The following is a 56,140-nucleotide window of genomic DNA, read 5'->3' on the forward strand; positions in this document are numbered from 1 at the left end:
GTTCGAGCGCTTGCTTCGCCCCATCGAGCCCGAGCAGTTTCGGATACGTCGCTTTATCGTTGCCTTCGTCCGAACCGACCCGCTTCCCGATGAGCGCCTCGTCTCCTTCGACGTCTAAAATATCGTCTTGGATTTGGAAGGCGACACCGAGATGTTTCCCGAAGCGAACGAGCGCCTGTCGGTCCGCCAATGGGGTGTCCGCCAAAATCGCGCCTGCTTCGAGGGCATATACGAGCAGTGCCCCCGTCTTTCGCTCATGAATCGATTGCAAGGTCGACAGCGACACGCCGGCGCGTTTTTCGGCGAGCATGTCATCGAGCTGACCACCGACCATGCCGGCGCTACCGGCCGCTTCACTGAAGCGGGCGATGAGCGCGACGCTCTTCACTGGTTCGAGCTCCGCATGGGCCAGAATCCGAAACGCGTCCGTCAATAGGGCGTCGCCTGCGAGAATCGCGGTCGCCTCATCGAACTGACGGTGATTCGTCGGACGCCCACGCCTTACGTCGTCATCATCCATCGCCGGAAGGTCGTCGTGGATGAGGGAGTACGTGTGGACCATCTCGAGAGCGACGGCCGCTTCATGACCGAGCGCCCGCGGACGTCCGTATGTATCGAGGACGGCATAAAGGAGAGCCGGACGAATCCGTTTCCCCCCTGCCTCGAGTGAGTACGTCATCGATTGGAACAAACGGTCCGGCATCGACGACGCGTCAATGAGACGGCGTGTCGCCGTCTCGACTTCCTGTTTCCACTCTTGAAGATAGGCTTGCGCGCTCATACGGTGCCACCCTTTTCACGGAGCGTCCCGTCGAGTTCGAGAATCTCGTCCATCTTCTGTTCCGCGGCCGTCAATTTGGCCTGACAGAGTGCCGACAAGCGGACACCTTCCTCATAGAGGGTCATCGCTTCTTCAAGGGCGACTTCTCCTGTCTCGAGTTGCGTCACGATTTCCTCGAGGCGGGCGAGTGCCGCTTCAAACGTCTGTTCTGCTTGTTGTTTCGCCATCATGTCTCTCCTTCACTTCCGCAACGGCTTGGCCATCCCGAAACCGGATTGTCACCAGGCCGTCATGTAGTTGTTTGACATCTTTCACGTACGTCCCATCCTGCTCAATCAACGTATATCCTCGAGCGAGCACGGCGAGAGGACTGACCGCGTTCAAGCGACCGACTTGGGCTGCAAAGCGGTCCGTCGGTCGTTCGAGTGGGCGGATGCGCTTGAGGCGACCGTCGAATTGTCGGTGTGTCTCCTCGTTGCGACGAAGCGTCTGCGCCAGCTTTCGGACATCGAGCTGTTGTCGGGACTGGGCAAGGCGATGTTTGGCATGTGTCACTTGTTTCGTGACACCTTGTTCGAGCCGAATCTCGGCTTGTTCGAACCGCTCCCGCTTTTGTGTGAGCGTGAAGCGGGGCGACTTTAAGCCGTAACTGTTCGTCGCCCGACCGAGCCGTTCCCGAATCGAGGACATCTGATTCGTGACGGACCGGGTCAACTGGGCCGTCAACCGTTCGACGTCTTTTCGTTGCGCCTCGATCGTCGCTGTCGCGAGCTCTGCCGCCGCCGTTGGTGTCGCGGCCCGCACGTCGGCGACAAAGTCAGCCAACGTGAAATCGGTCTCGTGCCCGACGGCCGAGATGACAGGAATCCTAGATTCGTGAATCGCTTCGACGACGACGTCCTCGTTGAACGCCCATAACTCTTCAATCGACCCGCCACCTCGGCCGACGATTAACACGTCGCAATCGGTGCGTTCGTTCATCCACCGAATCGCGCTCGCCACTTGCGGGGCGGATTGATCGCCTTGGACGGCGACGGGCGCGAACGTGATGGCCACGTGCGGCGCACGTCGTCTGAGTGTCGTGGCGATATCGTGGAGGGCCGCGCCTTTCGGCGAAGTGATAATCCCGATTCGCTCCGGGAAGGCCGGCAGCGGACGTTTCCGTTCCGCTGCGAACCATCCCTTCGCCTCGAGTTCACGTTTTCGTGCCTCATACCGTTCGAACAACATCCCGATGCCGTCCTGTCGCATCAGTTCGACGTACAGCTGGATGTCGCCTGTCGACTCGTACATCGTCACGCGGGCGACGACGATCACATTCATCCCGTCTTTCGGTTCGAAGTTGAGCGTCTGGGCGTCACGAGAGAACATGACCGCCTTCATCCGCGACGATTCGTCTTTGAGGGTAAAATAACAGTGCCCGGAGGCGTACCGTTTGAAGTTCGAAATCTCGCCGATGACGGCAAGTTGTTGCAGAATCGGGTCATCGTCGAGCTGTCGCTTCACGTAGCGGACGACTTCGGAAACTTGAATCGGATTAGCCACGGGAGGCGACCTCGACCGTGTTGTGCATGAGCATCGTAATCGTCATCGGGCCGACACCACCCGGAACAGGGGTGATGGCGCTCGCGACATCACGGACACCTGCAAAGTCGACGTCCCCGACGAGACGACTGTCGACGCGGTTGACACCGACATCGATGACGATCGCCCCAGGTTTGACCATGTCAGCTGTGACGAGACCGGCCCGACCGACGGCGACAATCAAAATATCGGCCTGCCGTGTCATCGCCCCGAGATCATTCGTCTTCGAATGGCAGTAGGTCACGGTCGCGGATTCGTTCAAGAACAGCATCCCGACCGGTTTCCCGACGATTTGGCTGCGACCGACGACGACGACGTGCTTGCCGACCAAGTCGGTTTGCGTCTTGACGAGGTGCAGAATCCCGTGCGGTGTACATGGCAATAGCGTCTCGAGACCGAGCATCATCTTCCCGACGTTCGTCGGATGGAACCCATCCACGTCTTTGTCCGGTGAGATGCGCATAATGACGCGATTCTCATCGATATGCTTCGGCAACGGCAACTGCACGAGAATACCGTGCAACTCGTCGTCCGCGTTCATCGAATCAATCAGTTCGAGCACTTCACGTTCTGAAATCGTGTCATCGAAGCGAATCACTTGCGAATCGATGCCGATGTCAGCCGCTGCCCGTTCTTTCCCCCGGACGTAGCTGTGGCTCGCCGGATCATCCCCGATTAAAATGACTTTCAGTTTCGGTACGATGCCGCGTGCGCGCAGCGCACTGACCCGTTCCTTTAACGTCTCCCGATATGATGCTGCGATTTGTTTCCCGTCGATCACTACTGCCATCTCTCTCATCCCCCGTTGTCTTAGGTTTCTCTGTAGTTGGTGTGGTGTCTTCTCTATTTGTTTAACAGACCGTAATGCTTGTCTTCGCTTACGCTTTGATGATGTTACCGAGCACGCCGTTGACGAGCTTGGCCGCTTCTTCATCGGCGAACGATTTGGCGAGTTCGACCGCCTCGTTGATCGTCACTTTGTCCGGAATCGTCTCGACGTAGAGCAACTCGTACGTCGCCATGCGAAGAATCGTCCGCTCGACATTTCCGAGACGATCGAGTCTCCAGTTTTTCAAGTTTTCGATGAGCAATTCGTCAATCTCATCTTTCTTTTCTAACGTCTCAACGACGAGTTGTTCGTAGAATGGATCCGACTCCATGCCATCGAGGGCAAATTCGATGGCCTCGTCTACCTCAAGTTTTGATACTTCGATTTGAAAAAGCGTTTGAATCGCTTTTTCCCGTGCTTCATGACGTTTCATTCAGATACTCTCCTTTTGCATGCTTTCATTGTGATAGTTTAGCATAAAGCCTCCATAAATTCAGTACAAAAAACCAGGAAGCCCAAATAATGTTCGGGCTTCCTGGTCAAGGTCATTTCGTGAGCGTCATTTCTTTTTCGACAAATTTCGTGTCGAACGCCCCTGTTCGAAAACGTTCATGGGCCATGACTTGTTGATGGAACGGGATCGTCGTGTGGATGCCCGATACGGTGAACTCGTCGAGGGCGCGAAGCATCTTCGCGATCGCCTCTTCCCGCGTCGGGGCATGGACGATCAGCTTCGCCACCATCGAATCATAGAACGGCGGGATGACGGCACCGGCATAGAGACCGCTGTCGACCCGGACGCCCATGCCGCCAGGAACGATATACTGATCGATTTTCCCGGCCATCGGACGGAAATCTGCAAACGGATCTTCCGCATTGATGCGACATTCGATCGAGTGACCACTAAATTTGATGTCTGCCTGGCTGATGGCAAGCGGATGGCCAAGCGCGACTTCGAGTTGTGCTTGGACGAGGTCGAAGCCGGTGATCATTTCGGTGACCGGGTGTTCGACTTGGATTCGCGTGTTCATCTCCATGAAGTAAAACTCGTTCACTTCCGGTACGTAAATGAACTCGATTGTACCCGCACCCGAATACTGAATCGCTTTGGCCGCTTTCACGGCTGCGTCGCCCATCGCTTGACGGGTCGTCTCATCGATTGCCGGAGACGGCGCTTCCTCGACCAACTTCTGCATCCGGCGCTGAATCGTACAGTCCCGCTCCCCGAGGTGGATGACGTTGCCGTATTGATCGGCGAGCACTTGCACCTCGACGTGGCGGAACGACTCAATGTATTTCTCCAAATAGACGTCGCCGTTGCCGAACGCCTGCTTCGCTTCTTTACGTGTGTCGGTGAGCCCTTTCACGAGCTCAGACTCGTCGAAGGCGACACGGATTCCACGTCCTCCGCCTCCGGCCGTCGCCTTGATGATGACCGGATATCCAATCTCGCGGGCGAGTTCGATCGCTTCCTCGTCGGTGACGACACCACTCGACCCCGGGACGACCGGAACGCCCGATTCGATCATCGTTCGTTTCGCCTCGTCCTTGATGCCCATCTTCCGAATCGCATAGCTACTCGGTCCGACGAACTGAATGCCGCACGCCTCGCTCATTTCGGCGAACTCGGCGTTCTCGGCTAAGAATCCATAACCTGGATGAATCATCGTCGCATCGACCGCGCAAGCGACCGACAAGATGTTAGGGATATTCAAATATGAGTCTTTCGACGGGTTCGGTCCGATGCAGTATGCCTCATCGGCAAGACGGACGTGCAACGCCTCGCGGTCCGCTTCCGAGAAGACAGCGACCGTCGGGATATTCAACTCTTTCGCGGCCCGGATGATGCGGACCGCAATCTCTCCACGGTTAGCAATGAGTAGTTTCATACATACCTCACTTCACGCTGAAGAGCGCTTGGCCGTATTCGACTAAATCGCCATCTGCGACGAGGATCTCGACGATTTCCCCGCTGATTTCCGTCTCGACATCATTGAACAATTTCATCGCTTCTAAAATACAGACGACCTGTCCGGCTTCGACGCGGTCGCCGACTTGAACGTAAGCGTCTTTGTCCGGTGCCGGACGCGAATAGAACGTCCCGACCATCGGTGACGTGATCGTGCGCAAGTTGCTCGGCGCAGGTGTTGGTGCCGCCTCTTGTTCTGTCTCGACGACTGGCGCAGGTGCTGCGACCGGGGCCGCGTGCACGATCGGTGTATGAGTAGCGGCGAATTGCGGGGCCGCTTCTTTTTTCAATGATAGTTTAAACTCCGGCGTCTCGAGTTCCATCTCGTGAACGGACGTCTGATCGAGTAATGTGATCAGCTCTTTAATGTGTTCGATTTGCATGAAATAACCCCCTGTTTATACCTGGTACTAATCTCTACTCTACTATAACTGGTCAGACCAGTGAATGCAACGACAAAAAAAGGGCCCATTCCGAAGAATGGACACCCTTGGTTTACCCGTTATAGCGGCCCGTGAACTCGCCTGTGCGCGTGTCGACCGTTACTTTTTCGCCTGGCTCGATGAAGAGCGGCACTTGAATGATGTGGCCTGTTTCGACAGTCGCGTTTTTCTTCACGTTCGATGCCGTGTCGCCTTTGACGCCTGGATCGGCTTCGACAATCGTCAAGACGACCGTCGTCGGAAGCTCGATTCCGAGAATCTCACCGTCGTAGTCAGCGATACTTACTTCCATGTTCTCGAGCATGTACGGGAGCGCCGCTTTCACTTGCTCGCCCGTCAATTCGAGCTGTTCATACGACTCTGTGTCCATGAACACGTACGTATCGCCCATCGGATAGAGGTACTGCATGCGTTTCCGTTCGATGTGCGCACGTTCGATGCGCTCGCCACCACGGAACGTCGTCTCTTGAATCGCGCCTGTGCGCAAGTTACGCATTTTCGTGCGGACGAAGGCCGCGCCTTTACCTGGCTTGACGTGTTGGAATTCGATGACTTGCCAAATCGAACCGTCAGACGTCTTGACCGTTAAGCCTGTTTTTAAATCGTTTACTGATACCATGTTGATTTCCTCCTAAAATGAGCTGAGACTCAAGCCTCAATCGTAATTAACTCTTTTGGCGACTGCGTGAGACGGATGTTGCCCGTCTCCGTGACGACCACGTCATCCTCGATGCGGCAACCGCCGATCCCGGCGATATAGATACCCGGTTCGATCGTGACGACCATCCCCGGCTCGAGCACCGTCTCCGAACGGAATGACAAGCCTGGTGCCTCATGCACTTCCATACCGAGACCGTGGCCTGTCGAATGTCCGAAGTACTCACCGTAGCCCGCGTCTTTAATCACGTCACGCGTCAATGCGTCCGCCTCGATTCCCGTGATGCCAGCTTTCGTGCCCTCGACACCTGCGAGTTGAGCCCGGAGCACCGTATCGTAAATCGTGCGCAACTCGTCCGAGATGTCCCCGATAGCGAGCGTACGTGTGATATCCGAGCAGTATCCTTGATAGTAGGCACCGAAATCGAGCGTCACGAGTTCTCCCGCCTCGATGACCTTGTCGCTGGCCACACCGTGCGGCAATGCCGAACGATGCCCTGACGCAACGATCATATCGAACGAAGATGAGTCCGCACCTTGGGCCCGCATGAACATTTCCAGTTCATTCGCGACTTCTTTTTCGGTCCGCCCTGGACGGATGAACGTCTGGATGTGCGCAAACGCCGCGTCCGCAATCGCCGCGGCTTCCTTCATTATCTTAATCTCTGACTCATCCTTAATCAAGCGTAGCTTTTCGACGATACCTGACGTCTCGACGAGCTCGGCTGCGACTTCTTTTTCATACGTCCGGAACTGGCCGACCGTCATGTCATCTTGTTCGATGCCGAGGCGCTTCACCGCTTGCTCTGTCACGACTTCCGCCACCGACTTGATGAGCGACGTCTTATGCTCGATGATGTCGAAGCCTTTTACTTGGCTAGCGGCTTGTTCCGTGTAGCGGAAATCCGTGATGAAGCTCGCCGACTGCGCCGTGATTACGAGGACACCGCTCGACCCGGTGAAACCAGATAAGTAGCGGATGTTTTCCCGTTTCGTCACGAGCAATCCGTCGATGCCGTTCGCTTCTAGCTGACCTTGCAGTTTGTTGACCCGTTCAATCATGTCGATTCCTCCAATGTACGAGCAATGCCTGCAACGCGAGCGTATAGCTCGTCAAGCCGAAACCGCTGATGACACCGAGACAAACGGCGGCAAGTTTCGACTCATGACGAAACGACTCCCGTGCATGCACGTTCGAGATATGTACTTCGACGACCGGGGCTTTGATGGCGGCGATGGCATCACGGAGCGCAATCGACGTATGCGTGTACGCCCCCGCATTAAAGATGACCCCCGCATAATCGTACGCTTCATGGAGCGCGTCGATCAGTTCGCCTTCATGGTTGGATTGGACGAACGTCAACTGAACATCCTCCGGGGCGGCGAGCAATAGCTCCGCCGTCAATCCCTTCAACGAGACGTCCCCGTATACGTCCGGTTCCCGCTTCCCGAGCAGATTCAAATTCGGTCCATTTAAGACGAGTATATGCACAAGTCTCCCCCCCTGTTCGTCAAGTCGCCTCTATTGTAACAAATTTAACGGTTCGTGCGACAATCGACGTTCGTGAGGTTTCGTTTTTTACGTGAATCACGGTATAATTCAACTATATAACTGTAGGAATCGAGGAAATGACATGAAAACTAAACCAATGATTCCCGTCGGTGGCCAGGCGCTCGTGGAAGGCGTCATGTTTCAAGGACGCGCCGAGAGCGCTTCGGCGATTCGACGGAAAGACGGGTCTATCGAGACGTTCCAGCAGCCCCGCATTCTCGTCCCGTGGGTCCAATCGTTAAAAAAAATCCCATTCCTGCGTGGTGTGGTCGCGCTATACGAATCACTCAAAAATGGTTCGGCCCATATGACGTTCGCAAGCGATCGTTATGACGTCGACCCGAGTGAGGACGAGGCAACGAAACCAGAAGAGAAAAAACAGAACATCTTGATGGTCGTCATAATCGCCATCGTCGGCGTCATCTCATACGTGTTCGGGAAGCTGATTTTCAACGTCACCCCGGCCCTTCTCGCCGCCATGTTCCAAAGCGTGCCCGCATTGTCCGGTCATGTGATTCAAAACCTCCTCGAAGGGGGAATAAAATTAGTATTGTTGCTCAGTTACCTTTATTTGATTTCCTTGACGCCACTCATCCGGCGCGTGTTCCAATATCACGGGGCCGAGCACAAGGTGATCACCTGTTATGAGTCCGGACGACCGATTACCGTCGATAACGTTCGGGCAAGCTCACGTCTCCACTATCGCTGTGGATCGAGTTTCATCCTATTCACCGTTTTCGTCGGCATCGGCGTTTACATGATCGTCCCGATCGACCCCCTCTGGGTCCGACTCGTCAGCCGCATCGCTTTGTTGCCAGTGGTCATCGGCATCTCATTCGAGGTGCTCCAATTCACAAACCGCTTCCGTGAACATCGCTTCTTGTCCGTTCTCGGCAAGCCTGGGTTGTCTTTACAATTGTTGACGACGCGCGAACCGAATGACGAACAAATCCGTGTCGCCATCGAGGCGTTCGAGACATGGGAACGTTCAGAACTAGGTCAACCGGCCGTGCAAAGAGAGGGATAAAGAGGAGGAAAGCACCATGATCAGACAAAGAATCGGCTCGACCGCAGCCACGATCGTGTTCATCTTAGGCTTCATCGGTGTCGGACATATGCTCGCGACCGACCCTGGTCGATTGTTCAGACAGTTGCTCTTCATCGGGATTTTCGGGTTGATTTTCTATGTGATTTATCGAGTGTTCATGGCGCCGAAAATTTCGGCTGAGGATATGCGTTACCGGAAGACCGCTCAAGCCTCGAAAAAACGAATGCAACGCCCAGGTGCGAATCCGAAAGTCAAGCCGTCCACTGCGGCCAAGAAGAAAGTGAAACCCAGTTCGAACGTGACGAAACTGTCGAAGCGTCCGACCCGCTCGGCGCATCGCAGTGACGCCCCTCACTTGACCGTCATCGAAGGCAAGAAAGGCAAGAAGAAAAAGAAAGCCAATATGTGAAAACGAACCAGGCCATATCCGGCCTGGTTCGTTTTTCATTCTGTCTCGACGAAGCCGATGTACGGCAGATTGCGGTACTGTTCGGCATAATCGATGCCATACCCGATGACGAATTCATCTGGAATCTCGAAACCGACATAGTCCGCATCCAACGTGACGAGCCGGCGGGCCGGTTTATCGAGAAGTGTACAAATCTTCAATTCTCCCGGTTGATGTAACGTCATGTGCTGGCATAAGAATTTGAGCGTCTGTCCCGTATCGATGATGTCCTCGATGATGACGACGTACTTTCCTTCGACATCGAGATCTAAATCTTTACGGAGTTGGACGTTCCCACTCGAGACCGATTTCTTCCCGTATGACGACGTCGCGACCGTGTCGAGTTGGACACTGCCCGTCATCTCGCGCATCAAGTCGGCTGCGAAGACGAGCGACCCTTTTAAGACGGCCACGAGGACGATCGGTGTCCCTGCCGCATCGCGTTCGATTTGTTGGGCGAGTTCCGCCACACGTTGTTTAATCTGCGCTTCGTCAAACAGTTTCCCTTTGATTTGAATATCCATAATGTCGGCGATTGTTCGCCGTCACCCCCTAATCTTTCTTACCAGCACCCATTCTATCATAAAAACGGCTTAAAAATAGACTTTACTTGAAAAATATGAAGTCATCGTTCGGTTTTAGGTTAGATTTACGTAAAAAACGACCGTTTCCGATTCGATTCATCGGTCGCGGTCGTTTACATTCACTCGTCTTCAGAGCGGTTCACCTCTTGAAACGCACGAAACTGTGCCATCAGTTCCGGTTTGTCTTCGAAAAATTCGACGAATTGGGTCATACAGTCGAGCGTATTTGAGCTTAAGTGGTGCTCAATCCCTTCGACATCCTCATAGACGTGAGCTTCGTCGACGCCAATCAAGCGTAGAAATGACTCGAGCATCGCATGCCGTTCGACAAGCCGTTTCCCGATTTTCTGGCCTTTGTTCGTCAGCATGAGACCTCTATATTTCTCATAAATCAAATAGTCTTCCCGGTCGAGCTTTTGCACCATTTTCGTGACAGAGGAGGGATGCACCCCTAAATGTTCGGCGATATCGGATACGCGAGCGTATCCTTTCTCCACCATCAGCAAATAAATTCGTTCTAAGTAATCTTCCATACTCGGTGTCGGCATGGGCATAGCCTCCCCTTATGTTCCGTTCTGCAATCTCTATTTTAACGCAACCATTTAGAAACCGAAAGCAGAACGGGGAAATCCATCAGTCAATCATTGTCTCATGACCTTAAATTCTTTATAATGGATGTTGGTGAAACTTAATAGAGAAAGGGAGAACATCAATGGGAATCGAAACTATCCTCGTCATCATCCTATGGGCTGCGCTCATCGCATACATCGTCTGGCGTTTCTTGCCGGCTCGCGGTTTGAAGAAAATGAAGCAAGAAGAGTTCCGTGCATCGCTCCGTAAAGGTCAATTGATCGACGTCCGTGAACCGAACGAGTACAAGGGAGGCCACATCGTCGGCGCCCGTAACATCCCGGTCGGACAAATGAAACTGCGCATGAAAGAACTTCGCAAAGATCAACCGATCCTCATGTATTGCCAAGGCAAGTCACGTACGAACCAAGCGGCCAAGCTGCTCATGAAAAATGGTTATACGGACATCTACATGCTCGACGGCGGCTTCAAAAACTGGAAAGGGAAAGTCAAAAAAGACTGACCCGCTCACTACGTCCACTCCTTCTAGCGGAGATGGACGTTTTTTTGCGCCAAAAAACCCGCTCGCTTATAGCGAACGGGTTCGGTTTCAATTGATGGACGACGGTTGGCGTCGTTCGTATTTGAGCACCGGCTTGCGAGCAGCGAGCGTCTCGTCGAGTCGTTTGACGACCGTGGTATGCGGGGCCGTCTGAACGATTTCCGGATTCTCTTCTGCCTCTTTGACGATTTGGAGCATCGCGTCGCAGAATGCGTCGAGCGTCTCTTTCGATTCCGTCTCCGTCGGTTCGACCATGATGCACTCCTCGACGTTGAGCGGGAAGTAAATCGTCGGCGGATGGTAGCCGAAATCGAGCAATCGTTTGGCGATATCGAGCGTACGCACGCCGAGCGCTTTTTGACGTTTTCCAGACAAGACGAACTCATGCTTGCAGAACGTATCGTACGGCACATCGAACGCATCTTTCAAGCGGGCGAACATATAGTTGGCGTTCAATACCGCTTCGCGTGAGACACGCGTCAACCCTTCCGCACCCATCGTTTTGATGTAGCTGTAGGCGCGGACGTTAATCCCGAAGTTGCCATAGAACGGTTTGATGCGGCCAATCGATTGCGGACGATCATAATCGAGCGTGAAGCCCGTTTCGGCACGGCGCGCAATCGGCGTCGGCAAATACGGAATCAAGTCGCGCTTCACTCCGACCGGTCCAGATCCTGGACCGCCACCACCGTGCGGGCCCGTGAACGTCTTATGCAAGTTCAAGTGGACGACGTCGAAGCCCATATCCCCAGGACGGGCGATCCCTAAAATCGCATTCGAGTTGGCTCCGTCGTAATAAAGTTTGCCGCCGGCCTCGTGGACGACTTTGGCAATCTCCAAAATGTCGGCCTCGAACAAACCGAGTGTATTCGGGTTCGTCAGCATGAGCGCTGCCGTATCGGCCCCGACTTTTGACTTCAAGTCTTCCAAATCGACTAGCCCACGCTCATCTGATTTGACGGTCACCGTCTCGAAACCGGCGACGACGGCCGAGGCCGGGTTCGTTCCGTGTGCCGAATCCGGCACGAGTACTTTTGTCCGCTCCATATCACCGTTGTGATGGTGGAACGCCTTAATGAGCATGAGACCGGTCCATTCTCCATGGGCCCCGGCTGCCGGTTGAAGCGTCACTTCGTCCATGCCGGTGATTTCGGCAAGTTGTTCTTGCAGGTCGACCATGAGCTCGAGCGCCCCTTGAATCGACTCGACCGGCTGCAACGGATGGATATGGGCGAAGCCAGGGAGGCGGGCCATATCTTCATTCACTTTCGGGTTATATTTCATCGTGCACGAGCCGAGCGGATAGAAGCCGGAATCGACACCGTGGTTGCGTGTCGACAGCGACGTATAATGGCGGACGACATCAAGTTCCGATACTTCCGGAAGCTCGGCCGCTTCTTGACGGATCATCGAAGCCGGTAAGAGCGTGTCCAAATCGACTTCCGGCACGGTCGGTGTCGGCAAGTTATAGCCCGTTCGTCCTGCACGTGACACTTCGAAAATTAATGTTTGTTCGTGTTGCATCACTTCATCCCCCCAACCACTTCAACAAATTGATCGATTTCTTCTTTCGTCCGAAGCTCCGTCGCACAGAGCAACATTTGCGTCTGCCGTTCTGTCTCATACGAGCCGAGTGGCAAGCCGCCGATGATGCCGGCCTCGAGCAGATGACGCGACACATCTTCCGCGTCGACTCCGAAGTCGACGACGAACTCATTGAACATCGGCCCTTCATCGATTACCGTGTATCCAGCAGTCTTGAGTGCTTCTTTCATGTAATGGGCCGTTTGAATGTTACGGACGGCCATGTCACGAATCCCGTACTTCCCGAGGGCAGACATCGTGATTGATGCCGCGAGCGCATTGAGCGCCTGGTTCGAGCAGATGTTTGACGTCGCTTTGTCACGACGGATGTGTTGTTCACGGGCCTGAAGCGTCAAGACGAAACCGCGCTTCCCATCCTCATCGACCGTTTGACCGACGAGGCGGCCTGGAAGTTTGCGCATGAGTGCTTGTTTGACGGCGAAGTATCCACATGAAGGACCGCCGAAGCTTTGCGGGATTCCGAACGGTTGGGCGTCACCGACTGTGATGTCGGCACCGAGCGCACCCGGTGATTCCAGAATACCGAGCGCGAGCGGATTGCTCGACACGACGAACAAGGCGCCGGCGTCGTGCGCTGCTTTCGCGAGGGCTGACAAGTCCTCGACACGACCGAAGAAGTTCGGATATTGGACGACGAGACACGAGGCGTCCGTCAAATCGATGTCAGATATATCGGTCACTCCCGCACTCACGTCCGTATATTCGACCGTGAGCCCTGGCCCACCGGCGTATGTTCGGATGACATCCTTCGCTTCCGGATGGACCGCTCCTGATACGACGACACGTTTTTTCTTCGTATGGGCACTCGCCAGATACGTTGCTTCAGCGAGGGCAGTGATTCCGTCATACATTGACGAGTTGGCCACGTCCATCCCCGTCAATTCGCAAATCATCGTTTGGAACTCGAACATCGCTTGGAGTTCACCTTGCGAGATTTCAGGTTGATATGGCGTATAAGCAGTATAGAACTCGGAACGGAGAAGCATATGGTTCATGACGCTCGGAGAGAGGTGATCGTACATCCCGGCCCCGAGGAAACTCGGAGTCGATTTCGTGTGCACGTTTTTCTCAGCCAGCTTCGTCATATGACGAACGAGGTCAACTTCCGGAAGCGGCGCACCGATGGCCGCTAAAGAAGCCGTCTCCCGGAGCGATGCTGGAATATCCTCGAGTAGGTTTTCAATCGACTCTACGCCAATCGTCTGCAACATGTCACGCTCATCTTGCTCTGTCATCGGTAAATAACGAAACTCCATTCTATTCATGCTGAATCCCCCTGTTTCATTTACGTTTATAAAACGGTGTCGGTACACGTTCGGCTTCTATTTTTTTACCCCGAACTTCAACGATAAAGTGTGTCGCCTCCGCGAAACGGCGATCGACGCGCGCCCAGGCAATTGATTCGTTCACCGTCGGCGGCATCGTACCAGTCGTGACAACACCAATCGTCTCTCCGTCAACTTCGACCGTCGCGCCTTGACGAGCGATACCACGCCCGAGCAGACGCAAGCCGATCAATCGGCGCGGGATGTCTTCTTTTTGCTCCACGAGGGCGTCCTTACCGATGAACTCAGTATCGAGTTTGACGGCAAAGTTCAAGTTCGCCTCGAACGGAGTGACCGTCTCATCGAGCTCGTGCCCATAGAGCGGGAGGCACGCTTCAAATCGGAGCGTGTCACGCGAGCCGAGCCCGCATGGCGTGACGCCTTCAGCTTCTAACGCTGACCAAATTGCGGCTACGTCTTCGGCGCGGGCATACAATTCAAACCCGTCCTCCCCCGTATAGCCACTGCGTGAAACGATGGTCGACACGCCGGCCACGTCGCCGGTCATGAACCGGAAAAACTTGATGTCGGCCAGCGGCAAATCCGTCAAACGGCCGAGCACTTGTTCAGCCATCGGTCCTTGGATGGCGATTTGACCATAGGCGTTCGACTCATCCGTCACTGTGACGTCCCCTGTGACATATTCACGGACGTGCGCCACATCTTTTTCGATATTCGAGGCGTTGACGACGAGCCAAAATGCATCTTCATCAAGTCGATAGACGAGCAGGTCGTCGACGACACCGCCATTCGGTAAACAGAACAGATTATACTGCGCCTGACCGATCTGTAATTTTGACACATCGTTCGTGACAAGACGTTGCACGTTCTCGAGCGCATCCGGTCCTTCGATGCGAATCTCCCCCATGTGTGACACATCGAACATCCCGACGTTGTTGCGAACCGCTTGATGCTCTTCTTTAATCGATGAGAACATGATCGGCATCTCAAACCCCGCAAAATCCACCATCTTCGCCTTTACGGAAATCAAATCATATAAAGGCGTACGTTTTAACGATACTTTCTCCATATTATCCCCCAATCCCGAACGTAAATAATGTATTTCGTGAAATATTTCGTTTTCTATTCCACTTTATCAATTTTTTGCGGCTCTGCCTAGCCAAAATGGGCAAAAATAAAGAGGATGGAAAACGAAAACGTTTTCATCCTCATTATTTCATATTTTAGTCTCAGTGGAAACGTCTGGGCGTTCGATTCCAGCGGTCCGTTTAATTTCTTTCGTCAAGCCGACGGTCGCTTGTTTCAGCTCCATCGTCTCGTCCTTCACTTTCACCGAATAGGCTTTCATCTGTTTCACCGATGCATTGACCGTATCCACGTGTTGTTTAATCTCATTGACGAGCCCTTGGATGACGTCGGCACGGATTTGGAACCGTTCCGTCAAGCGCTTCACGCGACGAAGGTCTGCCTTCATTTTATTACGGTACAATAAGAAGCCATACAAGCCGAGCCCGACAAGTGCGAGTACGATAATCCCAAGATTAATCCAAATCATCCTTCTACCTCCTTCAACTGATTCAATGTATGCGCGATGGCCTCTGTGCAGAGCGAAGCGTCAAGCACGTGATTTGCGCGCGCATAGAGCGGTCGACGACGTTCGTACAATGCATGAACGGCCGCTTTTCCGTTACGAACGAGTGGACGGTCCGAGTCTTTAATCCGTTCCCAACAAGCTTCAAACGGCAAGTCGAGCGTGATGATGACACCTTGCTCTCGCATCCATTCCATATTCGCTTCCCGTTCAACAATCCCTCCGCCCGTCACGATATAGTCAGCGCGCGCATTTTGTAACAGTCGACTCTCTTGGAGCCGAAACGCTGCTTCGCCGTAACGATCGAAATATGCCGGGATGTCCATACCGGTATGTGTTTCAAACAACTCGTCCAAATCGATGACGTGATTCGATTTTGCAAGATATTGTTTTAAGCTTGATTTACCTGTACCCATAAATCCAATGATGTAAAACGGTTTAGTCATCGAAATAAATCACCTCTTTATGTCGTTCACCGGTCTGAAGGCGTACGTCGACCTCAATCGTCCCAGTGCCGAGCGGACGGCATTGGATCGTGCCGGTCGGTCTCGTCAACGCGACCGCGGTCGACCCGCACGTCCGCTCCGCCACCATCACGTGAGCCTCGAAGCGAATCGCCAAGGCATCGAGCGCCAATTGTTCAGTGCTTCGTTCGATATCAGTATACCAAAACATCGCCCCGCCGAGTAACCACGTCAATACGATTAACGTCGACATCACAAAGTATCCGCGCGCATGCACATCACGTTCTTCTCGCGCGGCCCGGTCGCATCGTTCCATTGAATTCGAAAACCTTCCCCTACCGGTTCGACCCGGTACGCCTCGATTCCTCTTAAAAATAGCAAATTCCCTCCCCCGTCTCCGACCATGACCAAGTTCCGGTCGATTTGTTTGAGCGTCCACGTCCATGTCGTCCCGTCCGGGCGCACGTGCGTACCGACGAGACGGCCCGACACGACGTCACAATCGCGGCTCTCGAACAGTTTCCGCACCATCAGTTGCGGCGTCGTCTGAACTTTCGCCCGAGGTTGTTCATAAAATGCTTGTCCGAGGACGAGGAAGTGGACCATCAGCCCGATGAAGAGCGGGATGATCAACATCGTGAGACTCACTTCGAGCAAGGTGAAGCCCGAATCAAAGCGTCGGCAGGCAAAGGTCGCCGTCACAGATTGTTTGGCGTCCGCTCGGGTTCGCGGCATCGCGCAGCACCTCCCCTTGGAGCCGTTCATACTTACGGACGGTCGTCTCGAGGCGCTCGACCCGTTCCGTCGCCGCCTCGATGAATGGGGCAACGACACCGACCCAAGCCAGTAAGAGCGCCAGACTGAGGCAAATCTCCCAAAACGTGACTCCTTGCTCATTTCCCTTCAACGCGCAACACCTCCGGCTCGTACGTCCCCATCCTGAATTTCAACGTCACCATCGTCGTTCCTGAATAGAACTTCCACTGTCCCGCATACGTCGCTGCCGTGCGTGAAAAGACGATTTCACTATTGGTCGGCAAACTCAGATCGACCCCTTCCGGCACCACGCGGGACACGATTGGTGTCGTCCCGCAAGCGATTTGGTAGCGCCGTTCTTTGAGATACCAACGTAAACGCGGCACACACGAGCCGTCGGCGGCGACGTAGGGCGCTTGTCCCACTTCGGCGATGTCACTCACGAGCGCCTCCGTGAAATCGAATAATGCCAACCGGTCCATCGACCGGACGACCGGGGTCGCCATGAGGAGCAGGAGTGCCAAAATGACGAGGACGGCCGCCGTCTCGATTAACGTATAGCCGTCTCGCCTCACTGTTTCGTCAACGTACCGGTCGTCGGCGCATACGTGTACACGAACGACTGACAACTGTATTCGAGCGGACTCTCAGTCGTGGCACGGTCGATCGCCACTAACGTCTCAGGGTACGCTTTATGTTCCGCGTAATACAAATTGATTTCGGACTCGACGATGCGCACACTGCCCTCGCAACTGACGCTGTCCGCTCGTGACTTCCCGTCTGACATCGACGGGACGAGGAGCAAGAGCAACACCGAGATAATTAGCAAGACGGCGGCCATTTCGACGAGCGTGAATCCTTGTTCTGATTTGAAGCGTGTCATAATCAGATTCCTCCTTGTCATAGTTGAGACATGATTAGTTTGACCGGCAAATAAATCGTATAAAAGATCATCGTGACCATCACCGTTAAAAATCCGTATAACATCGGTTCGGCCTTGGCGATCAGCTGCTTCCAATACAGCTCCATCTCTTCGAACACGAGATCCCGATGAATCATCATGATTGATCCGAGCTCCCCGCTCACCGTCCCGACGCCGAACAGACTGACGACTTCATGCTCGAGCAAACGCTCTTGCCGCGCCGCCGCCTCGAGTTCGCACCCGGCCGACATGCGCTCATGCATCCGTCTCGCGATGCTCGCCACCTCACCGTCTCCTCGTGACAGCCGCTCGATGATGTGACGGACCGAACCCTGTCCTTCACTCAACAAGGCTAACTCACTGACGAACAAGTACGTCACGTACAGGCGTCTACCTCTCTCGACGACACGTAGCGGCACGAGTCGGCCGCGTCGGCCGTTCCAATAGAGGCCGGCCCCAGTCACGAGCAATCCGACGAACAGACCTGGGAAAAACCATCGCGACAGAAGAATCGCGTTCAGCCCATCGAGCGTATCGACCTCTACCATCGTCAACAGCTTTGGGAAGATATACAGGGCGTAAATCGCACCGAGCCCGAGCAGCATCGTCAAAATCACGAGCGGGTACCGTGCCAACTGGCTGAGTTCTTGCCGTAGATTGCGGCGCATCGTCGATAAGACGAGCACTTGCTCAAGCCCTTCCAAAAAATGATGACCCCGTTCGGCTGTGACGAGCATCTCTCGCATCCTCGGGTCGGTGACGAGTCCCTCGAACACGTTGGCGAGCGAGCGTCCTTGCTCAAGTTGATTCCGCATCTCACGGATGACTAGTTTCATTTTTCCACGTTCATGCAGTTCGAGCGTCTCGAACGTCTTCTTCAACCCGACTCCACGTGACTGGAGTCTGAGGAAGCGGCGAATGATGGCCAACTCCCTGCTCAATTGGTCTCGGACCACGTACAGCTCACCTCGTCTTCCCGGTGCAGGATGCACCAATGCCGTGCGACTTCCATCTTCCCCGTGAGCTGTTCGAGTCGCCGTTCGCCATCTGTCACACTCGCCGTATGGAACGTCGCAATCGTCATATGACCGCTGAGTGCCGCATCATGCGCCACCCTCAACTCCTCACTCGTCCTGATTTCTCCGATGACAATCACATCCGGATCGGCCCGGAGCGTCTCTTTCAGCAACGTGCGATGGTCGAGTCCCGCTTTCGGATTGACTTCGAGTTGAATCACGCCCGGCACTTGCTTCTCCGGAGGGTTCTCAATCGTGACGATGCGTCGACCGGCCAAACTTTGTAAGAACGCATATAGGACGGTCGTCTTCCCCGCCCCGGTCGCGCCCCCGATTAAGAGCAGACCTTGCCGCAACGTCGACCATTCGTTGAACCGATGGACGTCCTTGTCATCTAACAACTCCGCTAAATGGAACGAGGCGTTCGGAAGCCGCCACGACATGAGCGTTCGGTCGAACGATGGTAGGAAAGTGACCCGGATTGCCTCAACTGACCCGGCGTACATACCGGACTGGGGCACGCGATGATCTGTTTCCGTCAACGAGCACCAATACTTCATATGCAAGGTCAATCGTTCATAGTCTGTATGTGTCATCATCTCCAATCGTTGCAAGTGTGCCCCATGCCGTACTTGAATCATCACCTCGTCCCCTAACGGCATGAAATGGACATCACTTGCCTGCAACGTACGTGCCGCATCAATCACTCGCTCAATTATTCGCATCATCTCCGCCACCTCAACATGAGCATAAAAAAAAGCCCACTCGTTGGAAAGTGGACTTGCGTCATGAAACGTTTGCAGTTGTCGATTCGAAACGGCGGGCATACGCCTCGATTGTCGCCTTGTCATAACCGACAATGACTTCGTTGCCATCCGTCAAAATCGGGCGTTTCAATAGTTTCGGATTTTCGCTCATCAACTTGAGCAACTCGCTCAGCTTTAAATCTTCGACGTCAATGTCTAATTGCTTGAACGCCTGACTTCTCGTTGCGAGAAGCGAGTCGACTCCGTTTTCGCTCAGTGCCAATAGCGTCTTCAATTCGTCCACGGTCGGGGCGTTGCGGAAGATATGGCGCTCGCTTACCTCAAGGTGCTGCTCCTGTAAAAACGCTTTCGTCTTACGGCATGAAGTACAGCTCGGGTACGTGTAGAACATCAATTCATTTGCCATTTCAATACCTCCTCATAATGTGTGGAACGATTCGTTCGATGTGTGTAAGTTGATTATACAACCTTATACCCGTTTTGTACATAGTTTGTACAAGTTTTTTTATTTTTTTGTACAACCTTGTCCAACGTTTTTATTTCACATATTTTTCACGATTATTTTGCTCAATTCACACGTTTTCATAGCATTTTTCTGAATGTGTTGGTAAAATAGTGAATGAGAATGGAATAATGCACGTATGGGGGGATTAACATGGCGAGAATGTTCCGTGTCCTAGGCTTTTGGACTGGGTTGATCGCGGCGCTTGCTTTCGTAGGCGCACTCGGTGGAGATCAAAGCAGTAGCGAACATAGTGGTGACTTCGTCGTAATGGGTCTTGTCTTTTTAGCTCAAACTATTTTCTTCGTCGCACTAGGCTACTTGAAACTCACTGAAAAAACGTATGTATACGTGTTCGGCGCTTATTTGACTGTCTTCTTCGTCGTCTTCACGTATTGGAGTAACTTCCAAATGTAAAAAAAGATTGTCTCCTCGTGAGACAATCTTTTTTTAGTTATCTGTCGAAAAACGGATTCGTCCGAATCTCGGCCTCGAGCGTCGTCTTCGGCCCGTGACCTGAATAGAGCACCGTTTCACCCGGTAATAACTGACGCATGCGATCGATCGATCCAAGCAACGTCGCTTGGTCACCACCGTACAAATCGGTCCGTCCGACCGACTGTTTGAAAATCAAATCCCCACAGAAGGCGATGCGTTCGGTCGGGAAGTGAAGCGTGACGCTGCCCGGCGAATGACCCGGCGTGTGATGCAACTCGATGGAGAACGCACCGATTTCGAGCGTCTTGCCTTGATAGATCCGTTCGGCCGGTCGCATCGCCGCACTTGGCAGATGAAACTTCGCCGCCCCGTTCTTCTCGTCGTCCATCAGCCACGTCCGTTCCGCTTCATGGACGTAGACCGGGACGTTGTAACGGTCACGCAAGGCATCGATTCCCCCGATATGGTCAAAGTGGGCATGTGTCAACAGAATGGCGTTCAAGCCACCGAATCGTTCCACTGCCTCGAAGAATTTCGGGTCATCCGTGCCCGGGTCGACGATGAGGACCGTGCCTTCTTTTTCGAGCACGTATCCGTTCTCTTGGGCCAGGCCCGATGTGATTCTTACTATGTTCATCCAGAACACCTCCCCCATCATTCTAATCGATATTGTGGCAAAATTGTAGCGGAGGCTTTCTTTTCTCGACAGCGTCTACATTATCGGATAAAATAATAATGATATTTCAGTGAAATTTTTATGAATTTCATGACGTATAATAAAGGGGGAACTCGTCATGCATTTGTATGAACCATTTGGATGGATCTCGCTCATCGTTGCACTCGTTGCAATCTGGGGAATGGCCCGTTCGTTTAAGAAGCGCCAATTCTTTCCACTTGCTTTCGCCGCGGTCACTGTACTCGTATTCGGATTTTTCGGCGTCGCGACATTGATTTACGGTGGAATCCCAAGCTAATGAGCACGAAGACGACTCTGGTCGTCTTTTTTTGTATAACAAATAGCGCCGTCCCGGCTAAGCGGGACGGCGCTATTTGTTATTGTTCGGTCTGCTCTTTGAAGCGGAGCAAATCTGAGTAAATCAAATCATCGTTCATTTGGAGAATCTTCTCTGCTTCTGCGCTATCCGGTCCACAGAGCGAGACGTCCTCAACGACTTCACCGCTCGAAGCGTCATAGCATGTCGATTGCGTCCAGACGTATTCGTCGGTGATGACGGTGCCATCCCGGAAGATGGCGCGGCTCGTCCGGTCTTCCGATAACAAGTCACTTCCGAAACCTACCGTGTCCGACGTGTCGATCCCGAGCAAGTGCAAGATCGTCGGCTTCATGTCGACATGACTGCCGATCGTCTCGTGCACTTCACCTTTGTCTTGTCCCGGTAGATGAACCGCGAACGGGACGGACTGGAGCTTGGCGACGTCGTATGGCGTCAACTCGTCTTTGCCGAGCAAGTCGGCCATGGCGTCGTTATGGTTCGTCGAGATTCCGTAATGGTCACCGTAGACGACGAAAATCGTGTCGTCCCACATGCCGTTCGCCTTCAACTCGTCGATGAACAAGCCGAGCGCATAATCTTGATACGCGAGCGCTTGTGGGAAGTTGTTGAGAGTCGTCGAACTCGTCTCGAATTTCGGCACGAGTTCGTAGTCCTCGCTCGGCATCGTGTACGGGAAGTGGTTCGTGAGCGTGATGAACTTCGCATAGAACGGTTCCGGCAGCTCTTCGAGCATCGGAATCGACTGTTCGAAGAAGCTGTCATCGAGCAGTCCCCACTCCGTCATGTCCTCGGGGTTGCCGAGGTCATAGCTCTTCTCATCGAAGAACTGGTCGACGCCGATGTTTTTATACATCAAGTCCCGGTTCCAGAACGATTTGTTGTTCGCATGGAACACGGCCGAGTAGTAATTGTCTTCCTTAATCAATTCAGGGAGTGCCTGATACTCATTATCGGCGTTCGTGAAGTAGACGGCACCACGCGGAAGTCCGTATAGCGAGTTGTCGAGTGCGAACTCGGCATCCGACGTCTTCCCTTGGCCGACCGTATGGTAATAGTTCGGCCAGTAGTGGGACTCTTCGATCAGTTTGTTCAAGTTCGGCGTGATGTACTCGCCGTTCGACGCTTTCATGTTGTGCGTGAAGTTTTGGGCCGACTCGAACGAGACGACGACCACGTTCTTGCCTTTATACTTCCCGAAGTAGTCCGGGTTCGGTGCTGCATAGTGTTGACGGGTGTACTTCTCGATTTTGGCGAGTTCTGACCCGTCAGCCATCGCCTTCTGGGCCGACGTTTTCGTTTGAAGCATCGCATCGTAGACGTGGAAGTTGAACGTCCCGATATTCTTGACCAACAGTTCCCGGTCGAACGAACGAGTCAACAGTTCCGGACGCTCTGTTTCAGCGAGCGACAAGTTGAACAAGAACACGACGACGGCCGTCGCGAATGTCACGAGCGCTCTCCGATGAGAGGCAGCCGTCGCTGTCGCGTTGATGCGCCATAGGATGAACGGCAAGACGAGCACGTCCCCGAGGATAATCAAATCTTTCCATTCCAACAGTGACGTGAACGATGTCGACAACGTCTCCATGTTCGACGGTTGCAAGATGACCGGCATCGTCAAGTAGTCGGTAAACTCGCGGTAATAAACGGCATCCGCAAACAAGATGAACGATGCTGCGGCATACAGCATGTACAAGACCCATTTCTGCTTATTTCCTTTAAAGAAGAAACTGAACGCGAATAGGAATAGAGTGGAGCTGATCGGGTTGATCAGCAGAATGAATGCCTGAGCGGTGTTTTCAATCGGGATATTGAAGAAAAATTGGTAAACTACGTACGTCTTCGTCCAAAGTAATAGCGAGAAAATCCAAAATAACCGATATTCATGAAACGAAGCGCGGACCGTATCATTCAGTCGCATAGTAAGCTTCGAGAAGCTCTGAGATGACTTCATCTGACGGCCTCCTCCTCTGTTCAACGGGCGACGAGATCAACTGATTCGCGTCCCCCTATTTTTTTATAAGTCCAATTGGCTTGTTATCCATTTCACGTACGATAACAGTCCGGTATCAAGTCCAAATCTTACCCCTTTTTTAACAAAAAATCAACTCCGTCATTACAAATTTTACATTATCCCATACCCGTTCCAAATAAAAAACACGCCTGCGTCAAATCGCAGGCGTACATGGACAAACGTTATACACGAGTCGGGATAAAGTGTTTACGAGCGAGCCACGCACAACCGATGACACCCGCATCGTTCTCGAGTTCCGCGATTTTGAACGCCGTCGACGCATAGACGCGCTCGAGGGCGAACCGTTTGAACTGCTCGTCGAGCGGCTCGAGGAGTGCTTCGCGTGCTTTCGAGACGCCTCCGCCGATGACAATCATTTTCGGGTTCAACGTGTTGGCGATATTCGAAATCGTCAATCCAAGATATTCGGTCATCTCGTTCACGACTTCTGTCGCGACGACATCATTCGCTTTATACGCTTCGAACACGTCGCGTGCCGTCACTTCGTTCAGTTCGTTCAACGATGTCGTCCGACCTTTACGTTTTTGGAGCGCCAGACGGGCGACCCCGGTGGCCGAAGCAATCGTCTCGATACAACCTTTACGGCCGCAGCCACACATGACGGCTTTCGACTCGTCACGTTCAACCGTGATGTGGCCAATTTCCCCAGCCATACCTGCAGCCCCGTGGACGATATTGCCGTTCGTGATGACACCGCCGCCGACGCCTGTGCCGAGCGTGATGGCGAGCAGTTCTGATGCGCCTTCGCCTGCCCCTTTCCACATTTCACCGAGTGCGGCAGCGTTGGCGTCATTCTCTAAGACGGCCGGCAAACCGACCGCTTTCTCGAACTCGCTGACGAGCGCAAAGTTTTTCCAACCGATGTTTGGTGAATATTCGACCACACCTTCTGAAAAGTTGATAAAGCCTGGTGCCCCGATGCCCGCTCCTGCGAAATCTTGCTTCGCTTTGCCCGACGTTTCTAAATAGGCTTCGAATGAAGAGGCAATATCAGTCGGAATATGTACCCCGTTCTCACGAATATCCGTTGTAATCTCCCACTTGTCAGAAATAATCCCGTTCATATCGAGGACGGCCATCTTCACCGTCGTTCCACCAATGTCGATTCCTAATAACCACTTCATGTGTTCCACTCCTCGTCTCGATTAAATCGCTTTCATCCCATAGTTTACACTATTAAACCCCTAGTGCAAACCTTTGCACTAGGGGTTTTTCTGTCAATCTCTTGAATTTTTCAGTTCATGGGTCAAAATAATCTTGGCCGTATCATATTCCCGTTGTTCAATCATTCCGCCCGCATGCAACTCATCGAGTTCCATCATCATGAGCCCGATTTCGGCATCGCGCTCACCGATATAAATGATCGTGCCGAACGATTTCAAAAATTGCTGGACGTCATAAAAATTTTTCATCGTTCGTCCTCCATCGCGGTGAGCACGAAACGGTACAGCAGTTCCCGGGTCGCTTCGAGCGATTTGAGATGCGTCCGCTCATAGCTATGGCTTGACTCGATGCCTGGTCCGACGAGCGCGTGGCGCACATCGTAGCCGGCTCCGATTGCAGCCGAGGCGTCCGATCCATAGTACGGATAGATATCGACTTTATGGGCGATGTCATGTTTACGGCATAGCGCGGTGAATTGACGGCGCAACCCGAGATCATACGGGCCTGACGAATCTTTCGCACAAATCGAAACTGTATACTCGTCCGAGTGTTGCCCGTCCCCGAGCGCACCCATATCGACAGCGATATATTCAGTCACCGCTTCGGGAATTCCGGCGTTGCCCCCGAACCCGACCTCTTCATAGTTCGAGATCAAGTAATGGACCGGGTGTGGCAACTCCGCCTCGACCAGATCTTTCGCCAAATCGAGCAAGATGGCAACGGACGCCTTGTCATCGAGATGACGTGATTTGATATAACCGGCGTCGGTCTGACGGAAGCGCGGGTCGAATGAGACGAAGTCCCCGACCTCGATACCGAGGGCCCTTACGTCTTCGGCTGTATGGACGTCCGCGTCCAAGCGCACTTCAATCGTTGACGCCGTCCGTTCGGCGCTATTCGTATCCTTATAGACATGGACGCTCGATTGATGAATGAGAATCGTTCCTTCAATCGGCGCACCCGTCTCGGCATGAACCAGACAGTTCTCCCCTTCGATTGCGGTCCAGGCGTATCCGCCGACTTGCGTCAAGCGCAAGCGGCCGCTCGGCAAGATTTCTTTCACCATCGCGCCGAGCGTATCGACATGGGCCGTCAACAGGCGGGCTCGATTCGATTTGCCCTCAAATGTCGCCAGAAGCGCCCCTTTGTTCAAGCGTTTCGTGGGGATCCCGAGTGCCGTCAGTTCTTGTTCGACGAATCCGATCGCCTCGTCCGTCATCCCGGACGGACTTGGAATTTCAACCAATTGCTTCAACGTTTCAATCATACCCTTACTCCTTTGTCATCGATTGTAGCCGAGCCAAAATAATATGCCGGACGTCACGAACACGAGCCCCGCAAATAGCAGGCGACGTTTCTTCACATGTTCATCCGGTAAGCCGACCACTCCCGCCATCAGAAAGCCCCCGACGAGTCCACCCGCGTGTGCGGAATGGTCCAAACTAGCGCCAAGGACGAAAGCGAGTCCCACGTTTAATCCTAACATAATAAACAGTGGAGGGCCGAGTGTCTTCATAAATAAGGAGCGGTCGCGCAGTCCGAAATAGAGCAGTGCGCCGACAAGCCCAAACAATGCCCCGGACGCGCCGGCCGAGATGGCTTCGCTGAACGCATACGAGGCGACCGTGGCGATGACACCTGCCAACAGATAAATGGTGGCGAAACGCGTCGACCCGTACATCCGTTCCACGAGCGGGCCGAGTGACCAGAGCGCGAACATGTTGATGGCGAAATGGAACCAACCGATATGAAGGAACATCGGTGTGATCAGACGCCACCATTCTCCTTCGTCGATGAGAGGATTCACTTTCGCACCGAAGCGGATGAGCGTGTTCGGATCGAGCGTCGAGCCGATTGATTCGGCGAACCACATGACGAGGAACGTCACGAACATGAGCGCATAGACGAACTGAGGCTTCCCAAAGGCGAACCGTTGCTTCAGTTCATTTTTCCGTTGTTGGTCGAGGGCGACGGCACGCGGGCGATATGACGTTTCCGTTTCGGCGCACGGCCGCATCTCGAGCTTCACTTTTGCCGCAATCGGGAACGTGAGCGACGACAGACGCTCTTCATCGACGAGCGGGTCACCATAAATGTGGACATGGAGCTTCTCGCGGCCGATTCGGGCCAAGCGAAACGAGTTCATGACCGCCTCGACGTCCAAGGCGACATGGTTCGCCCACGCCTTATCTGTCCGTATGTAGAGGTGATAGACATCCCCCGCTTTCGTGTCGAACAATAAAAGTGCCCGCGAGGGCTCTAAGACGCCCTCGATGCGTCCTCCTGCTTCGACGGCACGATATACATCTTCCCAAAAACAAGCTGGTTCTGTCATGTTGGCTCACCTCCTTCTATACTTTCATTCTAAAGGAATTTAGGCAGGACGACAAAATCGAGCATCGCCCCAATCTGCCCCGCTCTTCCGTCGGTCCACAAAAAAACCGTAGTGGCGGGAGCCAACTACGGTCATGACAGAACGAGTAATCGTTCTTATAAGACAGGTTGCATCGTTTTCAATAACACTTCTGCCGAATGATGCATCTTTTGTTTTTCTTCGTCTGACAACTCGATTTCCACGACTTGACGGACTCCTTGGCGGTTGATGATGGCCGGTACACCGATATGGATATCGTTCAAGCCGTATTCACCATCTAAATGTGCGCCGACCGTCAACAACGTGTTCTCGTTACGGAGCACAGCCTTGACGAGACGGAGCAAACCGAGGCCGATGGCGTAGTACGTCGCGCCTTTGCGCTCGATGATGTGGTAAGCCGCGTCCCGAACGTTGACGTAGATGTCTTCGAGGTCTTCCCATGTATACTCGTCGTTCTCTTCAAGCAACTGCTCGACCGACTTCCCGTAGATGCGGGCGTTGCTCCAGGCCGCGAATTCCGTGTCTCCGTGCTCACCCATGATGTAGGCGTGGCAGTTGCGTGGATCGACGTTGAAATAGTCACCGAGCATGTAACGGAGACGTGACGTATCGAGTACCGTTCCTGATCCGAACACGCGGTGTTTCGGTAAACCTGAGTATTTCCAAGCCAAATGTGTCATGATGTCGACCGGGTTCGAGGCGATGATGATGATGCCGTCGAATCCAGATGCCATGATGTCCCCAATCATCGATTTCATGATTTTGGCGTTCTTCTCGACGAGGTCGAGGCGAGTTTCACCCGGTTTTTGCGGAGCACCGGCAGTGATGACGACGATATCTGCTGCACCACAGTCCGTATAGTCCCCTGCCCAGACGCGCATCGGTGAAGAAGCGAACGAGACGCCGTGGTTCAAGTCCATCGCTTCGCCTTCCGCCTTCGATTTGTTGATGTCGATAATGACGAGTTCCTCACAAAGACTTGCTGTCGTCAATTGGTACGCAAAGCTGGCACCGACCGCTCCGGCCCCAACGAGCGCGACGCGTGTTACTTTTGCATGATTTAATGTTTCCATATTGATTCTCCACCCTTCGAACAATCTGTTTCATGTTTTTGTTATGTCTGTTACATAAAGATTGTAACATCATTCACAAACACTCACTACTAAGGAAACCGTTTTCACTTTGGCGATATTGTGACAAAATTCACATTCGTTTGAAACATCTACATTTTCTGTACTACCCTCATCGTAACAAGAGGAAACTAATCGTCGCGGCCGCGGCGATCGACAAAAAGTTGACGGCGTCATTGCCGAGAAAACGCCAGCCCGACACATAAGCCGTCGGCTCACGATGATGCATTTTCTTCTCGGTCAATTTGCCGCACACACGGCATCGATATTTCCGTTGCACCGTGGCCCCTAACAATGTGTCGACGACGCTGCCGCTCAATCCGAGAGCAATCAAGACGAGCGCGAACGTCACATCGATCTCGATAAATGGAAGCGAGGCGAGGATGATGACCGTGGCCCCGACAATCGACATGACCGTACCGAACACGGACACCCCACCACTCGTTCCCGGTTCGACTTCACGGAACGTCCGAATCGAGCGCGGTTTCTGCTTGGCGAGGACGCCGAACTCAGATCCCCACGTATCACTCGTCGCTGCGGCAATCGAGGCGACATAGGCGAATAACCAGGCATCGTTTGGCGCAAGAATCATTCCAAGCGCCGTCACCATGCCGACGCCCCCATTGGCGAGCACTTGTACGAAATCACGGGGACCCGATTTCTCAACAATCTCATCGACAGGCGCCTTGTCCCGGGCACGATATTTCGAGGCGAGCGACGATGTCGAGAAGAAGACACCGAGTAAATAGAGCCCGAACCAACCGAAACCGTAGCCGATGACCGTCCCCGTCACGACCGTCAAGACGGCACCGGAGCGGGTCAACGAGCGCAATCGATAGCCGGCAAAGGCCACCAAACAAGTTACAACGAAGATGGCGAACATAAAATCGTTTCCCTTTCCGTCACGATGAATTCGACAGGAATGTCGTGTGGCTCAATCGGGATCTCATCGAGCAGTTGAACGTCATAGGCCAACGCGATGGTCGTCCCTTTGTACGTGGCGAGGTAGCGATCATAATAGCCGCCTCCCCATCCGATTCGATAGCCGGACCGGTCAAACACGCGGCCGGGGACGATACAGACGTCAATCGAGCGCATCGTCGCTTCAGTCGTCGGCTCCAATATATTCATGACGCCCGGCTCGAGGTCTTCTAGCGAATGAATCTCATGGAACGTGAGTCCCTGTTTCGTAACTTTCGGCACAAACACCAATTTTCCTGCCTTCCATGCTAAGCGGATGAGCGGCAACGTATCAATCTCTAAATCGAGGGCGAGCGTAACAGCCACCGTGTCCGCCTCTTGCCACGCCTTCAGTTCGGTCAATGTATGTATGATGACGCGGTCCCGGTCCGACCGGTCGTCGAGTTCACGGATTTGACGATGTACGGCTTGCCGAAGTTGTTTCTTTTCAATCATTTCAATTCCCCCTTGTTCAAAAAAAAGGCCGCCACATGAGTGACGGCCAGTCTCATTATTTCACTTCGCGGTAAAGCGTGTGACGACGGAGACGTGGGTTGTATTTGCGCAATTCGAGGCGCTCTGGGTTGTTACGTTTGTTTTTCTTCGTGATGTACGTGCGATCGCCTGTTTCTGTGCAAGCTAGTGTGATTTTAACGCGCATTTCTTTCACTCCCATCTTACTAATGTTGTATCAAGTGCTTTTGCTTTACAGTCTAAGCATACTCAATTATCCTACCAATTTTTATTTGAAAAAGCAAGGTTATTTCGTGTTCTTTTTCAAACGTTTTTGCCCGTATGGCGAAGCATCGAGCGGCAGGCAGGTTTTTACGTTATCACCAATCGCATAGCGCATTCCGACTTCCTCAGTCGATAGTTGTTCGCAGATGTACACCGTGTCGGCTTCAGCGAGGACGCTGTTCTCGATTCGGTGAATCGCGTCGAACAGACCGCCGTGTCCGTGCGGATTGCGGGTCGTTTCAAAGGACAACATAGTTGAGTATAACGGAACTTGTAGTGCTTTCGCAAGCGAACGTGCCGCAGGAATCGTCATCCAATCAAATTGATGGATCGCTTTGAACGGAACTTTGGCCACGAGCTCATGCGCAAGTTTGACGTACGCCACGTTTTGGGCCGCGACTTGGTTCATCACGTGCTCCAAGAACGGGCTCGTCAGACGAACGCGGTACACGTGGACGTGGTTGTGACGTTCATACTCCGGTAACCCTTCCTTGAACGGGGTCAAGACGTACACCGTCTCGCCTTCCGCCGCCCGGGCTTCGACCTCGTCGATGACACGGCGTCCGAGATCACCGACGACGTTGCCTGTATATTCTGGCGTCAAGACGAGAATCGCCTCGCCTTCACTGCCACGTTCCTCAGTCACGTAATAGTCGTGCGGAGACAGGAACGTGTCGATGTCAATGTCCACATCATCAAGGAACGGATACGCGCGATAATGGTCGGCGAGCAGTTCATCCGATAACTTGTCTTGATATAGGGCGGTCTCGAGCTCAGCGAACAGACGTGTGTGCTCGCGGAAGCGTTCGGCTGCATATTGGGCCGTCGTCTGTCCGTCGAGGATGAAGGCCCAGTCACTCGATACGGCGAGGACGTAATGTCGCACGAGTTGAATGAGCGCCCGATCGACGAGCGGTGAGGCGTGACGATAATCGGCCACGTCTTTGACGAGTTGTGTCTCCATCATGTGCAAGTGGCGGAGCATCCATTCGTTGCGCTCGTTGATCCACACATCACCATAACCTTTACGCCCCCACGTGTTCATCGAGACGTGTACTGTCTCGAGGTCTTGGAAGTGGCGCTCGAGGAACAGGGCCGGCGTAATCGTCTCGATTCCGAACTCTTCGAGCCGCTCGGCGACCTTGCCGAGGAATTCAGGTCCTTCAAACCACCAATGTCCGAACAACTCGGCATCGAACGGTGCCGTCACGAGGAACGGCGGGAACATTTGTCCACCATGGGCCTCGAGATGCCCTTCGAGCGTCTGCGCAAAATCGAGGGCGTGGTTGTCGATTTGATGTTCGGCCCAGGCGCGGACATAATAGTCTTTCTCATCCGAGTCGCCCGTGATGCGGTGCATCTTCAGACCGGTATCGAATCGAATCCCTTCTGGGTGCATGAACTTTTCAATATACGCCCAGTCGCGGTCATAGGCGAGGTCACGATAAAACTCGCGATAGTCAGGATGGCCCGGATACCCGATCATCGAGCTCCAAATCTTCCCGGAGATGATTTGGTCACGCGGGAACAAGGCGACGCCATGCGGCGAGTAGACCGGTGCGCCAATCCCCTTGTCCGGAGTAGGGTCGGCATCGAGTAAAGCGTGCTCATCGACGAACGTATAACGAACGCCTTCCTCGTACAAGATGCGGTCGACACCCGGCGTATAGGCACACTCCGGCAACCAAATGCCGGTCGGGCGGAACCCGTAATGACGCTCGAAACAGTTCAAACCGGTACGGATTTCCGTGCGGGCGGCCTGCTCCGTGAACAAGTGCGGGTTGAAGCCGTGCGTCGCCGTACATGTGACCATATCGATGAACCCTTGCTCACGATATGTACGGAACGCATGGTTCAAGTTTTTCTCCCAATGAAGAAACGTCGTTTTTAAGTCATTGTAGCGCTGACGATAAAAATGAAGCGTCTCGACTTCCGGTTCGCTTCGCCCTTCGGCGAGCTCGATGTCAATCAATTCAAGCATCTCATCCAAGTGCTCCACGTAACGGTCCTGGACGAGCGGGTCGGCGAGCATCTCGACGACGGGCGGTGAGATACTGACCGTCCAATGGAGCGGTCTCTGCAGACGGTCGACTTGCCACAGAATCGGGATATATGTCTCGGAGATGGCTTCATACACCCATCTCTCTTCTAAGCGGTGTTTCTCTTCATGTCGCACGTACGGAAGGTGGGCATGAAGGACGAGTGAAAAATAACCTGGTTTCATCAAATAAATCCTCCTCAGCGCACGAATCGATATGCAGAATATTTAGGTAGCGTGTCGAGAAGTTCAGGAGACTCGACTTCCCCGTATTGCCAACGTCGTACCGGTTCAGCGAAACGACCATGGCCGGCCGGCTCTGCCCGTGGCGTATCAATCGGTGAAGACGCGAGCAACGGAAGGAACTCCCCTTCCATCGTCCGAATGCCAAACTCGAACACATACGTCGTGTTCGGGTCGAGTGGCCGAACGAACCAACTGTTCGTCATCTCCGGCAATTCGAACGTATACGATCGGTTCGCATGACCGCTCGCGTAATCGAGCAACGTGATGTCAAGGATCCGGAACGCCTTCGGCAAATCTTCCCACGGACGCATGAACTGCATCGATAACGTCTCTTTGACGCTGTCAGACACTTCCCAAAAGACGTAGACGGCGTTCGGCGATTGGACGACCGCATGCATCAAATCTTGATCATAGCGGTCTGGAAGCTTCCAGAACCCGTCTGGGCCTTTATCTAACAGTGGTGATTGGACTGGCAGCTCATGTTGTAGCGTCGAAGCGACCTGCGTCCCAGATGAGGCGGGTACTTGCTTCGGTTTCGGACTCATTGCTTTCTTCCCTTCGGTCTTTCGTTTTGGAGCGGCGGCTACCGGTTTGGCTGGTTCGCCGTGTTGGGAACGCCATTTACGCCAAGCGTACTGCACTTTCCCGACTGGCATGTCTAATTGTTCTGCAATCTGTTTTAACGTTAGTCCTTGTTGCTTCAAGGAAACGATTTTCTCTTCCATCTATTTGTGGCTCCCTTCCTAAAAAAAAATCCATGTGTTCTACTATTCGCCTCCAACCCGTGAATTCCTGCACAAAAAAAAGTAAAGAACAACTGGCCTGTTGTTCTTTACCACTCTTCTTACTGGTTTAAATCATAATGTTTCCCTTTTTCGAGGAAAATGAGGTGTTCGCCGAAATTGGTCACGTGATCGCCCATCCGTTCTAAGTAGCGGGCGATGTTCGAAAATTCATAGACGTCGTTCGTCCCGACAGCCATCGTCGGCACAGAGCCCATGTATTGCTTAATTGTTTGTAAGTTCAAGTCATCGATGACTTTGTCCATCTCGTTCAAGTCACGGACTCGGCTGACCTCGCCTTTTCGATAAGCACGCGTCGCCAGCTCGAGCATGTCAATCAACTGCTCGGCCATTTGCTTAAGCGGCTTGATATCCAACACGTACGGGACGTGTTCGATGCGGGTCACGGCTTTGGCAATGTTTGTCGCATAGTCCGCGATGCGCTCAAGGTCTGTCGCCGATTTCATCGTCACAATCAAGCGACGCAGGTCAGTCGCGACCGGTTGTTGTTTCGCGATCAATAGAATCGCCTCGTCATTGATTTCGAGCTCGAGATCATCGAGTTCATTGTCGTTGTCAATGACCGTCTGGGCGAGCTCGAGATCGTGTTTTTCAAGCACTTCGATGGCCGTAGCCGTTTGACGCATCGTCAAATTCGCCAAGCGAACGACCTTGTCTTCTAATTCGTTTAACTTCGTATCAAAAAATGTGCGATTTTGTGCCATGATTGTCTCCCCTTCTTAACCGAACCGGCCAGAAATGTAATCTTCAGTCCGTTTGTCCGTTGGATTCGAGAAGATTTTATCGGTCGCATCGAACTCGACGACTTCTCCGTTCAAGAAGAACGCCGTCTTATCCGATACACGAGCTGCTTGCTGCATGTTGTGCGTGACGATGATAATCGAGTACTGCTCTTTCAACTCTTGGACGAGCTCTTCGACTTTTAATGTCGAGATCGGGTCGAGCGCTGACGTCGGCTCATCCATGAGGATGACGTTCGGTTCGATGGCGAGTGTGCGGGCAATGCAGAGACGTTGTTGCTGTCCACCCGAGAGGCCATAGGCGTTCTCGTTCAAGCGATCTTTCACTTCATCCCAAATCGCGGCGCCACGAAGCGAGCGCTCGACGATTTCATCGAGTACTTTTTTGTTTTTGATGCCGTGTGTACGTGGCCCGTACGCCACGTTGTCATACACCGATTTCGGGAACGGGTTCGGCTGTTGGAACACCATACCGACCGACGTGCGAAGATCTTCAACTTTATAATCGCGGTCAAAGATGTTGCGACCATGATACAAGATTTCACCGTTCGTACGGACAGACGGCACGAGCTCGACCATCCGATTCAACGTCTTGATGAACGTCGACTTCCCGCAACCCGACGGACCGATGATGGCCGTCACTTCGTTTTTCTTGATGTCGAGGTTGACGTCGATCAACGCTTGATCGTCGCCATACCATAAATTCAAGTTGTTCACGACATAGGCACTTTCTTTTTGCATCACCGTTTCGTTCGGTTGAGTCGTCGTTGTATTCACTTCATGATCTCCTTTGAGTTCTTTTTGTTTCATCATCTCGAGAGTCCTCCTCGTTTACTGCTATGACTTAATGTCGGTTCGTGTACTTGTTACGGATATAGATGGCAGCCGAGTTCATGATGATCAACATCGTCATCAATACAATGATTCCGGCAGCGGCCAAGTTTTGGAATTCGGCTTGCGGACGGCTCGTCCAGTTGTAGATTTGAATCGGGAGCGCTGTGAAATCAGAGAACACATTGCTCGGCGTCGTCGAAATGAACGTCGCTGCTCCGACCATGATCAATGGGGCCGTTTCCCCGATTGCTCGCGATACGGCCAAGATGATTCCCGTGATAATCCCTGGAATCGCCGACGGCAAGACGACGTTGAACGTCGTCTGCCACTTCGAGGCTCCGAGTGCGAGCGACGCATGGCGCAATTCCATCTTGACGGAACGGAGCGCTTCTTGTGACGCGACGATAACAATCGGTAAACTCATCAGTCCGAGCGTGAGAGCTCCGGCCATGATTGAGTTCCCAAGTTCCATAATGCGAACAAAAATCGTCAATCCGAGCAATCCGAAAACGATTGAAGGGACACCGGCCAAGTTTGAAATATTTACTTCGATAAATGATGTGACACGGTTTTTTGGTGCATACTCTTCAAGATAAATCGCAGCACCGACACCGACGATAAACACCATCGGGACGATCAACATCATCAACCAAAGTGATCCAATCAAGGCTGGATAGAGCCCGGCCTGTTCAGGTCGACGGGATGGGAAGTTGCGGAGGAAGTCCAAATTCACCCAGCCGCCACCTTTAGAGACGACATCATAAATCAATGTCGATAGGACGAGCAGGGCAAAGACGAGCCCTGCTAAAAAGACGTACTTAAAGATTTCATTTAATTGGAGACGGCGCTTAATCCGTTGTGAAACGGAAGCACGGTCCATCAAGTTCTTCGTATTCTTGAACTCACTGTTCGGCAATGCCATATTAGTACTCCTCTCTGAAGCGGCGCGTCACCCAGTTCGCGAATAAGTTCATCACGAGCGTAAAGATGAACAACAATGCGCCGACCGCATAGATACTGTAGTATTCGATTGTCCCGTATCCTGCATCACCTTTGGCGATTTGGACAATATAAGCTGTCATCGTTTGAATCGCGTTGAGCGGGTTGAACTCAAAGTTCGGTTGTGACCCACCTGCGATTGTTACGATCATCGTCTCACCGATGGCACGGCTCATCCCGAGGACGATTGAGGCGATAATCCCTGAGAGCGCGGCTGGCATGACGACTTTAATCGCGACTTCAAGACGCGTCGCGCCAAGGCCGAGGGCTCCATCACGAATCTTTTTCGGGACGGCGCTCATCGAGTCTTCCGAAATCGAAGCGATCATCGGAATGATCATGATTCCGACGACGATTCCCGGGCTGAGTGCGTTATAGATTTGAAGCCCTGGAATCAACGCTTGCAAAATCGGTGTGACGAACGACAAGGCAAAGAATCCGAAGACAATCGTCGGAACGCCAGCAAGCACTTCAAGAATCGGCTTCAAAATCGTGCGGGCACGCTCAGACGCATACTCGCTCAAATAAATCGCCGACGCCAAACCGAGTGGTACAGCGACAATCATGGCAATGACCGTAATCTGGAGTGTCCCCATGACAAGGGCCCAGACGCCGAAACGTTGATCGGCACTAAGCGGATACCATTCGGTCGAGCCTAAAAACTCGGCGACCGGTACGCGCTCGAAAAACTTGAACAGTTCAAAACCGAGTGTGAACGCGATGCCGACCGTCGTGACGACCGAAACGAATGCGCTCAAGAATAATAAGAACGGCATGACTTTATCAAACACGTTCGTCGTACTATATTTCTTTTTCTTATTGGCTTCAATCATCTCTCGAATTGACAGCCCTTTGTTTGGTTGATTCATCTCGTGTATCGCTCCCTACCTCTTCATACTAGAAAGCACGGCGAGAAGGCGAGAGCGACTCTCACCTTCTGCCTTCTGCGCTATTACTCGCCAGCGATCTCGTCGATCACTTCAGCGTTCTCATCATATCGTGCTTGTTCCATTCCGACATATCCAACTTCTTCTGAAAGGGCTGCTGCATTTTCATTCAAGAAGCGTGTGTAGTCAGCGACTTGTGGCTTGTCTTTCAATGACGCGTTGTTCACGTATGTGTAAATCTCACGTGAGAGCGGGTATGAAAGATCGTTGATCGTCTCTGTCGTCGGTTCGACGCCTTCGACGTTCATCGCACGAAGCGTATCTTGGTTTTCAATGTAGTACGCATAACCGAAGAATCCGATCGCACCTTTCGTACCGGCGACCCCTGTCACGAGGACGTTATCATCTTCTGACAATTGCGCGTCTTCACGAATGTCCGTGTCTTCAAGGACGGCTTCATTGAAGAAGTCGAACGTTCCTGAGTCTTTACCTGGTGAGAAGAATGAGATTTCTTCGTCTGGCCAGTCTGAGCGGACGTCTTTCCATGTCTTCACGTTAGGGTCAGTCCACATCTTGTTGAGTTCGTCGATTGTGATGTCTTGAGCCCAATCGTTCTCTGGGTTGACGACGAGCGAGAGACCGTCGAGAGCGACAGCGAGTTGTGTATACTCGACACCGTTCTTCTCGGCTTCAGCCGCTTCTTCTTCTTTGATTTCACGTGACGCGTTCGAGAAGTCTGTCTCGCCTGTTACGAAACGTTTAAATCCGCCACCCGTACCTGAGACACCGACCGTGACTTCAACGTCTGGCTGTTCAGCTGAATATTCTTCGGCTACGGCTTCCATAATCGGGAAGACTGTTGACGAACCGTCCATGACGACTTTACCTGAAAGTCCTTCACCGTCGGCTGCGCCGCCACCTTCTTCATTATTCCCACACGCGGCACCGATGATGGCCACCGAAGTGATTGAAGCGACTAAAGCTGATTTTTTCATCCAAGACATTTCTGACGTCCTCCTTGAGTTTGCTTTGATTTGTGTTGTGGCTTCGTTGTTCTGTCCTACAATTAACATCCTAATAAACTACTATTAACGAGAAATAAACGGAACGTAAAAGAATTGTAAAGACGAAAAAAAGAAGCCACCGAAGTGACTTCTTTATTGAATCTGTGCTTGGACGTCTTCTAAGTCGAAATACGCCTTCATGATGTCGTGCGCGACACGGGTGTTGATCCCTTCCGCCTCGAGGCCTGGCATGATGATGGCCCAAGCGATTTCCGGGTCATCATATGGCGCCCAGCCAACGTGGTTCGAGTTGAGTGTCTTAATCGGTTCACCGTTCGCGTTTCGCTTCGCTTGACCATCTGGCCCTTCCGCGATCGCTTGAGCGGTACCGGTCTTACCGGCCGCCGTGATTCCCGTCTGTTGCAGGATACGAGACGTTCCACTCTCGACCCCTTGCCGGAATCCTTGGCGCGCCCGTTGAAGAAATTCATCACGAATATCGACTTTATTGAGCGCGTTCGGTTGGAACGTGCTGACGACTTGCTTGTTCGCTTCGTCGAGCGAGCCAGGTTCGATGATTTCTTTCAAGAGATGCGGTTGAATCCGGTATCCGCCGTTCGCAAGCGTCGACGTATACTGCGCCAATTGAATCGGCGTGTATGAGATGAACTGACCGATCGACATATCCATGAGGAGCGTAACACGGTCCGGTACGCTACGGAATCCGATTGATTCATATGGGAGGTCGATCCCTGTCTCAATTCCGAGTCCGAACTGCTTATAGTAATGTTCCATCGTATTGAATGCCTCGGTCACGTTCTCTCCGACGATTTGGCCGGTCGAGTAGTAATCGGCGAGCCGCAGGGCAATTTGGAACATATAAATGTTCGATGATAACGCGAGGGCATCAAGGTCGTTGATGTTCCCCATGTTCCGGTACGACGACTTGAGTGACGAACCGATACGAATCGGCGTGTCATAAATATATTCACCCGGTTGGATGACTTCTTCTTCAAGTCCGAACGCGACCGTCGCTCCCTTGATTGTCGAGCCGATTTGACTCGCCCGCAGGACCGTCCCGGTCGAGACGTCTTTGAATTCGTTCGTTTCATAGTCGAGCTCTTGTCCCGAGAGGGCGAGCAATTCACCCGTTTGCGGGTTCATGACGACGGCGAAGGCACGGTCAAAGTGCGGGCTGCCCGAGCGGCCGGCTCGAATCGCTTTCTTCAAAATCTCATCGATTTCTTTTTGGAATTCGATGTCCGTCGACAAGATGATATCTTTCCCTGGGTTCCCGCTAACGCGAGTCGGTTCTCCGACCGGTTCCCCTTTATACGTCGTGAAGACGTCATAGGCCGGGGTCCCGCGTAGCACGTCCTCATACTGTTGTTCGAGATAAGACGTTCCGACCCGATCATTCAAGCCATACCCCTTCGCTTGATACGAAGCGCGCTGCTCGGCTGGGATTTGACGATAACTTCCGAGGAAGCTTTGGAACGTCTCACCGAACGGATAATCCCGCTGATAATACGGTTCGACACTGACGCCAGGGAGCAGTTCCAAGTTTTCTTCAATCAGTGCCATTTCTTTTGGAGACGCCCCGATTTTAATGACTTGTGGGTCGAGCGCATAGCCTGACTCCATGTTATGTTTGATAGCGATGATTTCTTCGGTCGCATCGTCAAACGTGATTTCCGCGTCCGTGATGGAATCGAGCAACAACTGGTCGACGTCTTGGTTCGACAAGGCGGCCCGTTCTTCTTCCGATAAATCAGCCAACAGGTTTTGGACCCGTTCTTGCGAGCGCTCCGGATCGATGGCAATCCAATAATCCTTGCGGTCCCGCTCCGTCACTTTACGGTCCTTCTCCGGCACGTCGACGATTTCCGCGAGCTTGATGGCGACTTCGAGCCGCTCTTCCGTCTTCGTCACTTGCGACCGGCGATACATGACCGAGTAGTTCGAGATGGTGTCGGCGAGCACTTGGCCGTTGCGGTCATAGATTTTACCGCGCGGTACCTCGTACTTGATTTTGCTTGATTCGGTCTTCTGAACTTCACGGGCAATCAACTCACCGTTGACGATTTGGACGACGCCTAAACGGAAAATGAGTGTCGCGAATAAGATGAAGACGATAAAGAACAATAAGTTCAATCGCAACGGAAGGTGGTTGCGCCGTTTCTTCGGCACTTTCACACGGTTTCTGGCCAATTCAGTTATCTCCTTTCTGATTCAATTCCTTCTATAAGTATAGGTAACGTATATGTCAGTGTTATTTCTATTTTTCGACTCGATTTTCACTATATCATAATTTGTTTACAAAATAATGAAATGTAGAAAAAATCCCGAGATTCAATCGAATCCCGGGACAGTGTCATTATTTTGCGTCTGCGTAGAGCTTCGCGACGTAATCCCAGTCGATGACATGGAAGAACGCTTGAATGTAATCCGGACGACGGTTTTGATAGTTCAAGTAGTACGCATGCTCCCAAACATCGAGACCGAGGATTGGCTGAACGCCTTCCATGATCGGTGAATCTTGGTTTGGAGTCGATGTGACTTCGAGTTTGCCGTTTTTCACGACGAGCCAAGCCCAACCAGAGCCGAAGCGTGTTGTCGCTGCTTTCGTGAACTCCTCTTTGAACGCGTCGAAGCTGCCGAACGCTTCGTCGATTGCAGAAGCGAGTTCGCCCGTCGGAGCACCGTTCTCGTTCTTCTTCAACAATTTCCAGAAGAATGAGTGGTTCCAGTGACCGCCACCGTTGTTGCGGACCGCTGTTTGAATGTCAGCAGGAAGTGAATCGAGGTTTTGAAGCAACTCTTCGAGTGAAGAGTAGTTCACGTCTTTTCCTTCGAGTGCATTGTTTACGTTCGTGACGTAAGTGTTGTGGTGTTTCGTGTGGTGGATTTCCATCGTGCGTGCGTCAATGTGTGGTTCAAGTGCATCGTATGCGTAATCAAGTTGTGGTAATTCAAATTTAGCCATAACTAAAATCCCCCTTAAATTGGTTTGAACAACGTTCGTTTTAAATGTAACAGATTTGTGACGGTCGACTCAATTGTAATGCTTCACTCGACGTCTTGTTCAGGTAACGCCCAAACCGAAATCGAACCTGCCGCTACTTTAAATACTCCATGTCCGTCTTCATCAATCTCAACGACCTCATCGACGGTCTGTGTCAAATCGACCCATTTCTCGCCGGCACGGTGCTCGCCGACGAACATCTGTTTCTCGGCTGCTTCACTGTTCGAGATGAGGACAGCACAACCCGAACGCTCGATCTCCTCGACACCTTGACGGACCCAACCGATGACGTGTTCGTCATCGAAGTAGTCGTCCTGTTGACCGTACGCTTTCTCACGGCGCGCATAAAGGAGCGGATCGATTGCCACTTTCTTCCCATCGGCCGGGTGCGGTCCGTTGATGCCGTAGTAGTCCCCATAGAACACACAAGGGTACCCGTCTTGGCGAAGCAAGATTAAACCGTAGGCGATTTGTTTGAACCAATCTTCGACCCATGACTCGAGTGCTTCCGCCGGTTGTGAATCGTGGTTATCGACGAACGTCACTGAGTGGAGCGGGTGGGACTGGACGAGCGTATCGTCAAAGATCGTCCGCATATCGAACGATTCTCCTTCTGTCGAGGCACGCTGCAAGTTGTAATGGAGCGGCACGTCGAACAAATCGACGTGATAATCGATGTTGTCGAGGAACTCACGGCATGCATCGAGCTCTGACTTCCAGAACTCACCGACCAAGTAGAAGTTGTCGCCTTTTTCAGCTTTCATTTTCTGGCTGAACTCTTTAACGAAATCATAGTTGATGTGTTTGATGGCATCGAGTCGGAACCCGTCGCACTGCGTCTCTTCGATAAACCACTTGCCCCAGCTAAGAACTTCTTCACGGACTTCTGGGTGGTGATAATCGATATTGGCGAACATCAAATAGTCATAGACACCGAACTCGTCATCGACGTTGTCGTTCCATTTTTTGTTTTCACCGAGGATGAAGAAGATACCGCTATGGTCGTTCGCAGCGTCATAATCTGTACCGTTAAAGTGATGGAAGTTCCATTTGAAAGAGGAGTGTTTGTCGTTTCGACCTTCGAAATCAAACTTGGTCCAGCCTTCAATCTCGAACGGCTCTTCTGACAGCACTTTCGTGCGATCTTCCGGGTCGACTTCGAGCACATCGAACTTCTCGGTCGCATCGGCCCCGGCTTTATGGTTTAAGACGACATCCATATAGACTTGCATTCCAAGTTCTTGGGCATGCTTCGTCGCCTCGAGTAATTCCTCTTTTGTTCCGTATTTGGTCGCGACCGTTCCTTTTTGGTCAAACTCCCCTAAATCATACAAATCGTACACGCCATATCCCGTATCCTCGTCGCTCTGTCCTTTCGTGACAGGGGGCAACCATAATGCGGTAATTCCGACTTCCTTCAATTCAGAAGCTCGTTCTTTCAATCGCTTCCAATGTTTCTGGTCAGCCGGGACGTGCCATTCAAAAAATTGCATCATCGTATGATTTCGTTCCATCTCGCTTCGCCTCATTTCATATTTTTCAAAAAACAAAATGCTAACGGATATTTACCCAGGACTTCGAGTTTGAAAACTAAAAATGAAAACAAAAAACAGCTTTCATCAGAAAGCTGTTCACAAAATGGACCCTGTAGGACTTGAACCTACGACCGGACGGTTATGAGCCGTCTGCTCTAACCAGCTGAGCTAAGGGTCCTTTATTGGTAGCGGCGGAGGGAGTCGAACCCACGACCTCACGGGTATGAACCGTACGCTCTAGCCAGCTGAGCTACACCGCCACGTTGTTATACAGTAATAATATACTGAATGAACGCGTCACTGTCAATCAAAAGTCACATTGAACCAAAAAGTCCCTCCGTCTCAAATGAGCCGGAAGGACCGTTGGATTAGACTGTTGCTTCGTTTCTATCTTCAAGCGTGATTTCTGTGATGTTCATGGCGTGATCACCGATGCGCTCCAAGTTCGAGAGCATATCGACGAAGAACATACCGGCTTGGCCGTCACACTCACCTGTATTCAAGCGGACAACGTGATTTTTACGGAACTGACGCTCCAGCATATCGAGTTTCGCTTCCATCTCGATGACTTGACGCGCTTCGACCATGTCTCCGCTCGCCAACGTTTGAAGTGACTTCTCGAGCGTGGCCCGTGTCAAATCGTACATTTCCGTCAACTCTTTCTGAGCACCGGTCGATAGTGTGACACGTGTCGCCGTCTTATAATCGATCAATTCGATAATATTCTCGACGTGGTCACCGATTCGCTCGATATCGTTGATGGCATGCATGAGTGTCTTATGTTCTTGTGATTCTTGCTCCGTCAAATCAACGGCAGCGAGTTTCACGAGGTAATCTGTGATTTTTGAGTTAAGCGAGTTGAGCGCCTCTTCAATGTGCGCTGACTTCTCGGCATGTTTCTTATCGCCAGTCGTCATATAGTTGCGCGCTTCATCAAGTCCAAGTTTTGCGAAGTCGCCCATGCGGATGACTTCAAACTTCGCTTGTTCGACGGCGATCGATGGTGACTGTTGGATGAAGATTGGATCCAAATGCTGTGCTTTCGTATCGACGATTGAATCTTCACCAGGAACCATTTTCGTCACGATCCAAGCAATCGTTCCGATGAACCAGAACTGGATGAACGTGTTGACGACGTTGAACGTCCCGTGGGCGAAGGCGATTTGCATCTTGTCTTCAATCGCTAAAATATCTGTGATCCAGTAAATATATTGTGTGAACGGGATCAACAAGATCATGAAGATCGTCGTCCCGACAATGTTAAAGATGACGTGGGCTGCTGCCGCACGACGGGCTGCTACCGAAGCACCGATTGAAGCGAGTACCGCTGTAATCGTTGTCCCGATGTTGTCTCCGAACAAGACCGGAAGTGCCGCGTCCAAGTCGATTGATCCACCGGCATACAACTCTTGCAAAATCCCGATCGTTGCTGATGACGATTGAACGATGACGGTAAACACCGTACCGACGACGACACCGAGGAACGGGTTGTCACTCATCGATTGCGTCAAGTCGATGAAGTATTCGCTCGAACGGAGCGGCTTCATGCCGCTTCCCATAAGTTCAAGACCGTAAAACAGCATCCCGAAACCGAAGAAGATTTGACCCAAATGTTGCAATTTCTCTTTTTTAAAGAAGAAAAGAAGAATCGCACCGATAGCGATAATCGGCAACGCGTAGGCGCCGACATCGAAACCGATGATGAACGCGGTCACTGTCGTCCCGATGTTCGCCCCCATGATGACCCCGATTGCTTGACGGAGCGTCATGAACCCGGCGCTGACAAGACCGACCGTGATGACAGTCGTACCTGACGATGACTGAATCAAGACTGTTACAATGATACCAGCTAGTACTCCGAGGAACGGATTCGATGTATACTTATCAAGGATGTCACGCAGGCGGTTACCTGCTGACTTTTGGAGGCCGTCTCCCATCGATTTGATACCGAAGAGGAAGATCCCTAATCCTCCAAAAAACATGAATAACATTTCTTGCAAATTGTATTCCACGATTTTTGTACTCCTTTTGATTGTGAATTAGTTGTGTTTGCTTGGTTTTTAATGCCCTACTCATTATGCCCGCATCACCCATTCGATGTAAACAGGTTTAATGTTAAGGTTTTATTAAACCACTGTATGATTTTTGTTTGTTTTTCTAGTTTTGTACTATAACAGATTGGAGTTCCATTTATGTTCAAGACAACGATTCAGTTTATCCGCCATAGCCTTTACCCGTCCAAGCAGGCGTTACGTCTCCGCTTGGCCCCACTCCACGCCTATATGATGGCGAGTTTAGTGTTGACGTTGACCGTCACGGCACTCGATTACATCGTGTTACAACCAAATTTCTTTTGGCCGATGTGGTTGTTCTTACATGCGTTCGCGATTTTCTTCTTCTATATGGGACTCGTCGCCCTCAGTGCCCTCCTCGTCCAACTCGTCACGAAATGGCGTACGAAGAAGATGTGGCCGTATCGCCAAGCTTGGCCGTATGCGGTCGCGATGTCGCTCATTCCGACAGTCAGTCTCGTCGTCCTGTATCACGTTTCGCCGTCCGCGTCGTGGTTCGGGATTCTACTATTATTTATTTATGTAGTCGTTCCATTATCGCTAATCCCGATTAAACGAACATCATAAAACAAGGCCGGATGAACGCTTCTATGCGCTCGTCCGGCCTTGTTTATTGGAGTGGTGCCAAATCATGCAAGACGTCGTGAAGACGTTCGCTTTGATTGCCGAGATGGGTTCCTGCCGTTTGTAAAGCTCGTTGTGTATCCGTCCATTCTTCGACACCGTCTTGTAAGTCATGCAGTTTTTGCTCGAGCATCATTCCGATTTCGGTCAATTGACCATTCGCTTCCGCCATTTCAAGCAACTGCTGTCCGGTCAGCGATGTCTGTTCCGTGATCGCTTGGAATTGGCTCATTTGTTTTGTGACCTCATGATCAATTTTCTCGATCCCCGCTTCGATATTACGCAATGCCGCCCCTAATGATTTAATGTCGGATTCGAAGCGTTCCATTTCCATGAACACTTCGCTTCGTTCTTGCCGAATGGCTTCAATCGTAGCCACAGCGGATAACGTCGATTCGTTCGTCACTTTCGCCAACTGTCCGACCTCGCTGGCGACAACGGCAAATCCTTTACCATGTTCACCGGCACGTGCTGCTTCAATCGAGGCGTTGAGCGCTAACATTTTTGTCGCAGCCGCGACAGAAAGGATTTTCTTTAGCGCATCATCCGCTCGCTCTGATGTCGCCTCGCTGTCTAATAATCGTTGCTGGACCGCTGCCGCTTTGATGGCAAACGATTCACTCGCTCCTTTGACGCTCGAGAACGATTCCATTTCTGACGCAATCGTTCGATTTAGTAACTCTGTCCGTTGATCGATTGCAGCGATATCTTTTTCGAATGAACGAACGTGGGCAGCGATATCGGTAAACCGATGGGTCGACTCGGTCGTGAACGACTGGTAAGACTGACTCGTCAGCGCGACCGTGGCCGCTACTTCCTTAAAGCCCACGATTTGCTGTTCATTCGCCTCCAGTTGTCTTCTGAACAGCGGCAAGCTTGATTCGAATGCTGTTGACGTCTCGGTCATCGTCACGAGCGAGCGCGTCCATAATCCAATTAACGTATTGTATGCCTGCTCTAGACTTCGCATTTCAATTGAGTTGGCGTCTAATGTAACTGCTGTGAATGAGCGCGTCGCCACCGACTCACGCAATCGTTCGGCAAACTGCGTCAACGGCTTGACCTCACGACGAATCATGACGGCAAACAAGCCAATCATGAACACGAGCATACTGATCAGGCCAACGAAGACGATTTCTTGTAGTGCCCACATCGAACCGAGTACCGACTGTTTCGTCACAACAATGACGTAATGAGCCTGAAGTTCAGGAATCGGCGTCGTAACGATAAACTCATCATGTTGATCACTGACACTCACGTCTTCCACTAAAATCTCATCTAGGCGATTGCTAAACCGGTCTTCAACTTTTTTCCCGCTCAATTTTTCGATATTATCATTGGTCACCAAATACTGACTCGCTTCGAGTCCGTCTGTAGCTAGGATCGAAGCCTGTTGCATGTACGTCGACTTTAAAGAACGGGTTAACATCTTTTCGTTCGCGACATACGCCCCATACGTCGTCTTGATTGTCTCCCGCATCACAGTCGCTTCTCGATGCAACCGTTTTTCGATTTCGTCGGTCATCAACTGTTCGGCTTTCATGGCGAACCAACCGAATACAATTGAAAATGATATGAGCATGATTGGCATCAACGTCCAAGTCAACCGACTTGCCATCGTCCACTCGTTTCGACGCTTCATCCTCTTCAATCGTTTAAATCGCTTCAACATCCTTCATTCCACCTCTTCACACGTCATTTCATTGAATATATCGGTCTTCAGACGGTGGAAAATTATGAAGCATCTGTTAAGATAACGTTAGCGTTTCGTAAGAGCACATCTCGCAAGCGCTTGCCGGGTGCTTTTTCACAAACATTTCGTTATGATAATAAGGAAACCACTCATCTTAAATCGATTGGAACCTTTCCAAAAGAAGGAGATTACGTATATGTCAGAAATTCTGCATCGTTCATTAACCCGTCCGATTCGTGTCGGCAACCTCATCATTGGGGGATCGAATGAGGTCGTCATCCAGTCGATGACGACAACGAAAACACATGACGTCGAAGCGACCGTCGCCGAAATTTTGCGTCTTGAAGAAGCAGGCTGCCAAGTCGTCCGCGTCGCTTGTCCGGATGAGCGCGCTGCCGATGCCCTCGCTGAGATTAAGAGCCGCATCAATATCCCGCTCGTCGTCGATATTCACTTCGACTACAAATTGGCGCTCAAAGCCATCGAGAGCGGTGTCGATAAGATTCGAATCAACCCGGGTAACATCGGTCGTCGCGAGAAAGTCGAAGCGGTCGTCAACGCCGCTAAAGCAAAAGGCATCCCGATTCGCATCGGTGTCAACGCCGGCTCACTCGAAAAGCAATTCCTTGAAAAGTACGGTTATCCGACGGCTCAAGGAATGGTCGAGAGTGCCATGCACCACGTCAAAATCTTAGAAGACCTCGGTTTCTATAACACAATCATCTCGCTTAAGGCATCTGATGTAAACTTGGCCCTCGAAGCGTATACGCTCGCAGCCAAGACGTTCGATTACCCGCTCCACGTCGGAATCACGGAATCAGGCCCGCTCTTCTCGGGATCACTCAAGTCTGCTGCCGGCCTCGGGGCAATCCTTTCGCTCGGTATCGGTTCGACGGTCCGTGTCTCACTATCTGACGACCCGGTCGAAGAAATCAAAGTCGCCAAAGAAGTGCTCAAATCGTTCGGTCTCGCGGCCAACGCGGCGACGCTCATCTCATGCCCGACATGTGGACGCATCGAAATCGACTTGATTTCGATTGCGAAAGAAGTGGAAGAGTATATCCAAAACATTAACGTCAACATCAAGGTCGCTGTGCTCGGCTGTGCGGTCAACGGACCGGGTGAAGCACGTGAAGCCGATATCGGCATCGCCGGTGCCCGCAACGAAGGCCTGCTCTTCCGTCACGGGAAAATCATCCGTAAAGTGCCTGAAGCCACGATGGTCGAAGAGTTGAAGAAAGAAATCGACGCCATTGTCGCCGAGAAACTTGCCGCTCGCGAACTCGAGGAGCAAGAACTCGCCAACCAATCTAACTAATCCTTCGCCCGCTCGGTTGCAACCGAGCGGGCTTTTGGTACAATAAGGGTTATGAGCAAGGAGGGACGAAGATGCACATTGGAATAGACCTCGACGGAACCGTCACGGATCCGCAAAGTTGTTTTCACTATATGAACGACGCACTCGGGTACGCCATCGATTATCATCAAGCGACCGAATACGAGTTGCATACGTATACCGATATGACGCAAGAAGCGTTTTGGCGCTTCATGATTGAGCAAGGCCACGAGGAAGCGATTTATCGTCGCTCACTTCCCCACTCTGAAGTGAACGACGTCCTTTGGCACATGCGAAAAGCACACCGTCTCCATTACGTCACGGCCCGCAGCGAAGCCGTCCGCGCCGTCACCGAGGAGTGGATTCGGCAGCATGAACTCCCACTCGACTCGCTCATCATGACAGGGAGCCATGACAAGGTCGGCGTCGTCAAACAGCTCGAACTCGACCTATTCATGGAGGACCGTTATGAGAACGCGATCTCGATCCATGAACAGACGACCATCCCGGTCCTATTGTTCGACGCGCCGTATAATCGCAAACCGTTACCGGATGGCGTGAAGCGGATCACATCTTGGAACGAGGCGCTCCACATCGTCAATCGCTTCGAGACGACCAAGTCTATCACCATTTAAAAAAAGCCCCATATACGTGGATAAGAATATCCACTGTATACGGGGCTTTTTTATATGCGTCCGATCGCTTCGATGACGTCTGTTGCGAGGACACTCGCCGGATGCATCTGCCGACTCGCGGCTTGTGCCGCCAAGGCGTGCCATAGGACGGCTTGTTCGTTCGGGGAAGACTCGGTGTCGATTCGGTCCGTCCGCGCCCAGAGCGCGAGCAACATTCCGGTCAACACGTCGCCGCTCCCTCCTTTCGAGAGCGCCGCGGCTTGAATCGTATTGACCGCCCCCGTCCCGTCTGGTTTGACAATCAGCGTATGCGTCCCTTTCAAGATGAGGTGAATCCCATGTTGCCGTGCGAAGTCTGACGCGATACGGAACCGGTCCGCTTCAATCTCGGCGACGGACCGTCCCGTCAAGCGAGCGAACTCTCCCGGGTGCGGCGTCAACGTGAGAGGACCTTCCGCTGCGAGATGTTCCGTCGTCAAGGCGCCCGCATCGACGATCAGCGGTTTCGATTGACGACTGACGGTTTGCCATAAACGGTCCGACCGTTCATCGTCGACGAGACCTGGCCCAATCGCCGTAGCCGCATACGTTTTGTCCGGTAATTCATCGATGCCATAATACATCGCCTCCGGTAAACTCGATGCCATGATGTGCGCCTCCGATGGGATGGCCAAGTCCAGTAAGCCAATGCCAGTCCGTAACGCCGCCCGGGCCGCCAAGAACGGGGCTCCAATCAAATGACGGCTCCCGCCAATCAAACATCCATGACCATATCGATTCTTATGACCGTACGGGTCGCGCTCGAGCAACCCCCGATCAAAGTCTGACTCGATCAACACACGCCATTCGGACTTGTGTGACAGTCCGATATCGACCATCTCGACCGTCCCATAATATGGGGCCGTCTGAGTTAAAAAGGCACTCCGCTTATAGCCGTGTAGCGAAAACGTCGTATCTGCCTTAACCGCATGTCCGTCAAATTCTGACGCCTCATCACTCGGGACACCGGACGGCACATCGATCGCCATGACCGGCGCCGACTGTTCACGCATCCAAGTGATGACGTCCCTCGCCTTTCCGGTGACCGGACCACGGAATCCGACCCCAAACAAGGCGTCGACGACATAATCGGCGTCTCGGGGCTCCTCGACGATGGTGACGAAACGGCGCGCATACGCCGCATGCCGTTCCCCTTCCGAAGACTTCGGTTCGCCAAATGGGGCATAGACAAAGACGTCACACCCTCGCTGTGCCGATTCTCGAGCCACGACCCAGCCGTCCCCACCGTTATTGCCGGCGCCGCAGATGACGAGCACCGACGAGCGTGGCCGGAAGGTCAGACGGGCCGCCACGGCTGATGCTGCCCGTTCCATTAACACGTCGGCCGGCATCCCTTGCCGGAGCGCCGTCGCATCGGCTTGTTTGATTTCGGCTGCGGTGTAAATCATCTCGACTCCCCCTCTCTTGATTCGACAAAAAAGGGATTGCATCCACAATCCCTTCTTGTCACTTACATTGTTTACAATACCCGTAAATCTCGAATTTATGATCGACGACCTCAAAATCAGGATCGAGCGTCTCGACATAGCGCATCGGGCAGAGCTCGAGCAGCTTCGTCTTACCGCAACCGCGGCAAATCAAATGGTGATGATGATGATTCGACCCGCACGTGACGCGGAACGCCTTCTCTCCATTCAATTCGGTCGCTTCGAGCAATCCTTCCTCAGCGAATGACTTCAAGTTGCGGTACACGGTGTCAAAACTCATCGTCGGATGTTTCGCGCGCATATAGTCGAGCACGTCCTTGGCACTGACGTAACGCTCTTCCGCCGCGAGAAAGGCAAACATCTCAATCCGTTTCGGTGTCACTTTGAGCGACGACGATTGCAGGCGGGTCAATTGTTCAGTTTCCTTCATAACGAACCTCCTTCTTCCGAGCGAGTCCGAGTCGTTCAGCCAGCATGACGACGGCTAAAATCATAACGGCGAGCAGAACGATGACACCACCCGGGGCGACATCGAGCTCATAGGCGAGGATGAGTCCGCCAATCGTCGCGACTTCTCCGAACACGATTGACCAGAGAATCGTTTGCTTGAAGCTGCTCGTGAACCGGAGCGCAGCCGCGACCGGTAATGTGATCAGACTCGAGACGAGCAGTGTGCCGACGATGCGCATGCTGACGGCGATGACGAGCGCGACGACGAACATGAACAGCACGTGGAGCATCGTACTCGGCAGGCCCGACACTTTCGCCTGTTCTTCATCGAACGACAAGAACAACAGCTGTTTATAGAACACGATGATGACGAGCAACGTGAAACCCGCCACCGCCAAAATCATCCAGATGTCTGATAGACTGACCGCTGAGATTGACCCGAACAGGAGCGTCGACAAATCGATGGAAAACCCGCGCGACAATGAGATGAAGATCGCACTGAGTCCCATCCCGGCCGACATCATGATCGGAATCGACAACTCTTGGAAATGGACGTATTTTCCGCGGAGCCAATTGAGGCCGAGCGCGGCGAGCACGGAGACGAGCGTCCCCAAGTAAAGCGGGTTCAAGTCGCTGAACAGCAGAATATACTGTCCGAGGAACAGACTGAACGAGATTCCGGCAAGCGTCATGTGGGATAACGCGTCGGCAATCAAACTCATCCGTCTGACGACGACGAACGAGCCGATGAGCGGCGCAGTGAAACCAATGACGACGGCTGCGATGAACGCATAACGTAAAAAGCTGTACGTGAACAGATCCGTGATCATGACGTACCTTCATGGACGAGCACTTTGACCGGATACGGTTTAATCGCCGTCAATTCGCCGAGTTCACTATATTCTTTTAATCCACAGTTGCAGGCCATACGCCCGTGATCGAGATGGACGACTTTCGTGACGAGGTCGGTGACGACGTTCAAGTCATGGGTGACGAGAATGAACGTACATGACGTGTGCTCACGCAACAGATGGAGCACCTCATAAAAATCACGCAAATGTTTTTGGTCGACCCCGACCGTCGGTTCATCCAAGATGAGCAAGTCCGGTTGGTTGACGATTGCTCGAGCGATAAAGACACGCTGTTGCTGGCCGCCGGACAGGCTGCCGATTTTCCGATGTCGAAACTGCCACATATTGACCGTCTCGAGTGCATTTTGAATGGCCGCCTTGTCTTCGATATTCAACCGTTTGAACAGACCGAGGCGTCCATAACGGCCCATAGCGACGACTTCCTCGACCGTCACCGGAAATCCTGAGTTAAACGACGCGGCTTTTTGGGAAACGTAACTGATACGAGACTTGTCTTTGAACTGTCCTTGGGGACGGCCGAACAGTTCGACTGATCCGGTTTGCGGCGATAACAATCCGAGAATCGTCCGAATCAACGTCGATTTGCCGGACCCGTTCTCCCCGACGACAGCGACAAAGTCGCCTTGTTTAATATCGATGGACACGTCCTGTAGCGCGGCGGTCCCATCGTAATGATAGGAAACATGATTTAATTTTACGACGGATGTCGTCATAAGCTACCCTTCTCTCGTGTGATAAATCGTAATCATTTCTACTTGCTTGGCGTCTGTATTATACAGAATATCAGTCTATGCTTCAAGTATAGAGGCAATGCGAGCCGATTGGCGGCGCACGAACTGAAATCCGTATGTAATTTTATGATCTTCGTTGTACACTAGAGATAACGCAGAGGGGGTTTTTCCGTGGAGAAAAAACTAGCAGTCATCGATATCGGGTCCAACTCGGTTCGTAACGTCATTTTTGAAGTGAACGGCCACGGTCAGTATTTTGAACGGTTGAACGTGAAAGAAGTGGCACGGCTGTCGAGCCATATCACCGATGACAATGAACTGTCCGAGTCTGGCATCGAGGCGCTCATCGAGACGCTGAATCACTTTAATCGCTTGAACGAGCATCACGAAGTGAAAGAAGTGTTGCCCGTCGCGACGGCCGCCATCCGCAACGCCAGCAATTCCGAGGCCATTTTAGAAGAAGTCCGGCAAGCGACCGGCATGGAGATTCGGTTGTTGAGCGACTATGAGGAGGCGTTTTACGGCTACTCGGCCATCATCAACTCGACGTATATCGAGGACGGCTATTCAGTCGATATCGGTGGTGGTTCAATGGAAGTGACCTACTTCAAAGATCGTGAACTCGTCTTCTATCACAGCTTCCCGTTCGGAGCCGTCACATTGACCGAGGACTTCATGAAGGGTGACACGCTCACGAAAGACGAGCGTAAACAATTGACGACGTTCTTGAAAAAGTCGTTCAAAGAGATCGACTGGCTCGAGCCGCACGGTATACCGCTCGTCGGTGTCGGAGGCACGGCTCGAAACCTCGTTCGGGTCGAACAGTCGATGTCCTTGTTCCCACTCGAGGGAATTCATCAATACACGCTCGGGGCCGACCGCCTGCATGATGTCGTCGACGAACTCATACAAATGTCGCCGAAACAACTTGGGCGTCTCGACGGTTTGTCGAAGGACCGGATGGACATCATCGCCCCGGCCGTGACCGCCATCGATGAACTGGCGAAGTATTTGAAAGTTCCTGAGTTCATGATGAGCAACAACGGACTACGCGAGGGCTTGTTCTATGAGTACTACTTAAAGGAAAACAATCGGGTCCGTTTCGGTGACGTCAAAGAAGAAAGTTTCCGTCATTTCGAGAAGCAGTATGCCGTCGACCCGGTCCGTCATCAACACTTGATTCATCTCGCCCGCCAAATTTACACCGGCTTGATTGAGACGAAGACGATTAAGCCGAAACCGTTCGAACCCGGTCTTTTAGAAGGGGCGTGCCGGCTCGCTTATGTCGGGGAATATATCGACCATAATAACAAGAGCGACCACACGTTCCACTTGATTACGACGAACGATTTTAAAGGGATGAACAACGAGGACAGGCTCGCCCTCGCCTTGGTGACGTCCTATAAATCACGACGCCTGCTCGAACAACATATCGAAGGCTTCCCCGAATGGTTCGACTCGAAGATGTTGAAGAGCTTAGAGCTGCTCGGCTCCATCGTCAAGCTCGTCGACGCGCTCGATTTGACCGAACGTCAAGTCGTAGAGAACGTCGACGTATCCTCGACCGAGGAAGGACTTGTCTTCACGCTTCATACGCACACATCCCCGCGCTTTGAACTGCAACGCGGCATCCGCCATAAAAAACATTTGGAACGTGCGATTGACCAATCAATCGAGTTACGCGTAGAGGAGAGAGATTCATGACCATCTACTTACCCGAACATTTCAATAACCGTGAGCTCAGCTGGCTGAGCTTCAACGAACGCGTCTTGCAAGAAGCGATGGACGAACGCAATCCGCTCATGGAACGGCTGAAGTTTCTCGGCATCTTCAGCTCGAACCTCGATGAGTTTTATATGGTCCGTTTCGGCGGATTGAAAGACGAGGTGCTCGCCGGCTTCAACCGTCCGGAAGACAAGGCCGGTCTGACGCCGAAGCAGCAAATCAAAGCCATCTCCATCAAGGCGCAAGAGCTCGTCGAGGTCCAGTACGCGACATATAAGAAAATCCTCAAGCAGCTCGCCGCGGAGAACGTCCGTTTCTTGCGGCCGAAACATTTGAATAAGACGCAACTCGAGTTCGTCAAACTCTATTTCCGGACGCATGTCTTCCCTGTCTTGACGCCGATTGCCGTCGACGCCTACCGGCCGTTCCCGATGTTGTTGTCTAAATCACTGAATATCGCCGTCGAGATCGCCTCGACCGATGAAGGCAAGAAACGGCTCGCTCTCGTCCAAGTGCCGGCCGTCTTGCCACGCTATCTCGAGCTACCGACCGAGGATGAGGACCATACCGACTTGATGTTGCTCGAGGATGTCATCATCCAGTTCATCGACTCGTTGTTCAAAGGGTTCGAAGTCGAGTCGACGATGCCGTTCCGAATCACCCGAAACGCCGATATGCCGTTCCATGAGGAAGGCAGCCGCGACGTCTTGAAACAAATCGAGAAAGAGTTGAAGAAACGACGCTACGGGGTCGCGATTCGGCTCGAGGTGCAGCAACGGTCACTCAGTAAAGAGCTGTTGTTCATGCTCCAGGACGTGCTCGACCTTCATGACCGGGACATCTTCCTCGTCGATGGTCCAATCGATTTGACGTTCTTGTTCGGGGTCTATAATAAAATCGGGATCGAGTATGATGAGATGATTAACGAGACGCTCATTCCGTTCGTCCCGGAAGGACTTGAACCGGGGAAAGATTTGTTCCAAGCGGTACTGAAAAAAGATTACTTGCTCCACCATCCGTACCATTCGTTCGACCCGGTCGTCCGCTTCATCGCCCAGGCGGCCAAAGACCCGAACGTCCTCGCCATCAAGCAGACGTTATATCGGGTGTCCGGTGACTCGCCGATTATCAAGGCGCTGACCGATGCCGCCGAGAGCGGGAAGCAAGTGACGGTGCTCGTCGAATTGAAGGCCAGGTTCGATGAGGAGAAGAATATTCAATGGGCAAAACAGCTCGAGAAAGCCGGCGCCCACGTCATTTATGGCTATAAAGAGTTAAAGACGCACTCGAAAATTACGCTCGTCGTCCGTATTCTTGAAGGCGGCGTCTTGCAACGGTTCGTCCATCTCGGTACCGGCAACTATAACGACTCGACCGCCAAGCTGTACACGGACATCGGCTTGTTGACAACGAACGAAGAGCTCGCCGAAGACGCGACCAACTTCTTCAACTGGCTCTCGGGGTACGGAGAACGTCCGTCGTGGCATAAATTCGAGACGTCACCGGACGACATGCACGACTTCTTCCTTCAAAAGATTGAGGACGAAATTAAACTGCACGAGAAATACGGCAACGGCCGCATCGTCGCCAAGATGAACTCGATTACCGACAAGCCAATTATCACGAAACTATACGACGCCTCACAGGCCGGCGTCAAAATCGATTTAATCATCCGCGGCATCTGTTGTCTGCGTCCGGGCATTAAAGGCATCTCGGAAAACATCCGTGTCATCTCCATCATTGATCGCTATTTGGAACACTCGCGTATCTTCTACTTCTATCAAAACGGGAAAGAAGACTTATATTGTTCCTCTGCCGACTGGATGACCCGTAACATGCGCAAACGGATTGAGATTCTATTCCCAATCCTCGATGCGGGACATAAGTCGTATATTAAAGACATGCTCGCGCTACAACTCGTCGATAACGTGAAAGCCAGAATCCAGCGTGCTGACGGCAGTTATGTGTATTTGAAACAAGAAGCCGGACAAGAACAAATTCAATCACAAATCATCATCCATCAATACACGGGCGGCCGCTGGAACAACATTCCGAGCGTGTTTGAACGGGAACCTTCGAACTGGGCCGAACGGGAAGTCCTTCGCTTACGAGCTGAAAATGAGAAAATGACAGATGACTGATGTTAGACTTCTCAAACGAGAATGAACATTGTATAATGAATTCGGTTACCTGTTAATAAAGCGTTTTCATTTCGATTATGGAGGAATCATTCATGCAAGAAATCCTATTGTCATTGCTCGCTGGTCTTATTTGTGGCATGATTTTCACCGCTTTGAAGTTGCCGCTCCCTGCCCCACCCGTTTTACCTGGTGTCATCGGCATCTTCGGTGTGTTTCTTGGGATGAAAGTATATCAATTCGCACTCGCGAACTGGCCATTTTAATTCAAAAAACGAAGCCCGCGGGCTTCGTTTTTTTTACATATCGTAATGTCTTGCTTTGTGACACGTCGGGCAAAGCCATGTACCGCTTCCTGCTTCGAGATGATACTCCATCAGACGAACCCCAAATGCTCCAAAACGGCTCAAGTCATCCCCGCATGCCTCACAGACAGTCGTCGGGGCGAGTTGTAACCTCGCCTGCTCGTCCGCCA

63 protein-coding genes and 2 tRNA genes (2 of these 65 cut by a window edge) are annotated in these 56,140 nt (G+C 52.3%); 11 read left to right on the forward strand and 54 right to left on the reverse strand.

Features of this window, described 5'->3' with window-relative positions:
• From KNP71_RS03820 to aroQ, 10 genes are all read right to left on the reverse strand, one after another.
• A protein-coding gene (locus KNP71_RS03820; protein ID WP_021067699.1) for a polyprenyl synthetase family protein crosses the window boundary here: on the reverse strand, positions 1-781 show its 5' portion. It extends 98 nt beyond the left edge of the window; the window shows 781 of its 879 coding nt (coding positions 1-781); its start codon is at positions 779-781; its stop codon lies off the left edge, out of view.
• Positions 778-1,008 carry an exodeoxyribonuclease VII small subunit gene (xseB, locus tag KNP71_RS03825; RefSeq protein ID WP_029595272.1) on the reverse strand — a complete coding sequence of 77 codons (231 nt, stop codon included), beginning with the start codon at positions 1,006-1,008 and terminating at the stop codon, positions 778-780. The genes KNP71_RS03820 and xseB overlap by 4 nt, the downstream gene beginning before the upstream one ends.
• Entirely contained in the window at positions 977-2,326 is a 1,350-nt protein-coding gene (xseA, locus tag KNP71_RS03830) for an exodeoxyribonuclease VII large subunit (protein ID WP_029595271.1), read from the reverse strand. Before xseA ends, xseB begins: the two co-directional genes overlap by 32 nt.
• A complete protein-coding gene (gene folD, locus KNP71_RS03835) occupies positions 2,319-3,155 on the reverse strand; it encodes a bifunctional methylenetetrahydrofolate dehydrogenase/methenyltetrahydrofolate cyclohydrolase FolD (protein ID WP_021067702.1) in 837 nt (278 codons plus the stop codon). Before folD ends, xseA begins: the two co-directional genes overlap by 8 nt.
• Before the next feature lie 88 nt (positions 3,156-3,243).
• Positions 3,244-3,627 carry a transcription antitermination factor NusB gene (nusB, locus tag KNP71_RS03840; RefSeq protein WP_021067703.1) on the reverse strand — a complete coding sequence of 128 codons (384 nt, stop codon included), beginning with the start codon at positions 3,625-3,627 and terminating at the stop codon, positions 3,244-3,246.
• Between the two features lie 112 nt (positions 3,628-3,739).
• Entirely contained in the window at positions 3,740-5,083 is a 1,344-nt protein-coding gene (gene accC / locus KNP71_RS03845; RefSeq protein WP_021067704.1) for an acetyl-CoA carboxylase biotin carboxylase subunit, read from the reverse strand.
• Positions 5,084-5,090: 7 nt separating this feature from the next.
• Positions 5,091-5,546: an acetyl-CoA carboxylase biotin carboxyl carrier protein gene (accB, locus tag KNP71_RS03850; protein ID WP_021067705.1), complete on the reverse strand. Its 456-nt coding sequence runs from the start codon at positions 5,544-5,546 to the stop codon at positions 5,091-5,093.
• A gap of 112 nt (positions 5,547-5,658) precedes the next feature.
• Positions 5,659-6,225 (reverse strand): elongation factor P, encoded by a 567-nt coding sequence (efp, locus tag KNP71_RS03855; protein ID WP_021067706.1) that lies wholly within the window; start codon positions 6,223-6,225, stop codon positions 5,659-5,661.
• A gap of 29 nt (positions 6,226-6,254) precedes the next feature.
• Complete coding sequence (locus tag KNP71_RS03860) at positions 6,255-7,322, reverse strand: M24 family metallopeptidase (protein ID WP_031200299.1); 1,068 nt, start codon at positions 7,320-7,322, stop codon at positions 6,255-6,257.
• Entirely contained in the window at positions 7,318-7,755 is a 438-nt protein-coding gene (gene aroQ / locus KNP71_RS03865) for a type II 3-dehydroquinate dehydratase (RefSeq protein ID WP_021067708.1), read from the reverse strand. The genes KNP71_RS03860 and aroQ overlap by 5 nt, the downstream gene beginning before the upstream one ends.
• Before the next feature lie 142 nt (positions 7,756-7,897).
• On the opposite strand from aroQ, the gene KNP71_RS03870 reads away from it, so the two are divergent.
• Positions 7,898-8,842, forward strand: coding sequence for a DUF1385 domain-containing protein (locus KNP71_RS03870; RefSeq protein ID WP_214830038.1), 945 nt, complete (start codon positions 7,898-7,900; stop codon positions 8,840-8,842).
• Positions 8,843-8,858: 16 nt separating this feature from the next.
• Positions 8,859-9,272: an SA1362 family protein gene (locus KNP71_RS03875; protein ID WP_021067710.1), complete on the forward strand. Its 414-nt coding sequence runs from the start codon at positions 8,859-8,861 to the stop codon at positions 9,270-9,272.
• 35 nt (positions 9,273-9,307) lie between these two features.
• Here the strand turns inward: KNP71_RS03875 and hpt are convergent, their stop codons facing one another.
• Both hpt and mntR read right to left on the reverse strand, forming a co-directional pair.
• Positions 9,308-9,835 (reverse strand): hypoxanthine phosphoribosyltransferase, encoded by a 528-nt coding sequence (gene hpt, locus KNP71_RS03880; RefSeq protein WP_029595267.1) that lies wholly within the window; start codon positions 9,833-9,835, stop codon positions 9,308-9,310.
• A 179-nt stretch (positions 9,836-10,014) separates the two neighbouring features.
• The gene (gene mntR, locus KNP71_RS03885) at positions 10,015-10,443 is read right to left on the reverse strand and encodes a transcriptional regulator MntR (protein WP_021067712.1); all 429 of its coding nucleotides are present in this window, start codon (positions 10,441-10,443) and stop codon (positions 10,015-10,017) included.
• 170 nt (positions 10,444-10,613) lie between these two features.
• Between mntR and KNP71_RS03890 the strand changes: the two genes are divergently transcribed.
• Complete coding sequence (locus KNP71_RS03890) at positions 10,614-10,988, forward strand: rhodanese-like domain-containing protein (protein ID WP_081637957.1); 375 nt, start codon at positions 10,614-10,616, stop codon at positions 10,986-10,988.
• Between the two features lie 87 nt (positions 10,989-11,075).
• Here KNP71_RS03890 and gcvPB read toward each other — a convergent pair whose 3' ends face one another.
• The 13 genes from gcvPB to KNP71_RS03955 form a co-directional block, all read right to left on the reverse strand.
• Complete coding sequence (gcvPB, locus tag KNP71_RS03895; RefSeq protein ID WP_021067714.1) at positions 11,076-12,551, reverse strand: aminomethyl-transferring glycine dehydrogenase subunit GcvPB; 1,476 nt, start codon at positions 12,549-12,551, stop codon at positions 11,076-11,078.
• Entirely contained in the window at positions 12,551-13,888 is a 1,338-nt protein-coding gene (gene gcvPA / locus KNP71_RS03900) for an aminomethyl-transferring glycine dehydrogenase subunit GcvPA (protein ID WP_029595265.1), read from the reverse strand. Before gcvPA ends, gcvPB begins: the two co-directional genes overlap by 1 nt.
• Positions 13,889-13,913: 25 nt before the next feature.
• On the reverse strand, positions 13,914-14,987 hold the full coding sequence (gene gcvT / locus KNP71_RS03905; RefSeq protein ID WP_214830040.1) for a glycine cleavage system aminomethyltransferase GcvT: 1,074 nt from the start codon (positions 14,985-14,987) through the stop codon (positions 13,914-13,916).
• A gap of 147 nt (positions 14,988-15,134) precedes the next feature.
• Positions 15,135-15,473 (reverse strand): hypothetical protein, encoded by a 339-nt coding sequence (locus KNP71_RS03910; RefSeq protein WP_021067717.1) that lies wholly within the window; start codon positions 15,471-15,473, stop codon positions 15,135-15,137.
• Entirely contained in the window at positions 15,470-15,955 is a 486-nt protein-coding gene (locus KNP71_RS03915) for a shikimate kinase (protein ID WP_236355692.1), read from the reverse strand. The genes KNP71_RS03910 and KNP71_RS03915 overlap by 4 nt, the downstream gene beginning before the upstream one ends.
• Entirely contained in the window at positions 15,948-16,226 is a 279-nt protein-coding gene (locus tag KNP71_RS03920) for a hypothetical protein (RefSeq protein ID WP_021067719.1), read from the reverse strand. Before KNP71_RS03920 ends, KNP71_RS03915 begins: the two co-directional genes overlap by 8 nt.
• Positions 16,226-16,708, reverse strand: a complete 483-nt coding sequence (locus KNP71_RS03925; RefSeq protein ID WP_165569415.1) for a prepilin-type N-terminal cleavage/methylation domain-containing protein — start codon at positions 16,706-16,708, stop codon at positions 16,226-16,228. Before KNP71_RS03925 ends, KNP71_RS03920 begins: the two co-directional genes overlap by 1 nt.
• Positions 16,644-16,880 (reverse strand): hypothetical protein, encoded by a 237-nt coding sequence (locus tag KNP71_RS03930; RefSeq protein WP_131471258.1) that lies wholly within the window; start codon positions 16,878-16,880, stop codon positions 16,644-16,646. Before KNP71_RS03930 ends, KNP71_RS03925 begins: the two co-directional genes overlap by 65 nt.
• The gene (locus tag KNP71_RS03935; protein WP_131471259.1) at positions 16,867-17,304 is read right to left on the reverse strand and encodes a prepilin-type N-terminal cleavage/methylation domain-containing protein; all 438 of its coding nucleotides are present in this window, start codon (positions 17,302-17,304) and stop codon (positions 16,867-16,869) included. Before KNP71_RS03935 ends, KNP71_RS03930 begins: the two co-directional genes overlap by 14 nt.
• A complete protein-coding gene (locus KNP71_RS03940; protein ID WP_131471260.1) occupies positions 17,301-17,612 on the reverse strand; it encodes a prepilin-type N-terminal cleavage/methylation domain-containing protein in 312 nt (103 codons plus the stop codon). The genes KNP71_RS03935 and KNP71_RS03940 overlap by 4 nt, the downstream gene beginning before the upstream one ends.
• 17 nt (positions 17,613-17,629) lie before the next feature.
• Positions 17,630-18,607, reverse strand: coding sequence for a type II secretion system F family protein (locus tag KNP71_RS03945; protein ID WP_131471261.1), 978 nt, complete (start codon positions 18,605-18,607; stop codon positions 17,630-17,632).
• A complete protein-coding gene (locus KNP71_RS03950) occupies positions 18,589-19,392 on the reverse strand; it encodes an ATPase, T2SS/T4P/T4SS family (RefSeq protein ID WP_242678916.1) in 804 nt (267 codons plus the stop codon). The genes KNP71_RS03945 and KNP71_RS03950 overlap by 19 nt, the downstream gene beginning before the upstream one ends.
• A gap of 61 nt (positions 19,393-19,453) precedes the next feature.
• The gene (locus KNP71_RS03955; protein WP_021067726.1) at positions 19,454-19,840 is read right to left on the reverse strand and encodes a Spx/MgsR family RNA polymerase-binding regulatory protein; all 387 of its coding nucleotides are present in this window, start codon (positions 19,838-19,840) and stop codon (positions 19,454-19,456) included.
• A 249-nt stretch (positions 19,841-20,089) separates the two neighbouring features.
• On the opposite strand from KNP71_RS03955, the gene KNP71_RS03960 reads away from it, so the two are divergent.
• Positions 20,090-20,353 (forward strand): DUF2626 domain-containing protein, encoded by a 264-nt coding sequence (locus KNP71_RS03960; protein WP_021067727.1) that lies wholly within the window; start codon positions 20,090-20,092, stop codon positions 20,351-20,353.
• A gap of 37 nt (positions 20,354-20,390) precedes the next feature.
• On the opposite strand, the gene KNP71_RS03965 is transcribed toward KNP71_RS03960, so the two are convergent.
• Positions 20,391-21,011, reverse strand: coding sequence for an MBL fold metallo-hydrolase (locus KNP71_RS03965; protein WP_131471263.1), 621 nt, complete (start codon positions 21,009-21,011; stop codon positions 20,391-20,393).
• 157 nt (positions 21,012-21,168) lie between these two features.
• Here KNP71_RS03965 and KNP71_RS03970 point away from each other — a divergent pair, with 157 nt between their 5' ends.
• Positions 21,169-21,348, forward strand: a complete 180-nt coding sequence (locus tag KNP71_RS03970) for a DUF2759 domain-containing protein (RefSeq protein WP_021067729.1) — start codon at positions 21,169-21,171, stop codon at positions 21,346-21,348.
• A gap of 79 nt (positions 21,349-21,427) precedes the next feature.
• Here the strand turns inward: KNP71_RS03970 and KNP71_RS03975 are convergent, their stop codons facing one another.
• The 22 genes from KNP71_RS03975 to KNP71_RS04080 form a co-directional block, all read right to left on the reverse strand.
• Positions 21,428-23,344 (reverse strand): LTA synthase family protein, encoded by a 1,917-nt coding sequence (locus KNP71_RS03975; protein WP_214830042.1) that lies wholly within the window; start codon positions 23,342-23,344, stop codon positions 21,428-21,430.
• A 242-nt stretch (positions 23,345-23,586) separates the two neighbouring features.
• Positions 23,587-24,549 carry an ROK family glucokinase gene (locus tag KNP71_RS03980; RefSeq protein ID WP_131471265.1) on the reverse strand — a complete coding sequence of 321 codons (963 nt, stop codon included), beginning with the start codon at positions 24,547-24,549 and terminating at the stop codon, positions 23,587-23,589.
• A gap of 93 nt (positions 24,550-24,642) precedes the next feature.
• Positions 24,643-24,837, reverse strand: a complete 195-nt coding sequence (locus tag KNP71_RS03985; protein ID WP_021065735.1) for a YqgQ family protein — start codon at positions 24,835-24,837, stop codon at positions 24,643-24,645.
• Positions 24,834-25,856 (reverse strand): M42 family metallopeptidase, encoded by a 1,023-nt coding sequence (locus KNP71_RS03990; RefSeq protein ID WP_131471266.1) that lies wholly within the window; start codon positions 25,854-25,856, stop codon positions 24,834-24,836. The genes KNP71_RS03985 and KNP71_RS03990 overlap by 4 nt, the downstream gene beginning before the upstream one ends.
• Positions 25,857-25,871: 15 nt before the next feature.
• Positions 25,872-26,924: a rhomboid family intramembrane serine protease gene (locus tag KNP71_RS03995; RefSeq protein WP_214830044.1), complete on the reverse strand. Its 1,053-nt coding sequence runs from the start codon at positions 26,922-26,924 to the stop codon at positions 25,872-25,874.
• A gap of 155 nt (positions 26,925-27,079) precedes the next feature.
• Positions 27,080-28,036 (reverse strand): L-lactate dehydrogenase, encoded by a 957-nt coding sequence (locus KNP71_RS04000; RefSeq protein ID WP_021065732.1) that lies wholly within the window; start codon positions 28,034-28,036, stop codon positions 27,080-27,082.
• A gap of 169 nt (positions 28,037-28,205) precedes the next feature.
• Positions 28,206-28,976 (reverse strand): DUF92 domain-containing protein, encoded by a 771-nt coding sequence (locus tag KNP71_RS04005; protein ID WP_058763916.1) that lies wholly within the window; start codon positions 28,974-28,976, stop codon positions 28,206-28,208.
• Entirely contained in the window at positions 28,955-29,509 is a 555-nt protein-coding gene (locus tag KNP71_RS04010) for a 5-formyltetrahydrofolate cyclo-ligase (protein WP_214756517.1), read from the reverse strand. The genes KNP71_RS04005 and KNP71_RS04010 overlap by 22 nt, the downstream gene beginning before the upstream one ends.
• Positions 29,510-29,564: 55 nt before the next feature.
• Entirely contained in the window at positions 29,565-29,729 is a 165-nt protein-coding gene (rpmG, locus tag KNP71_RS04015) for a 50S ribosomal protein L33 (RefSeq protein ID WP_255313299.1), read from the reverse strand.
• 84 nt (positions 29,730-29,813) lie between these two features.
• Positions 29,814-32,015, reverse strand: a complete 2,202-nt coding sequence (locus tag KNP71_RS04020; protein ID WP_214830047.1) for a 1,4-alpha-glucan branching protein domain-containing protein — start codon at positions 32,013-32,015, stop codon at positions 29,814-29,816.
• A gap of 14 nt (positions 32,016-32,029) precedes the next feature.
• Entirely contained in the window at positions 32,030-32,800 is a 771-nt protein-coding gene (locus KNP71_RS04025) for a DUF4912 domain-containing protein (RefSeq protein ID WP_214714628.1), read from the reverse strand.
• Positions 32,801-32,919: 119 nt separating this feature from the next.
• Positions 32,920-33,582, reverse strand: coding sequence for a phosphate signaling complex protein PhoU (gene phoU / locus KNP71_RS04030; RefSeq protein ID WP_214830049.1), 663 nt, complete (start codon positions 33,580-33,582; stop codon positions 32,920-32,922).
• 15 nt (positions 33,583-33,597) lie between these two features.
• The gene (gene pstB / locus KNP71_RS04035; RefSeq protein ID WP_242678926.1) at positions 33,598-34,359 is read right to left on the reverse strand and encodes a phosphate ABC transporter ATP-binding protein PstB; all 762 of its coding nucleotides are present in this window, start codon (positions 34,357-34,359) and stop codon (positions 33,598-33,600) included.
• A 103-nt stretch (positions 34,360-34,462) separates the two neighbouring features.
• Entirely contained in the window at positions 34,463-35,374 is a 912-nt protein-coding gene (gene pstA / locus KNP71_RS04040; protein ID WP_058763923.1) for a phosphate ABC transporter permease PstA, read from the reverse strand.
• Between the two features lies 1 nt (position 35,375).
• Positions 35,376-36,320 (reverse strand): phosphate ABC transporter permease subunit PstC, encoded by a 945-nt coding sequence (gene pstC / locus KNP71_RS04045; RefSeq protein WP_021065724.1) that lies wholly within the window; start codon positions 36,318-36,320, stop codon positions 35,376-35,378.
• A gap of 83 nt (positions 36,321-36,403) precedes the next feature.
• On the reverse strand, positions 36,404-37,342 hold the full coding sequence (locus tag KNP71_RS04050) for a PstS family phosphate ABC transporter substrate-binding protein (protein WP_214827262.1): 939 nt from the start codon (positions 37,340-37,342) through the stop codon (positions 36,404-36,406).
• 153 nt (positions 37,343-37,495) lie between these two features.
• The gene (locus KNP71_RS04055; RefSeq protein WP_198662263.1) at positions 37,496-39,553 is read right to left on the reverse strand and encodes a peptidoglycan D,D-transpeptidase FtsI family protein; all 2,058 of its coding nucleotides are present in this window, start codon (positions 39,551-39,553) and stop codon (positions 37,496-37,498) included.
• Between the two features lie 166 nt (positions 39,554-39,719).
• The gene (locus KNP71_RS04060) at positions 39,720-40,328 is read right to left on the reverse strand and encodes a superoxide dismutase (RefSeq protein ID WP_021065721.1); all 609 of its coding nucleotides are present in this window, start codon (positions 40,326-40,328) and stop codon (positions 39,720-39,722) included.
• Between the two features lie 83 nt (positions 40,329-40,411).
• Positions 40,412-41,881, reverse strand: a complete 1,470-nt coding sequence (locus KNP71_RS04065; protein WP_021065720.1) for an alpha-amylase — start codon at positions 41,879-41,881, stop codon at positions 40,412-40,414.
• Between the two features lie 125 nt (positions 41,882-42,006).
• Positions 42,007-42,080, reverse strand: a tRNA-Ile gene (locus KNP71_RS04070).
• A 5-nt stretch (positions 42,081-42,085) separates the two neighbouring features.
• Positions 42,086-42,162 (reverse strand) — tRNA-Met (locus tag KNP71_RS04075).
• 108 nt (positions 42,163-42,270) lie between these two features.
• Positions 42,271-43,914 carry a Na/Pi cotransporter family protein gene (locus KNP71_RS04080; protein WP_058763927.1) on the reverse strand — a complete coding sequence of 548 codons (1,644 nt, stop codon included), beginning with the start codon at positions 43,912-43,914 and terminating at the stop codon, positions 42,271-42,273.
• 180 nt (positions 43,915-44,094) lie between these two features.
• Here KNP71_RS04080 and KNP71_RS04085 point away from each other — a divergent pair, with 180 nt between their 5' ends.
• A complete protein-coding gene (locus KNP71_RS04085) occupies positions 44,095-44,541 on the forward strand; it encodes a hypothetical protein (RefSeq protein WP_251128648.1) in 447 nt (148 codons plus the stop codon).
• Positions 44,542-44,584: 43 nt separating this feature from the next.
• Here the strand turns inward: KNP71_RS04085 and KNP71_RS04090 are convergent, their stop codons facing one another.
• Complete coding sequence (locus tag KNP71_RS04090; protein WP_214830052.1) at positions 44,585-46,270, reverse strand: methyl-accepting chemotaxis protein; 1,686 nt, start codon at positions 46,268-46,270, stop codon at positions 44,585-44,587.
• Positions 46,271-46,487: 217 nt separating this feature from the next.
• Here KNP71_RS04090 and ispG point away from each other — a divergent pair, with 217 nt between their 5' ends.
• On the forward strand, positions 46,488-47,609 hold the full coding sequence (gene ispG / locus KNP71_RS04095) for a flavodoxin-dependent (E)-4-hydroxy-3-methylbut-2-enyl-diphosphate synthase (RefSeq protein WP_021065716.1): 1,122 nt from the start codon (positions 46,488-46,490) through the stop codon (positions 47,607-47,609).
• 71 nt (positions 47,610-47,680) lie between these two features.
• A complete protein-coding gene (locus KNP71_RS04100; protein ID WP_236355694.1) occupies positions 47,681-48,262 on the forward strand; it encodes a hypothetical protein in 582 nt (193 codons plus the stop codon).
• A gap of 50 nt (positions 48,263-48,312) precedes the next feature.
• Here the strand turns inward: KNP71_RS04100 and KNP71_RS04105 are convergent, their stop codons facing one another.
• The 4 genes from KNP71_RS04105 to KNP71_RS04120 are packed head-to-tail and all read right to left on the reverse strand — an operon-like array spanning position 48,313 to position 51,784.
• Positions 48,313-49,710, reverse strand: coding sequence for an NAD(P)H-hydrate dehydratase (locus KNP71_RS04105; RefSeq protein ID WP_214756522.1), 1,398 nt, complete (start codon positions 49,708-49,710; stop codon positions 48,313-48,315).
• 58 nt (positions 49,711-49,768) lie between these two features.
• On the reverse strand, positions 49,769-50,179 hold the full coding sequence (locus tag KNP71_RS04110; protein WP_021065713.1) for a Fur family transcriptional regulator: 411 nt from the start codon (positions 50,177-50,179) through the stop codon (positions 49,769-49,771).
• Positions 50,166-51,029, reverse strand: coding sequence for a metal ABC transporter permease (locus KNP71_RS04115; protein ID WP_058763937.1), 864 nt, complete (start codon positions 51,027-51,029; stop codon positions 50,166-50,168). The genes KNP71_RS04110 and KNP71_RS04115 overlap by 14 nt, the downstream gene beginning before the upstream one ends.
• Positions 51,026-51,784, reverse strand: a complete 759-nt coding sequence (locus KNP71_RS04120) for a metal ABC transporter ATP-binding protein (protein WP_021065711.1) — start codon at positions 51,782-51,784, stop codon at positions 51,026-51,028. Before KNP71_RS04120 ends, KNP71_RS04115 begins: the two co-directional genes overlap by 4 nt.
• Positions 51,785-51,973: 189 nt before the next feature.
• Between KNP71_RS04120 and KNP71_RS04125 the strand changes: the two genes are divergently transcribed.
• The 3 genes from KNP71_RS04125 (at position 51,974) to KNP71_RS04135 (ending at position 55,931) form a co-directional block, all read left to right on the forward strand.
• Positions 51,974-53,506, forward strand: a complete 1,533-nt coding sequence (locus KNP71_RS04125) for a Ppx/GppA phosphatase family protein (protein WP_214798475.1) — start codon at positions 51,974-51,976, stop codon at positions 53,504-53,506.
• Positions 53,503-55,668, forward strand: a complete 2,166-nt coding sequence (locus KNP71_RS04130; RefSeq protein WP_058763938.1) for an RNA degradosome polyphosphate kinase — start codon at positions 53,503-53,505, stop codon at positions 55,666-55,668. Before KNP71_RS04125 ends, KNP71_RS04130 begins: the two co-directional genes overlap by 4 nt.
• 92 nt (positions 55,669-55,760) lie before the next feature.
• Complete coding sequence (locus KNP71_RS04135; protein WP_021065708.1) at positions 55,761-55,931, forward strand: DUF1427 family protein; 171 nt, start codon at positions 55,761-55,763, stop codon at positions 55,929-55,931.
• Between the two features lie 33 nt (positions 55,932-55,964).
• Here the strand turns inward: KNP71_RS04135 and KNP71_RS04140 are convergent, their stop codons facing one another.
• Positions 55,965-56,140: the 3' end of a hypothetical protein gene (locus KNP71_RS04140; RefSeq protein WP_251128647.1), read on the reverse strand. The gene runs 433 nt beyond the window's last position; 176 of the gene's 609 nt are visible here — the last part of the coding sequence; its start codon lies beyond the right edge, outside the window; the stop codon is at positions 55,965-55,967.

Source organism: Exiguobacterium sp. s56 (assembly GCF_018618255.1).
Taxonomy (GTDB): domain Bacteria; phylum Bacillota; class Bacilli; order Exiguobacteriales; family Exiguobacteriaceae; genus Exiguobacterium; species Exiguobacterium chiriqhucha.

Bases quoted from the DNA above. Each gene is read 5' to 3' on its own strand.
- phoU (WP_214830049.1), bottom strand. From the start codon at position 33,582: ATGGCACAAAATCGCACATTTTTTGATACGAAGTTAAACGAATTAGAA.
- KNP71_RS04110 (WP_021065713.1), bottom strand. From the start codon at position 50,179: ATGAAGGAAACTGAACAATTGACCCGCCTGCAATCGTCGTCGCTCAAA.
- pstB (WP_242678926.1), bottom strand. From the start codon at position 34,359: ATGCAAAAAGAAAGTGCCTATGTCGTGAACAACTTGAATTTATGGTAT.
- KNP71_RS04120 (WP_021065711.1), bottom strand. From the start codon at position 51,784: ATGACGACATCCGTCGTAAAATTAAATCATGTTTCCTATCATTACGAT.
- KNP71_RS03925 (WP_165569415.1), bottom strand. From the start codon at position 16,708: ATGCCGCGAACCCGAGCGGACGCCAAACAATCTGTGACGGCGACCTTT.
- hpt (WP_029595267.1), bottom strand. From the start codon at position 9,835: ATGGATATTCAAATCAAAGGGAAACTGTTTGACGAAGCGCAGATTAAA.
- KNP71_RS04105 (WP_214756522.1), bottom strand. From the start codon at position 49,710: ATGATTTACACCGCAGCCGAAATCAAACAAGCCGATGCGACGGCGCTC.
- pstC (WP_021065724.1), bottom strand. From the start codon at position 36,320: ATGAATCAACCAAACAAAGGGCTGTCAATTCGAGAGATGATTGAAGCC.
- KNP71_RS03965 (WP_131471263.1), bottom strand. From the start codon at position 21,011: ATGAACATAGTAAGAATCACATCGGGCCTGGCCCAAGAGAACGGATAC.
- KNP71_RS04130 (WP_058763938.1), top strand. From the start codon at position 53,503: ATGACCATCTACTTACCCGAACATTTCAATAACCGTGAGCTCAGCTGG.
- KNP71_RS04115 (WP_058763937.1), bottom strand. From the start codon at position 51,029: ATGATCACGGATCTGTTCACGTACAGCTTTTTACGTTATGCGTTCATC.
- KNP71_RS04065 (WP_021065720.1), bottom strand. From the start codon at position 41,881: ATGGAACGAAATCATACGATGATGCAATTTTTTGAATGGCACGTCCCG.
- gcvPB (WP_021067714.1), bottom strand. From the start codon at position 12,551: ATGCAACACGAACAAACATTAATTTTCGAAGTGTCACGTGCAGGACGA.
- KNP71_RS03915 (WP_236355692.1), bottom strand. From the start codon at position 15,955: ATGACTAAACCGTTTTACATCATTGGATTTATGGGTACAGGTAAATCA.
- gcvT (WP_214830040.1), bottom strand. From the start codon at position 14,987: ATGGAGAAAGTATCGTTAAAACGTACGCCTTTATATGATTTGATTTCC.
- KNP71_RS03870 (WP_214830038.1), top strand. From the start codon at position 7,898: ATGAAAACTAAACCAATGATTCCCGTCGGTGGCCAGGCGCTCGTGGAA.
- KNP71_RS03910 (WP_021067717.1), bottom strand. From the start codon at position 15,473: ATGATTTGGATTAATCTTGGGATTATCGTACTCGCACTTGTCGGGCTC.
- KNP71_RS04135 (WP_021065708.1), top strand. From the start codon at position 55,761: ATGCAAGAAATCCTATTGTCATTGCTCGCTGGTCTTATTTGTGGCATG.
- KNP71_RS03875 (WP_021067710.1), top strand. From the start codon at position 8,859: ATGATCAGACAAAGAATCGGCTCGACCGCAGCCACGATCGTGTTCATC.
- KNP71_RS03960 (WP_021067727.1), top strand. From the start codon at position 20,090: ATGGCGAGAATGTTCCGTGTCCTAGGCTTTTGGACTGGGTTGATCGCG.
- ispG (WP_021065716.1), top strand. From the start codon at position 46,488: ATGTCAGAAATTCTGCATCGTTCATTAACCCGTCCGATTCGTGTCGGC.
- mntR (WP_021067712.1), bottom strand. From the start codon at position 10,443: ATGCCGACACCGAGTATGGAAGATTACTTAGAACGAATTTATTTGCTG.
- KNP71_RS04085 (WP_251128648.1), top strand. From the start codon at position 44,095: ATGTTCAAGACAACGATTCAGTTTATCCGCCATAGCCTTTACCCGTCC.
- KNP71_RS03975 (WP_214830042.1), bottom strand. From the start codon at position 23,344: ATGAAGTCATCTCAGAGCTTCTCGAAGCTTACTATGCGACTGAATGAT.
- KNP71_RS03990 (WP_131471266.1), bottom strand. From the start codon at position 25,856: ATGATTGAAACGTTGAAGCAATTGGTTGAAATTCCAAGTCCGTCCGGG.
- KNP71_RS03980 (WP_131471265.1), bottom strand. From the start codon at position 24,549: ATGAAGTGGTTATTAGGAATCGACATTGGTGGAACGACGGTGAAGATG.
- KNP71_RS04050 (WP_214827262.1), bottom strand. From the start codon at position 37,342: ATGTCTTGGATGAAAAAATCAGCTTTAGTCGCTTCAATCACTTCGGTG.
- KNP71_RS04010 (WP_214756517.1), bottom strand. From the start codon at position 29,509: ATGATTGAAAAGAAACAACTTCGGCAAGCCGTACATCGTCAAATCCGT.
- KNP71_RS04100 (WP_236355694.1), top strand. From the start codon at position 47,681: ATGCACATTGGAATAGACCTCGACGGAACCGTCACGGATCCGCAAAGT.
- accC (WP_021067704.1), bottom strand. From the start codon at position 5,083: ATGAAACTACTCATTGCTAACCGTGGAGAGATTGCGGTCCGCATCATC.
- rpmG (WP_255313299.1), bottom strand. From the start codon at position 29,729: ATGGGAGTGAAAGAAATGCGCGTTAAAATCACACTAGCTTGCACAGAA.
- KNP71_RS03970 (WP_021067729.1), top strand. From the start codon at position 21,169: ATGCATTTGTATGAACCATTTGGATGGATCTCGCTCATCGTTGCACTC.
- KNP71_RS03955 (WP_021067726.1), bottom strand. From the start codon at position 19,840: ATGGCAAATGAATTGATGTTCTACACGTACCCGAGCTGTACTTCATGC.
- pstA (WP_058763923.1), bottom strand. From the start codon at position 35,374: ATGGCATTGCCGAACAGTGAGTTCAAGAATACGAAGAACTTGATGGAC.
- gcvPA (WP_029595265.1), bottom strand. From the start codon at position 13,888: ATGGAGTTTCGTTATTTACCGATGACAGAGCAAGATGAGCGTGACATG.
- KNP71_RS04005 (WP_058763916.1), bottom strand. From the start codon at position 28,976: ATGTTCGCCATCTTCGTTGTAACTTGTTTGGTGGCCTTTGCCGGCTAT.
- nusB (WP_021067703.1), bottom strand. From the start codon at position 3,627: ATGAAACGTCATGAAGCACGGGAAAAAGCGATTCAAACGCTTTTTCAA.
- KNP71_RS03920 (WP_021067719.1), bottom strand. From the start codon at position 16,226: ATGTCGACGTTAATCGTATTGACGTGGTTACTCGGCGGGGCGATGTTT.
- KNP71_RS04025 (WP_214714628.1), bottom strand. From the start codon at position 32,800: ATGGAAGAGAAAATCGTTTCCTTGAAGCAACAAGGACTAACGTTAAAA.
- KNP71_RS04090 (WP_214830052.1), bottom strand. From the start codon at position 46,270: ATGTTGAAGCGATTTAAACGATTGAAGAGGATGAAGCGTCGAAACGAG.
- KNP71_RS03995 (WP_214830044.1), bottom strand. From the start codon at position 26,924: ATGACAGAACCAGCTTGTTTTTGGGAAGATGTATATCGTGCCGTCGAA.
- KNP71_RS04060 (WP_021065721.1), bottom strand. From the start codon at position 40,328: ATGGCTAAATTTGAATTACCACAACTTGATTACGCATACGATGCACTT.
- xseB (WP_029595272.1), bottom strand. From the start codon at position 1,008: ATGGCGAAACAACAAGCAGAACAGACGTTTGAAGCGGCACTCGCCCGC.
- KNP71_RS03985 (WP_021065735.1), bottom strand. From the start codon at position 24,837: ATGAAAAATTTTTATGACGTCCAGCAATTTTTGAAATCGTTCGGCACG.
- folD (WP_021067702.1), bottom strand. From the start codon at position 3,155: ATGGCAGTAGTGATCGACGGGAAACAAATCGCAGCATCATATCGGGAG.
- KNP71_RS03940 (WP_131471260.1), bottom strand. From the start codon at position 17,612: ATGACACGCTTCAAATCAGAACAAGGATTCACGCTCGTCGAAATGGCC.
- KNP71_RS04020 (WP_214830047.1), bottom strand. From the start codon at position 32,015: ATGAAACCAGGTTATTTTTCACTCGTCCTTCATGCCCACCTTCCGTAC.
- KNP71_RS03950 (WP_242678916.1), bottom strand. From the start codon at position 19,392: ATGCGAATAATTGAGCGAGTGATTGATGCGGCACGTACGTTGCAGGCA.
- accB (WP_021067705.1), bottom strand. From the start codon at position 5,546: ATGCAAATCGAACACATTAAAGAGCTGATCACATTACTCGATCAGACG.
- KNP71_RS04000 (WP_021065732.1), bottom strand. From the start codon at position 28,036: ATGGAAACATTAAATCATGCAAAAGTAACACGCGTCGCGCTCGTTGGG.
- efp (WP_021067706.1), bottom strand. From the start codon at position 6,225: ATGGTATCAGTAAACGATTTAAAAACAGGCTTAACGGTCAAGACGTCT.